The 48826-nt window shown below is 40.4% G+C and carries 40 protein-coding genes (1 of these 40 cut by a window edge); 38 read left to right on the top strand and 2 right to left on the bottom strand.

Annotated features, from left to right (window positions below; all coding sequences use genetic code 11):
• The first annotated feature begins 1522 nt into the window (after window positions 1-1522).
• The 13 genes from H9X96_RS11035 to H9X96_RS10975 all read left to right on the top strand — a co-directional run bounded on the left by H9X96_RS11035 (window position 1523) and on the right by H9X96_RS10975 (window position 24043).
• Window positions 1523-4498 (top strand): SusC/RagA family TonB-linked outer membrane protein, encoded by a 2976-nt coding sequence (locus tag H9X96_RS11035; protein ID WP_187666319.1) that lies wholly within the window; start codon window positions 1523-1525, stop codon window positions 4496-4498.
• A 23-nt stretch (window positions 4499-4521) separates the two neighbouring features.
• A complete protein-coding gene (locus H9X96_RS11030) occupies window positions 4522-6066 on the top strand; it encodes a RagB/SusD family nutrient uptake outer membrane protein (RefSeq protein ID WP_187666318.1) in 1545 nt (514 codons plus the stop codon).
• A 41-nt stretch (window positions 6067-6107) separates the two neighbouring features.
• Window positions 6108-6782: a hypothetical protein gene (locus H9X96_RS11025; RefSeq protein ID WP_187666317.1), complete on the top strand. Its 675-nt coding sequence runs from the start codon at window positions 6108-6110 to the stop codon at window positions 6780-6782.
• A 10-nt stretch (window positions 6783-6792) separates the two neighbouring features.
• A complete protein-coding gene (locus tag H9X96_RS11020) occupies window positions 6793-7833 on the top strand; it encodes a DUF5007 domain-containing protein (RefSeq protein ID WP_187666316.1) in 1041 nt (346 codons plus the stop codon).
• 64 nt (window positions 7834-7897) lie between these two features.
• A complete protein-coding gene (locus H9X96_RS11015) occupies window positions 7898-11032 on the top strand; it encodes a SusC/RagA family TonB-linked outer membrane protein (protein ID WP_255431078.1) in 3135 nt (1044 codons plus the stop codon).
• A gap of 21 nt (window positions 11033-11053) precedes the next feature.
• On the top strand, window positions 11054-12562 hold the full coding sequence (locus tag H9X96_RS11010; RefSeq protein WP_187666314.1) for a RagB/SusD family nutrient uptake outer membrane protein: 1509 nt from the start codon (window positions 11054-11056) through the stop codon (window positions 12560-12562).
• Window positions 12563-12595: 33 nt separating this feature from the next.
• Entirely contained in the window at window positions 12596-13384 is a 789-nt protein-coding gene (locus tag H9X96_RS11005; protein WP_187666313.1) for a fasciclin domain-containing protein, read from the top strand.
• Window positions 13385-13431: 47 nt separating this feature from the next.
• Window positions 13432-15048 (top strand): DUF5008 domain-containing protein, encoded by a 1617-nt coding sequence (locus tag H9X96_RS11000; RefSeq protein WP_187666312.1) that lies wholly within the window; start codon window positions 13432-13434, stop codon window positions 15046-15048.
• Between the two features lie 27 nt (window positions 15049-15075).
• A complete protein-coding gene (locus tag H9X96_RS10995; protein ID WP_187666311.1) occupies window positions 15076-16809 on the top strand; it encodes a LamG-like jellyroll fold domain-containing protein in 1734 nt (577 codons plus the stop codon).
• Between the two features lie 7 nt (window positions 16810-16816).
• Window positions 16817-18748, top strand: a complete 1932-nt coding sequence (locus tag H9X96_RS10990) for a M60 family metallopeptidase (protein WP_187666310.1) — start codon at window positions 16817-16819, stop codon at window positions 18746-18748.
• A 22-nt stretch (window positions 18749-18770) separates the two neighbouring features.
• Window positions 18771-20525 (top strand): LamG-like jellyroll fold domain-containing protein, encoded by a 1755-nt coding sequence (locus H9X96_RS10985; RefSeq protein ID WP_187666309.1) that lies wholly within the window; start codon window positions 18771-18773, stop codon window positions 20523-20525.
• A 37-nt stretch (window positions 20526-20562) separates the two neighbouring features.
• Window positions 20563-21432: a discoidin domain-containing protein gene (locus tag H9X96_RS10980; protein ID WP_187666308.1), complete on the top strand. Its 870-nt coding sequence runs from the start codon at window positions 20563-20565 to the stop codon at window positions 21430-21432.
• 91 nt (window positions 21433-21523) lie between these two features.
• A complete protein-coding gene (locus tag H9X96_RS10975; RefSeq protein WP_187666307.1) occupies window positions 21524-24043 on the top strand; it encodes a beta-N-acetylglucosaminidase domain-containing protein in 2520 nt (839 codons plus the stop codon).
• A 172-nt stretch (window positions 24044-24215) separates the two neighbouring features.
• Here H9X96_RS10975 and H9X96_RS10970 read toward each other — a convergent pair whose 3' ends face one another.
• Window positions 24216-24584, bottom strand: coding sequence for a hypothetical protein (locus H9X96_RS10970; protein WP_231635005.1), 369 nt, complete (start codon window positions 24582-24584; stop codon window positions 24216-24218).
• Between the two features lie 86 nt (window positions 24585-24670).
• Between H9X96_RS10970 and H9X96_RS10965 the strand changes: the two genes are divergently transcribed.
• The gene (locus H9X96_RS10965) at window positions 24671-25201 is read left to right on the top strand and encodes a biopolymer transporter ExbD (protein WP_187666306.1); all 531 of its coding nucleotides are present in this window, start codon (window positions 24671-24673) and stop codon (window positions 25199-25201) included.
• Window positions 25202-25265: 64 nt separating this feature from the next.
• Here H9X96_RS10965 and metK read toward each other — a convergent pair whose 3' ends face one another.
• A complete protein-coding gene (gene metK / locus H9X96_RS10960; RefSeq protein WP_187666305.1) occupies window positions 25266-26516 on the bottom strand; it encodes a methionine adenosyltransferase in 1251 nt (416 codons plus the stop codon).
• A gap of 231 nt (window positions 26517-26747) precedes the next feature.
• On the opposite strand from metK, the gene H9X96_RS10955 reads away from it, so the two are divergent.
• The 24 genes from H9X96_RS10955 to H9X96_RS10840 all read left to right on the top strand — a co-directional run.
• Window positions 26748-27656: a diacylglycerol kinase family protein gene (locus H9X96_RS10955; RefSeq protein ID WP_187666304.1), complete on the top strand. Its 909-nt coding sequence runs from the start codon at window positions 26748-26750 to the stop codon at window positions 27654-27656.
• 11 nt (window positions 27657-27667) lie between these two features.
• Complete coding sequence (locus H9X96_RS10950; protein ID WP_187666303.1) at window positions 27668-28021, top strand: translation initiation factor; 354 nt, start codon at window positions 27668-27670, stop codon at window positions 28019-28021.
• Window positions 28022-28165: 144 nt separating this feature from the next.
• Window positions 28166-29770, top strand: a complete 1605-nt coding sequence (gene pckA, locus H9X96_RS10945; RefSeq protein ID WP_187666302.1) for a phosphoenolpyruvate carboxykinase (ATP) — start codon at window positions 28166-28168, stop codon at window positions 29768-29770.
• A gap of 283 nt (window positions 29771-30053) precedes the next feature.
• A complete protein-coding gene (locus H9X96_RS10940) occupies window positions 30054-30896 on the top strand; it encodes a MotA/TolQ/ExbB proton channel family protein (RefSeq protein WP_187666301.1) in 843 nt (280 codons plus the stop codon).
• A gap of 86 nt (window positions 30897-30982) precedes the next feature.
• Window positions 30983-31597 carry a biopolymer transporter ExbD gene (locus tag H9X96_RS10935; protein ID WP_187666300.1) on the top strand — a complete coding sequence of 205 codons (615 nt, stop codon included), beginning with the start codon at window positions 30983-30985 and terminating at the stop codon, window positions 31595-31597.
• Window positions 31598-31606: 9 nt separating this feature from the next.
• Window positions 31607-32143 (top strand): biopolymer transporter ExbD, encoded by a 537-nt coding sequence (locus tag H9X96_RS10930; RefSeq protein WP_187666299.1) that lies wholly within the window; start codon window positions 31607-31609, stop codon window positions 32141-32143.
• 33 nt (window positions 32144-32176) lie between these two features.
• Window positions 32177-32998, top strand: a complete 822-nt coding sequence (locus tag H9X96_RS10925) for an energy transducer TonB (protein ID WP_062546538.1) — start codon at window positions 32177-32179, stop codon at window positions 32996-32998.
• A 9-nt stretch (window positions 32999-33007) separates the two neighbouring features.
• The gene (locus tag H9X96_RS10920) at window positions 33008-33232 is read left to right on the top strand and encodes a hypothetical protein (protein WP_187666298.1); all 225 of its coding nucleotides are present in this window, start codon (window positions 33008-33010) and stop codon (window positions 33230-33232) included.
• Window positions 33233-33304: 72 nt separating this feature from the next.
• On the top strand, window positions 33305-34213 hold the full coding sequence (locus H9X96_RS10915; RefSeq protein ID WP_187666297.1) for a substrate-binding domain-containing protein: 909 nt from the start codon (window positions 33305-33307) through the stop codon (window positions 34211-34213).
• Between the two features lie 63 nt (window positions 34214-34276).
• Entirely contained in the window at window positions 34277-35992 is a 1716-nt protein-coding gene (locus H9X96_RS10910) for a tetratricopeptide repeat protein (protein ID WP_187666296.1), read from the top strand.
• Window positions 35993-36066: 74 nt separating this feature from the next.
• Window positions 36067-36438, top strand: a complete 372-nt coding sequence (locus H9X96_RS10905; protein ID WP_062546542.1) for an NADH-quinone oxidoreductase subunit A — start codon at window positions 36067-36069, stop codon at window positions 36436-36438.
• Between the two features lie 108 nt (window positions 36439-36546).
• Window positions 36547-37089: an NADH-quinone oxidoreductase subunit B gene (locus H9X96_RS10900; protein WP_062546543.1), complete on the top strand. Its 543-nt coding sequence runs from the start codon at window positions 36547-36549 to the stop codon at window positions 37087-37089.
• Complete coding sequence (locus H9X96_RS10895) at window positions 37089-37589, top strand: NADH-quinone oxidoreductase subunit C (protein ID WP_187666295.1); 501 nt, start codon at window positions 37089-37091, stop codon at window positions 37587-37589. The genes H9X96_RS10900 and H9X96_RS10895 overlap by 1 nt, the downstream gene beginning before the upstream one ends.
• A 4-nt stretch (window positions 37590-37593) precedes the next feature.
• The gene (locus H9X96_RS10890) at window positions 37594-38808 is read left to right on the top strand and encodes an NADH-quinone oxidoreductase subunit D (RefSeq protein ID WP_187666294.1); all 1215 of its coding nucleotides are present in this window, start codon (window positions 37594-37596) and stop codon (window positions 38806-38808) included.
• Entirely contained in the window at window positions 38801-39313 is a 513-nt protein-coding gene (gene nuoE, locus H9X96_RS10885) for an NAD(P)H-dependent oxidoreductase subunit E (protein ID WP_187666293.1), read from the top strand. Before H9X96_RS10890 ends, nuoE begins: the two co-directional genes overlap by 8 nt.
• The gene (gene nuoF / locus H9X96_RS10880) at window positions 39313-40677 is read left to right on the top strand and encodes an NADH-quinone oxidoreductase subunit NuoF (protein ID WP_187666292.1); all 1365 of its coding nucleotides are present in this window, start codon (window positions 39313-39315) and stop codon (window positions 40675-40677) included. The genes nuoE and nuoF overlap by 1 nt, the downstream gene beginning before the upstream one ends.
• A gap of 69 nt (window positions 40678-40746) precedes the next feature.
• A complete protein-coding gene (locus H9X96_RS10875) occupies window positions 40747-41751 on the top strand; it encodes a 2Fe-2S iron-sulfur cluster-binding protein (protein WP_187666291.1) in 1005 nt (334 codons plus the stop codon).
• Complete coding sequence (gene nuoH / locus H9X96_RS10870; protein WP_187666290.1) at window positions 41751-42788, top strand: NADH-quinone oxidoreductase subunit NuoH; 1038 nt, start codon at window positions 41751-41753, stop codon at window positions 42786-42788. The genes H9X96_RS10875 and nuoH overlap by 1 nt, the downstream gene beginning before the upstream one ends.
• A 34-nt stretch (window positions 42789-42822) precedes the next feature.
• Window positions 42823-43323, top strand: a complete 501-nt coding sequence (locus H9X96_RS10865) for an NADH-quinone oxidoreductase subunit I (protein ID WP_187666289.1) — start codon at window positions 42823-42825, stop codon at window positions 43321-43323.
• Between the two features lie 55 nt (window positions 43324-43378).
• The gene (locus H9X96_RS10860; protein WP_187666288.1) at window positions 43379-43876 is read left to right on the top strand and encodes an NADH-quinone oxidoreductase subunit J; all 498 of its coding nucleotides are present in this window, start codon (window positions 43379-43381) and stop codon (window positions 43874-43876) included.
• Window positions 43877-43932: 56 nt separating this feature from the next.
• A complete protein-coding gene (gene nuoK / locus H9X96_RS10855; protein ID WP_062546552.1) occupies window positions 43933-44262 on the top strand; it encodes an NADH-quinone oxidoreductase subunit NuoK in 330 nt (109 codons plus the stop codon).
• Window positions 44263-44284: 22 nt separating this feature from the next.
• The gene (gene nuoL, locus H9X96_RS10850) at window positions 44285-46177 is read left to right on the top strand and encodes an NADH-quinone oxidoreductase subunit L (RefSeq protein ID WP_187666287.1); all 1893 of its coding nucleotides are present in this window, start codon (window positions 44285-44287) and stop codon (window positions 46175-46177) included.
• A 21-nt stretch (window positions 46178-46198) separates the two neighbouring features.
• Window positions 46199-47665, top strand: coding sequence for a NuoM family protein (locus tag H9X96_RS10845; protein ID WP_187666286.1), 1467 nt, complete (start codon window positions 46199-46201; stop codon window positions 47663-47665).
• 4 nt (window positions 47666-47669) lie between these two features.
• Window positions 47670-48826, top strand: partial view of an NADH-quinone oxidoreductase subunit N gene (locus tag H9X96_RS10840; RefSeq protein WP_187666285.1) — the 5' portion only. Its footprint extends 217 nt past the window's final position; 1157 of the gene's 1374 nt are visible here — the first part of the coding sequence; the start codon lies at window positions 47670-47672; its stop codon lies beyond the right edge, outside the window.

Here is a 48826-nt window from a genome sequence, read left to right as displayed (position 1 = left end):
CTCTTTAATGGCTTCAAGAACTACTTTGGTCTTGAAAACCGGACTGAATTTTCTACGCTCTTTTTTCATTTTTCAACTGTTAAATTTATGAATTTAATCAGCTGTCCAATATTTGGGGAGTATTATAATGATACGATATGCTACCTGAATATCCGCGGGCTGGCTTTCACCTAAAAAAGGCTTCCGCAAAAGTTCGGCTTTACAAGGGAAAGAGACCTGCTATCCTTTAGAGTAAGGAGGGGGTTCGGTTAGGGTTTGGATAGCAGAGACTAAGGCAACCCTACGCGAACCCTAACCGAACCCCCTCCGAACCCTATTATAAGGCAGGTCTCTTCCCGAACACTTCCCGACCACTACCTAGTCTTCAAAAATTATTTTTTTCCTTCCTTTTTTTAACATTTCAACCCATCAAATTCTGGAGAAAACTCAGCAGACAAAAGAGATGTTTTTTGAAAAAACTCGAATATTTATTTTTTCGGGGATAAAGTATAAATCGCTATTTTTTTGTAGAATTAAGGGCTAAAATTTTGTTTTCTAACCTGTTTTATTCGGGAAAATCTTTAGGATATGCCAAGGAAAGTATGAAAAGGCTATTTTCTGTAGAATTACCTCGAACGCAAACGTTTGTGTGAAGTAGAAATTACAATATTTTTAACAGAAAACAGGTTGAAATGTGCATTTACCTCCCCCTAAACAACCTAAAGTTAAGACTTGTTTTATAACAGCTTACAGTTTGTGTGGTTTTGTAAAAATCTTTTATTCAGTTAGTTGTGTTTTGTTAAATCATTTTAGTTCTTATAGATAGGTTGGTTTTTTTATACAAGAAATCAGTAACTGACTTTTTCGTTAAAATAATGATATTAATAATACTATTTTATCAATACTTACATAAAGCAGACTTAACGCCTGTGTTTTAAATATAATTAAATATTACATATTAAATAGAAATATTGTTGCGATTTTATTATTAATAATCCCATATTGTGCGATAATGCCACGTTAGTCAAACGTTTGCGCTGTCATTTGCGCAAAAGTCTCGATATAATTACCCTAAATTGCTTTCATTAAGTAATACATAATCCTGCGTTGTTGATCAACCACCAGAATAATTTATTCTGCAGCACCTGGATAGCCATACGAATGCCAATGAAAAGACATTTTAGCAATATATGTTATAACTAACCAAAGCAACAACCTAAACCTAACCAAACTATGATTACAACTTTTACTCAACTTCAGCAGTTACCTCTTAATTGCTTGATCAGGATCTAGGAATCCATTCTTATTCAATATCAATCAGGTGATTCAATTATCAATTTTAGTAAAAGTGTTTAAGCGCAACACAAAGGTTTTTAAAGCTTAGCACCAAATTCCTAATTTTTTAATTCAATCAGTCCAGCGGCCACTTAGATATAGTAGTCGCAATGGGATTGTTATGTCCCAAATTCAAAATATTTTGCTCTCCAATCATTGTAGGGCAACAAGAATTAAACCGTCCAATAATTAATTAATACGAATGAAAATGGTCCGAATTATTGCGAGTATGTCCTACACGGCCTTGCTTTCTGTGCTTTGCTTGTCAAATGCAGCGGCAAAAGCAGGTAAGGCTACTCCTTTGAATTACAATGCGAATTTGAGACAAGACACGATTCCCGGTGTTAAGAAAAAGGCAATCGACACAGCCTCATGGGTAAATAATGTAGCCCGTACGCGTGGTGGAGGAGATTCATTGAATGTCCGCCTGAATGCTTTAAGTCCATATTTGTCCCTTCAACAAATGCTGAAAGGCAATGTTGCGGGTTTATATGTGAAGGAAGTTAGCGGAGAGCCAGGTACAGAGCAAATGATGCTGGTACGCGGCTTATCTGCGCCTATCTTTAGGAATAAAGATGTGAACAATATCCAACCGATTGTTTACCTGAATGGTATCCCTCTGATTCAGAACAACAATTACATTTATGACATTCAAAAATACGATTTCAACCCAATCGGCCCTGCTACGAACCTTTTAGCAGGAATCGACCTCAACACCATCCAGTCTGTTGAGGTCATTAAAGACCCGGTAGAACTTGCAAAACTAGGCCCATTGGCTGCAAATGGTGCCATCTGGATCACTACTAAACAAGCAAAAAGTGGCATCAGACAAATTAGCGTAAACAGTTATTTTGGAATAGCTAAATCTGACCATGCCAGCCCGATCAATGCAGAATATGTGAACCGATTCCGTAAGCCTTTTTATCAGAAATACGCGACACCTTCAGATGTGATCAACTATCCGGGTTATTTAAGAGATTCCACCAACCTGGATTACTATGGCCCGTCAAAATGGGGAGACCTTTACTACAAGACTGCACCGATCCATTCGGTTGATTTAAGCATCTCTGGTGGATCTGAGCGCGCAAATTTCAGGTTCTTTGCCGGAAATACTAAAAGCGCCGGCGGTGCAGACAATACGAGTTTAGACAGGTATAATACCTCCTTCCAGATCAACATGTCGCCATACGAATGGGTAACCGTTTCCAGTATGGTGAATGCGACACGTATGGACAGGAATAGAAACCGAGGTATTCGTGACCGTTTCGCAGAAACAAGGTACATTCCTGATTTGAGCAATCCTTTGCCTCCAAGTAGAGAAATCTACCAATCGTTTTTAGACGAGTATGAAAAGGTAATTGACGAAAATAGAAATTCTGGTGTTCAAGGATATTTCGCGATGAACTTTAAAGTGAGCAAGTTTAGTCTGTTGACAAAGCTGAATTTCGATTACAATGAAGGCATTAGGGATGTTTTTTATCCAACCACTTTAATGGAAAATAACAATTATGTTTCCAATTATTTTGGTTATAATCAACGTTTTGGGGTAACCAATATCCTTACTTTCGATCAGAAAATTGGAACAGATCATAAGTTTGATTTTGAAATCGGACAATCTTTCCAGAGTGACCTGAACAAGTACAATTATGCGAATGCATATAATGGTCCGAACGACTTTATCAAAATTAACGTCGTAGATGGTGATCCTAACAAACCGCTTTACCTGACTCCAATTAACTTTATGGTTTACCGTTATACAGATCGCGAACAACGTCGCTTATTCTCTGTTTACGGATCCGTAAAATACAAATACAAAGACCTGTTAAGCATTTCCGGACTCATCAGAGATGATGGTTCTTCTACTTCACAGCCAGGTAGCAGGTGGTTGGTAACTCCAGCAGCAAGCGCTCAATGGAATCTTAAAAACCAGTTCTTAAAAGGCAATACATTTATCGATCAATTGACCGCAGAAGTGTCCTGGTCTAGAATCGGTAAACTATTTAACGATGACCGCTTTGGTTCAGGTCCGCAATATCGTGTAGAAAACGGCTGGGGAGCAGAGCCAACGATTCCAGGTTATAACGGATTGGCAACTATCACCAGACCTTATGCTTCGGGGTGGGTAGGTTACGACTTGAGATGGCCATATACAGATCAGTTGAATGTTGGCATGAACATCGGTTTGTTGAACAACAGACTAAATGCTTCCCTTACTTTTTATCAAAAAGACGACAAACGTATGTTGATCAATACTCCTGTTCCTACGGAAACAGGATATGCCAGCATATTCAGTAGTGGTCTTAGCGTAAGAAATACAGGTATTGACCTAGGCTTAAAAGGATCCGTCCTTAGAAAAGTAGATGGACTAAACTGGGAAACAGGATTAAACCTGAATGTGAATCGCAATAAATTAACTGAATTGCCTGGTGGATTGAAAGAATTGGCAATTGGCAATAGAAAGCTGATTGTTGGTCAGGCAGTCGATAAATTCTGGGTATATGAAAATACAGGCATCTACAATACAGATGCAGAGGTGCCAAATAATCCTTCAAATCAAGAAAAACTGAATTTCGAAGGAACAACGCTGAAAGCCGGAGATCCTAAATGGAAAGATCAGAATGGTGATTTTGTACTCAATGATGAAGATAAAGTGTTGAAAGGAAATTCAATGCCAAAGCTGAGTGGTGGTTGGTACAATGAATTCAACTATGGTAATTTCAGTTTCAACTTCAACGTGATTTTTGCCCTGGGTCAAAAAGCATTGAACGAACAAGCTGCCAATAATTTTGATTTTATCAATAGAGAATCCGGTAATGACATCGGCTCTATTAAAGAGATCAACTCATGGCAAGCCTATGGTGGTGATTTGGGTAAATACCCGATCTACAACCCATGGAGTAGCGTAGTTGCTTACCGTTTAGATCAGGACCTATTCCTTGAAAACGCGGGCTACTTAAAATTGAGATCGGTAAGCGTTGGCTATGACCTTTCAAAATTACCATGGTTGTCTAATTCTAAAGCCGGAATTAAAAGAGCGCTTCTTTATGTAACCGCTAACAACTTGTTCACCATTACTTCATTTAGCGGATCTGACCCGGAACTAATTGACTATACAGGTTTGTATAGCGGTTATAGAATAGCAATTCCAAAGACCTTCACATTGGGGATAAAATTTGATTTATAAGTTAAATAGATAAAGAAAAGAATATGATATCTTTTATAAATAAAAGCAGTTGGTTAACAAAGGTTGTTGCATTTTTATTGCTGAGCAACCTGGTATCTGTTAACCTTTCCTGTAAAAAGATGCTGGATGTAGAATCCACCAGACTGGCCACGGAAGAGGCACAGTGGAAGAACCTGCAGGATACCCGTTCCGGATTAATGGGCATCTATAACCTAATGAGGACTGCGCTTGGTAACAACAACGCACATTGGCTATGGGGAGAAATGAGAGAAGGTGATTTTACTGCTTCCAGCAAATCAGACCTTAAAGCAATTATCAGAAGTGATTTAAATGCTTCTTATCCTTTGATCCAGAACATTACCAACTGGAGAAGTTTCTATGCGGTAATCAACAGTGCCAGTTTGTTCATCGAACGTTCCGGAGAAGTAGTGGCCAAAGATCCACGTTATTCAAAACTGAACAATAAAGTAGATATCGCACAAGCCAGAGCTTTGCGTGCTTTTGCTTATTTCTATATGGTAAGGATCTGGGGCGATGTGCCTTTGATTACGGCTTCACATGATGGGACTTTTGAAGGGAAACCACGTACCGACCAAGCTAAAGTATTGGGTTATGCAGAGTCAGAATTGATTGCTGCGGCAAAAGACCTGCCTTACAGATATGGTGTTGATGGGGATGCTGAACTTCCTGGGTTGTATTACGGCTACAACTATGCCCGTTGGGCAGGAGCATTATTTACCAAAATTTCTGCTTATGCGATCATGTCGCACATTGCTGCATGGCAGTCGCACTACCTGGATGCTGCGGTATATACTCAGTTCGTCATGGAAAACTATAAAAGCTCTAATCTAGAGTATGTAACTACCGCGCAGTTGACAGCTTCTGATGGGATTTTTAATGGACAGGATGCGAGAATTCCAGTTGGATTCACATTTTCTAATACCTATGGCGAATCAACTTCCGGTGGTCATATTGAACAGCTTGTACTTGCAGAGCCATTGATTGCGAAGCAAATTCCTGATTTGTATGTGTCTAAAGATACCATCAACAAAGCTTTTACAGAAACCAAAGACGGGCGTTTCGGTATTGATACCCTTTCTGGTTTAACGCGTACCAATTACTTCCTGAACTATAGCGGTCAGATTCCGGTGTTCAGCAAGATCAAAGTTTTAAGAGGTGGAACCACCTCAGGCTCATTTGTGATTTTCAGTTCTTCCATTGCCTTTACCCGTCTTGAAGAATTGGCACTATTGAGAGCAGAAGCACTTGCGGTATTAGGACAACGCCAACCGGCCATCGACTTACTAAATATCATAAAGAAAAACAGAGGTACCAAGTCTTTCAACGATCTGGAAGGATTAGACCTGATAAACGAAATTTTTGCGGAAAGAAGAAGAGAGTTAATGGGAGAGGGATGGAGATGGTATGACCGTATTCGACTGGCAAAAATCAAGGGTGATGATGCGAAGTTCAATAAGCTGATTGCTGAGAAAGGAATCTACTGGCCGATTGCAAAAGATGTATTGAAAGCCAACGGACAACTGGTTCAAAATAGTTATTGGAAATAATGAAAATCAACCCATTCAATTTATCATTTAAATATATGCAGATGAGAAATAAAAGTAATTTTTTCTTCCCTATTCTGATGACTGCGGTCCTGGTTTCATGTTTGTTTGCTTGCAAAAAGAGTGATTCTGAGTACTACAATTACGAGAATAAAATTCAACAATTTGATGGTACTGCACTGGATTATTTAAACTCACAAAAAGGGGTTTTTGATTCTTTGTTAGTCGTATTAAATCGTTTACCAGCCTTAAAAGACTCTTTGGCAAAAGAGAAACTAACAGTTTTTGCAGTAACCAATAAGAGTTTTGAAATCTCTGTTGGCAATTTAAACGACATCCGTAAAAGAAGCAATAAAGCGCCGATTTATCTGGCCACAATGAACATTGCTCAGCTGGATACCATGACCAGCAGGTACCTGGTTCGTGGTCAATATGAAAGCAAGAACCTGAGCAATTTTGTAGATGGCTTAATGGTGACGAGTATCGCTCACGATTATCCAATGCATGTGCTGTATAGAAAACTAGATGCTTCCGGATTTAATGGTGGAGGCCCACAGGTACTGACCTTCAGTGATCCTAAGGGTTCTATTTTCGTGAGGTACTGGCAACGTACACCTACGAATGCAGTAAATATCAAAACCAATAATGCTATTGTGAATATCGTTTCGCCAGGGCATGACTTCGGCTTTGGTGATTTCATAACAAGAATAAACAATTAAGGCTTATAATATGAACAATAAATACCCATTAGCACCCGCTATTTTATTTTTAGGACTAGCCGTGTTAGTAGTCCTGGGTTGTAAAAAGAATTTTCCCGATGTCAGGGAAGCTTTAGGTAACGACTCTCGTTTTACAAATATCACATATGAACCTATACTGGGAAGAAATACGCTTTTTACAGGCAATTTCTTTGCCGGAAGCTCTTCTCAGCCTTTAAATTTTAAAATCATCAACATGCGCAAAAGAGATGGTTCTGCTGCGCCTGAACTGACCGAAAATGTGCCGGTATATGTTTGGAAACAACCTTACCTGGGTGATGAAAAATCTCTGGCAGAAATAGATGCCAAACGTGCCGTGGAATACCATCCTACATTTGAAGTGCGTGAACATTCGGGGCAGTTTTTAATGTGGGCGAATAACTCAACCGCTATCAAAACACAACCGGATTCAGGTTATGTCTTTGATATAGAAATGTCGAATAAAGGTGGCCGTCGTTATTTCCGTGATTTTAAACTGAAACCATTAAAAGCCAGGCCTTTTGAGCCTTCAAATTTAGATCCTTTAACCGGAATGGAAAGGTCGAAATTTGTCAGACCTACTGCTGCAATTAATATGGTTGGGGATAAAACAGGTGCTTTTTTATTCAGTTCGGATATAGAAGTTTACTTCAAAAAGGACAATTTATTGTCTGCCGAAAAACAGAAAAACCAGGTGACGATTAAACTGGTAGACTCACTTTATAAGCCTATTAACCCAGATAAGTTCAGGTTAACAGATTGGAAGAATCTGATGCATGGTTTTAACATGAATAAAACGGACTCAACGGTAACTTATGATGTCGCTTATCCGATCCCATTGATTACTTACCAGACTAAGTATACTTCTCCTGACGGGGCAAAATCACGTCTGTATTTTTCTTATGACCGTTTGGGTTTTGGAGGTAAAAGAGAAGTCGCCGGTTTATTAATGGATTTCAACATTTTTGAACCCGGATCCTGGAATATCATCATTCGTTTCAGTGCTGAAACACCCAAGTTTACTAATGATTAATTAATATTTAGTTTATCTAATTTATAATATAGCTCATATGAGGCATCTCTTTATAATATTTTCATTGTTAACGCTACTTTGCTTTAACACGGAAATATCAGCTCAGCAGAAAAAGGTCCTGATGCAAGGAACGGTGAACGATAAGCAGGATAAAGTTACCATTCCTGGGGTTACAATCCTGTCTGGAACGCCATTGGTTCCAATTGGCATGACCGATGGTAACGGTGCGTTTTCCGTATCGGTAAATGATGGCGCTACGCTTGTTTTTAAATATCTGGGATACAACACGGTGACCCATAAATACGATGGGAAACTGAAATTCAATGTCACCATGAGTATGTCAACCAACTCCTTAAAGGAAGCAGTGGTGATTGGTTACCAAAAGAAAACCAGAGAGGTTTCTACGGGATCCAGTGTGGTGATTACAGGTAAAGAAATCCAGGATGTTCCGGTAGGAAACATTATGGAGTTGATCCAGGGTAAAGTACCAGGGGTAAATATTCAGAATAACAATGGTTCACCAGGTATGCGTGGTTCCATCAATGTTCGTGGTTTATCGAATACCAATGTAACGGGTAGCGGTAGTACAGCGTTCTTAACGCCAACCTCTCCATTATTTGTTATTGACGGGGTTCCGGTAGATGACAACTCCAATTACTCTTATGGTTTTGATCAGTCAGGGCCTGGGATTAGCCCACTGTCCTTGATTCCTCAGGAAGATATCGCAAGAATCGAAATCCTGAAAGATGCACAGGCAACCTCTCTTTATGGTTCAAAAGGAGCCTATGGTGTATTTTTAATTACCACAAAAAGAGGGAATTCGAAAGTGCCGATCATCCAGTATACTTCCAACTATTTCATGAATACCCCGCCACGTCTAAGAGATGTAATCGGTGGAAGAGAGGAACGGATGTCGCGTATTAACCAGATTAAAGCAACAGATACCAGTTTTTATCATGCGCTTAATCTGATCAACATGACGGCTTTCCTGTCAGATAGTTTGAATGCTTATTACAACAACTCTACAGATTGGCAGAGTAAATTCTACAGAAGGACGTTCAACCAGACACAGAATATGAACATTTCCGGTGGGGATCAGACCTTCAATTATAAGGTAAACACTGGTTATTATAATGAAAAGGGGATTATTGAAAATACAGGTTTTACCAGGTATTCCATGAATATGAACATGCAGTATGAGCCTTCAACTAAGTTTAAGCTCTTTGCTTCCGTAAACAATTCGATGGGTAAAAATAGTAAAGGTAGTGGTAGTGGTTTACTCCAAACCGGTATTGCTAAAGGAGGAAGTGCTTCCTCTTTATTACCCGCACCTTCCCTATTCTCAGCTTCTAATAACCTGTTGAGTGCATTGACCACCAAAGATGATAATAAAACCATTAGTGTAACCACTAACGTAGAGTTACAATATGAATTCTTAACCGGTCTTCGTGCGAGTAGTACTTTTAACTATGCTTATGTAACGGCAACTACGGATACCTTTCTACCTGGATATCTGAATAATGGATTTAATGAGGTAACGGCTTATAGTGATAGAAAAAATACTGGTTACAACAGGAACTTACTTTCTTATAACAAGTCCATTAATGAAGTACACAATTTCAGTGCATATGTCTTTAACGAGGTTGATATGACGAATTACCGTGCGGATTTGATGAAACAAAAAAGAACACCAAGTGATCAGGTACAAGGACCATTAGGTGCAGACTACCTCAACTCTCAGGGTGGAACTTTGAATAACATCACCGACTTCCGTTCTGTGGCTTTTGCAGGTGCCTTCTCTTATAATTACGATACTAAATACGTGTTGGACTTAACCTACCGCATTGATGGTAGCTCCACCAATGGACCGGATGCAGGCTATTCAAAAAATCCTTCAATCGGATTAAAATGGAATTTCAACAAGGAGAAATGGTTGGCTAAAAGAGAATGGCTGGACTATGGTTCCCTTCGTTTAACTGCTGGTAAGAATATTGTACCAACAGGAACGATTTTCGACGTATTTGGAAGTTATACTGCAAATGGTTCTTATAACCAGAATCCAACTGTTGGTCTGGATCTGAAACTAGTGCCGAATACCGGATTGATTCCTACCACCACTACACAGTACAATGCAGGTTTAGATCTTGGGTTCTTAAAAGGGAAGATCGGATTGGTTTTCGATACTTACTACAAACAGGTGGACAACCTTTTGAGAGAGAAAGTACTTGCCAATCACAATGCTTTTGGAAAGGTGAAAACCAATGAAAGTAGTTTGGTGAATTATGGTTATGAGTTGGCCTTGAATTTCCGCCCATTATCCGATAATAGTAAACTGAGCTGGACATTTGGAATCAACGGTGCCATCAATAAAGATGTATTGACCGCATTGCCTGATGGTGTAAGAGAACTTGCCGAAGATGGTGGAGATACTGATCAGCAGATCTTTCGTCGTCTGGGGATGAATAGTCTTTCCAATTATTTGTTAAATAATACCGGTGTGTATGCGACTAACGCGAATGTTCCAGTAGATCCACTAACAGGATTAAGGTACCGTACCGGTGGTAATGCGGCCCAGCAGACTTTTTTCCAGGCAGGTGATCCAATCTGGACAGACATAAATGGGGATTATATCCTGGATAATAATGATTATGTAGTGGTGGGTAACTCTCAACCAAGATTTACAGGAGGTTTTAACTCTTATCTGGCTTATAAAGGTTTCTCGTTGAACATGAATTTCTCTATGACTATAGGCAGAGATATCATGAACAATGCTTTGGCTTCGGATTTCCAGCGTTATGCAGATCCTGCAAAGACCGGTCCTGGAGATTTTAACGGCCTTGTTCCTTTAGATCGCTATGATGTATGGGCTCATCCTGGTGATATCGCCGTTTATCCTTTTCCATTGGATTTTACAAGATACTCTCGATATAGACCTTTCCGTTTCGATCAGACCTTGTTTATGGAAGATGGTACGTACCTGAAATTCAATAACGCAACTTTCGCTTACAACATCGACCGTAAAATAACGAGAAAATGGGGAATGACTTCAGTGAGGCTATATGTATCTGCAAATAATATTTATACCTGGAGTAATTACTCTGGTCCGGATCCGGAATTAGTGAATGGACTTGGTAGAGATAACTCTGGGGGTTACCCAAACCGTAGAGCCTACAACTTCGGTATTAACGTTCAATTTTAATCTTAAAGAAGGATGAATCTTATGAAAAAATCTATATATATATTCCTGGTGCTTTTTGCCGGGTCATCAGTTCTTTCAGGCTGTAAAAAGTTCCTGAATGTTACTCCGGTTGATAACTTATCAGGAAACAACTACTGGCAGAATAAAAAGGATGTAGAAGCCTTTACAGGTGGGATTTATAACAAATTCCGTACTGCAACTACCAGTTCTGCCTATTTCCCTGCAGTGGGAGATATGCGCTGTAGCCCGTTGATACAGACCTCAGGAAATGCACGTAGTTATATTTCTGACCTTGCAGGAAATAATATGCGTGGCCTGATGAAAAATGGCTGGTGGACAGATAGTTACTTTAGTTTTGTGAATTTCACCAAATGGAACATTTGGTATGAGATGATCCAGTCTGCCAATATTCTTTTTGTACAGGTGGATAAAGTTCCTGACCCAGCCTTCTCTGCTGCTGATAAAGCAAAATATCGCGCAGAAGCCGTTTTCTTGCGCAACCTGGCCTATCTTTTCCTAGTCCGCCAATTTGGTGATGTCCCTTATTATACCAATGCCTATAATGAGAAACCATTACCTAGAATGGACATGGTAGAGGTCTTGAACCGTGGTCTTGAAGATATGGGGAAATACAAAAATGACCTGCCTTGGACGTATGAAGATCCTTCTATCGTAGCCATTCGTGCTATGCGTGGTGGGGCAATCGATTTGATGATGCACATGCACATGTGGGCTGCAGGTTTTGATCCGGCAAATAAGACCGCGCATTATACGGCAGTAAATGAGCTGGGCGACGAGCTGATGAATCAAAATAACAACAGCTATGAGCTATTGCCTTTAGAGCGTACCAAAGAGATCTTTAAAGGAAGAACAAGAGAAGGTCTTTTTGAAGTGCTGCAAAGTTTAAACTATGGCGAGCGTTTCGATATTACTGCTGCTTTTTCAGATATGGTATTGAGGTACCCAAATAAACAACCGGCATCGAACAATAAAAGCTATACCTATTATACAAGCAAGTACCTGGATATTTTATATCCTGCAGGTAAACCTGATAAAAGAAAAGACTATTGGTTCGACGAATTTATGTATGCTACTGATGGGAAATTCCAGTTGCTGAAGTTCGTTAACATTTTTGCTCAGGAAGGGGAAGATGTGAATCCTGATGATAACATGATCGTATTCCGTTTGGCAGATGCCATCCTGTTACGTGCAGAAGCGCAGGCAGAATTAGGCTTGAATGCTGATGCCAGAGCTACGGTAAATATCATTCGTAAAAGAGCAGGTGCCGATCCGATCACAGATAGTGATGAGGACTTAAAGGATGCGATCTTCTATGAGCGAAATAGAGAATTAATGGGAGAAGGACATGCGTACTTTGACCTTGTTCGTACCAAAAGGGTACTAAGAGACAAGTATTGTTTTCACCCGATTGGGGTAGAAGACTTTAACAATGGTGCCTGGACCTGGCCTATTGACCAAAGCGCAATGAATCGCAATCCATATATGACTTTAAATGATTTCTGGAGATAACAATTCCTATCACAAACCATAATTCTGATTTTTATGTTGAAACTAATTAAAATAATAGTACCCGTTCTTTTACTGGCAACCAGCTTCTTCGCTGGTTGTAAGAAAGAACCCTTTTTTAAGGATACCGGTGTTCATGATGCAAAATTCAATGGTACAGTTTTGCAATACCTGAATTCTAAACCTGTTCATTTTGACTCGCTGAGCCGCATCATCAAGATTGCTGGCATGGAAGAGGTCTTTGATAAAGAAAATATCACGTTTTTTGCGCCTACTAGTGCAACTGTACACCAATCTGTGCATGCTTTAAATTATTATTTGGCCCGCTCTGGAAGAGATACAGTGACCCGTTTGGAGCAATTGAAGCCGGCCTTCTGGCGTAAAATGCTGGCCATGTATGTTTTTAAAGGAAACTATGGCCTAAAAGATTACCCTCAAATTGATACTGCTGCAATGCAGGCTTATCCTGGTCAGGGCTACAACTCTATATCGGTAGATAATGAGCCTGGTAGAACCATGAATATTGGGGTAGTTTATAATGATGCCGGTGGTGTTAAATATGCGGGCTACAGACAATTGATGATTTCTTATATCGGTGATTATTCCAATCCAACCAAGAGCTTAATACTCAATAGAGTGGCCTCCTCAGATATTGCACCTACTAATGGTAGAGTGCATGTATTGCAAAATCTGTATATCGGGACGGTGTACTTAATCGATATTAATGGAACACTTACACCTATAAAGATAACCCTGCCTCAATATTTTGGATTTGATGTGAGTAATTTCATCATCACTGCCTTGTCGATGGGCATCGATCCTTAATCGGATTGAACTGGAATAATTGTATAACTATATTTTAATAAAGAATTATGATTTTAATCTATATAAAGCAAGTGAAGATAAAAAGGTTGATGCTGCTGTTAATGGTTATGGCCACTGTCACTTTTTCTTGTAAGAAAAAAAATGGTATCGGCGAAGATCCATATGGTGGTGGTAAAATGCCTTTAGGGGTAAGTTTTGCCGATTCGGGAGAAAGCGCAGGATCCGGTGTCCCGGGCGATCAGGCGACCATTAAAGTGAGAGGGCTTTTGGCTTATCAGGGGAAATTTGAGTTTTTCATCAATGAGATCAAAACTGAAGTAACCAGCTTAACAGACAGTACACTAAATATAGTGGTTCCGGCAAATGCAAGTAGCGGAGGTACGACCATTGTTTTAGACGGACAAACATTTTTTGGTCCTAAATTCACGATCGAAGGAAAGGTGTCTTTAGATCCAACGTTTAAAGCAAAAAATGGATCAAATGGTACCATTGCGGATATTCTGTTATTACAGGATGGAAGCTATTTATTGATGGGTTCTTTTACGAATTACCAGGAGAAAGCTGCGGCAGCTCCTATTAATGGAATTGTAAAAATCACCAAAGATGGAGAATTTGCTGCTGGACTTAAAGCTGGTAAAGGAACCGACGGAGTATTGTATACTGCCATACCTCTACAGTCGGGTAAATTTATGGTTGGAGGGAGCATGAATTCTTTTAACGGAAGATTAGGTGCATCTGGAATTACCCGTTTGAATGGTGATGGTTCACTGGATACAATGGTGGTTGACCTGATTAACTTAACGCCGTTATTTCCGAAAAACGGATTGGATACTGTGCCCGCCTTTAATGGTGGAGTATTGGGTACGGTCAACAGGATTTATGCAGTAGATAATAAAATTATCACGGTAGGTCGTTTTGTTGGCTATAGAAGTACCTTTTATGAGCGTTCTACCAGACTTAGTAAAATAGTAGATTTTACCCCAATGAATGCTTTTGCCAGAATGAAGCTGAATGGCACACTGGACTCTACTTATAACTTTGATAAAGCTAACAAAAAAGGGTACCCTGGTGTAAATGGGATGATTTACGAGTCTCATATGCAGCCAGACCATAAAATCATTGCAGTTGGCGCATTTACCAATTATAATGGCAGTCCGGCTAAAAATATTGTTCGTGTGGATACATTGGGGGCTTTCGATCCTACTTTTAAAACCGGTTCTGGTGCCGATGGCGACATCCTTTCTATGGTAGTGAATAGGGTGACTGGAAGTATCATGATTTCAGGCCTGTTTAAAAATTACAATGGTGTACCAGCAGATGGTGTGGCCATGTTGAAATCTGATGGAAGCATCGATCCAACCTTCAAATTTGGCGCATTGACAGGTGGTTTTGCTACTCATGCCATCCAATTGAATAGCGGGAAAATCCTCGTTTCAGGAACTTTCAAGACTTATAATGGAATCGTGAGACAAGGATTCATGGTGTTAAACGGTGATGGTAGTCTGGCCGCGAATTATAACAATACAGGAGTTTTTGAAGGTTCGGTGTTTAAGGTGATCGAAACGACTTCTGCATTAGGAAACCCTGCTGTAATTATGGTTGGTAATATTTACAAGTTCGATAGCCAAAGAGTAGGGAATATCGTGCGTATCGAATTGAAGTAATAATTTTTCAGGATTAAGAGCAATAAGATGAACAAAATAAAAACATATACACATAAAGGATTGGTAGCTGGCCTACTGGGTTCGGTAGCCATAGTCCTGCTAATGATGTTGGGTTCCTGTAATAAAGATTTTCCAAATAAATTAAAGGAGAATATAAAGAATGATACGGTGGGTGTAAATTCTAAAACGCGTAAGGTATTGTACATTATCGTGGATGGGCTTAGAGGGCGCGCATTGAAAGAAATTAATGCCCCGAATATCTCTCAGGTGATCAAAAAATCTATTTACGCTTATGATGGTTTAACAGATGTGGATGGTACGGGAGTAAGTAATGCTGGTGCCTGGACCAATATGTTGACCGGCGTAAAGAGAGGTCAGCATGGGGTCGTTTCAGAAGATTTCGCAGGAAATAAACTGAGTCAGTTCCCATCGGTGATTACCAGACTGAAACAAAATGTACCAGGGCTAAGGAGTGCCTCATTTAGTGCATCTACCGCATTCGGTAGCTACCTTGCTAAAGATGCTACAGAGAATAAAAGCTTTGAAGGAGATGATGTGGCAGTAAAAAATGCAGTGAAAGCCGAGCTGGAACGTGGTGATGCAGGTTTTGTACTGGCGCAATTTCATAGTGTAGAACTTGCTGGTAAAGCTTCAGGTTATGAAAGTACTACCGCCGATTACGCCAATGCTGTCCTTAAAATGGATACCTATATCGGTGAGCTGATCAATGCTTTGTCTCAAAGAAAAACCTTCGTGACGGAGAACTGGTTGGTGGTGATTGCCTCTAATAAAGGAGGGCTAATCGCTCCGGATCCTAATAGTACAGATATTACGCCGTATGCGGACCCAGTTAGAAATAACTTTGTGATTTTTTACAATCCAAGATTCAACAGTTTATTTGTTCCTAAACCAGATTCTGAGAAGATTCCTTACAGTGGATCAAGTATCCGCTATGATTTTACGGATGCCACCAGACCAATAGCAACGGTGAACAGCGCTACTGCCTATAATTTCGGTGTTTATGGAAATTACACGATAGAGATCCTGTTGAAAAGCAATACAACCAGTGAGATCTATCCTACCTTTTTGTCTAAACGGGAAAAAGGATTTACAGGTCCAGGTTGGAATATGTTTTTAGAAGGAGGCGCATGGACGCTGAATACGAATGTATCCGAACAAATGAAAGGAAGAGCAATTAATGATGGGAAATGGCATAAGCTGACCATTGTATTTGATGGTACCAATAAAAAGGTAAGAGGATATACTGATGGTAAATTTGACAATGAACTAGACATGAACAGCAATACATTGGACAACCCTGCAGCTTTAAGGTTAGGTTACCTGCCTACAGATGGAAATCAGAATGCCTCAGTGCTAATGACGGAGTTAAAAATCTTCAAGGCTGCTTTAACGGCTACGGAAATATCCGCTTATGGCTGTAAACCGGACATTAAAGCAGACCACCCTAAATATAGTACCCTGATTGGCTACTGGCCAATGCAGGATGGTCTTGGAAACGTCCTAAAAGAAAAAACTGGAAAAGGACTGGATTTCAGATTAGGTGGGACCGTACCATGGGAAACATTTAGTGTAGTGAGTCCGGCATTATGCCCTGATATCAATGCTAATTTCTATACTATGGTCCCTAACAATGTAGACATTCCTATTGAAATCTATCATTGGATGGGTGTTTCAGTGCCTACTTCATGGGGACTAGCAGGAAAATCATGGGACCCAACTTATTCAGACATTAAACCTTAATTGTGATATGAAAAACGCTAATTTTTTAAGCAAACTGCTTATGCTGCTTGTATTGATGGGCTTCATCTCCTGCAAGAAATATGGTTATAAATTTGAAGATGGCTTTAATGCGTCAGGTGAAGTGGTTCCAGGCGGATTACCACTAGATACGATGATGATGCAGATAGACCGTACCATGTATTCCAGGGCAAGGATTTTCCCTGGAATGGTAGAGCCCTCTGAACCACGTGTAGTGAATGCAAAAGTGGTTTTAGACCTGAATTTTTCTGCCTCTAATGGTAAACTTTTAAGAATCAATGTGGCACCAGAACCACAATTTAGTATCGGTTATTATGCTCCGGCAGGGGAATTGATCAAAATTGTTGTTCCTGCAGGAATTAATGGTTTAAGTGTTCAGGTGGGTGGTCATACCGACAACCTTACCGGAAAGGAGCCTTTGCAGAGAGATGCAGTAATCACCAATACGAAACAATTGTTTCCTGGGGTAAATTATGTTCGTAACCTGTATGGCGGAACAATTTATATCCGTGCAGATATTGCTTTTGAGAAACCGGTAGAGTTAACTATTACCGGTGCGGTAGTGTCTCCAGACTTTGTATTAGGAGTATCTAATGATGCACAATGGATTGCTCAGGTGAAAGCCTCGACTGTACCCTGGTTGGAATTGAGGTCTTCTAGAGTGATCTTCCTGATCCCAAGAGATTTCCTGATTCGGAATTTTAACTCTTCAAAACCATTGGTTAATCCAACGGCATTGATGAAAGAATGGAATGCGAAATTTGAACTGGACTATAATGGTTGGATGGGTCTATCTGATAACAGTGCGGATCTTAGAGACCGTAGCCCACAGTCTGCATGGCGTGAGGTATTAGACATTCAGCCTTCTGTAGGTTATGGTCACAATGGTTTCCCTGTTGTGGCCACCATGGACAGCGAATGGTTCAATAGTGTGATTAGCTTGGAACAATTGCAAAGTGGTGCAAATTGGGGTACATACCATGAGTTTGGTCACAATTGTCAGCAGCCTTCTATCTGGAGCTGGGAAGTGTTAGGAGAAACGACAAACAACCTTTTCAATTATAAAGTAGCCAATAGAAATGGGGCTAATTTCTCGATTCAGCATGGCGACGACTGGGTAGCTCCTGCCTTGGCTTATGCAGCCGGACCGACTGGCGCGAAGAAATTTGATACGGATGCCGGTATGAATGATCCTTTTAAAAGAATGATTCCTTTCTTGCAGATCTTTGAAAAATATGGCTATGGTGCGATGACGCATCTGTATACAGAAGCCAGACACGCAACAAGACTTGCCAATACCACTCAAGATAAAAAGGATTTTGTGTATGAACGTTTCTCTGAATTTGCAAATGTGAATTTGTTGCCATTCTTTAATGCATGGGGTATTGAAGTGAGTAGCGTTTCAACCGCAAAGATTTCCAAAAAATTCCCATTGTTAAGGAAAAAAATCTGGACTTATAACCCGATGACCAAACTGGGAGGGAATGAAGTCTACAACCCTTATGTCATCACAGCTACTTCTGAAGAGCTGACAGGAGAGGGCGCTGTGAATGGAAGAGCAAATGCCATGATTGATGGGGATAACAATACTTTCTGGCATTCGCAATGGAACGGTGCAACCGGCCAGATGCCGCATACGATTGTACTGGATGTAGCTACCTCGACTACAGTAAAGGGCCTTTATTTTATCACTAGAAATAGCGCGGATCAATTACCTAAGGATATAGAGGTATACGTGAGTGAGGATAAAACGAACTGGACGAAAGTAGGCTCTAAACAGTTGGCAAGATTGCAAGGTCAGAAAATTGAATACCTTTTCCCAGCAGAGAAAACGGGCAGGTATTTTAAGGTTGTGATTTTAAATAACCATAGTAATTCTCCATATGCTGCATTAGCGGAGCTAAATATCATTAAGCCATAAAGAATTTAAATCATTGAAAATTATGATGAATTATAAAAATAAAACAGCGATGCTGATGACGGGTGCAGCATTGACATTGTTTGCTACCCTGTTTAATGCCTGTAAAAAGTATGACAATCCGCCCCCTGTATTCGAAGAATATGGGCGGGCTGCAGATAGCTATGGAGAAAGAAAAGTCTTGATCATTACTATAGATGGTGCTGTAGGTGCTGAAGTGAAAAAGCTGAATCCGGTAAATATTGCGGGCATGCTGAAAAACAGTAAGTATAGTTTTGATGCAGTAAGTGATGCAAAGACCAATACTGGAACAACCTGGGCTAGTTTAATTACTGGGGTAACTTCAAGCAAACACCGTGTATTGGATGAGGAATTTAATTTAGAAAGTTTGTCTGAAGATCATAATGAAGTGGCCAAATATCCAACAGCACTTGCCCGTATGCTAGATGTAAGACCAGAATTTAAAACCTTAACGGCAACTTCAAATAAAGCTTTAAACAATTACCTGATCCATGCGGATCGCCGTGTTTTAGCGAGCAATGACCAACAAGTGAAAGACTCTGTTGTAAAAGCTTTACAAACCGACAACCAACGTGTGCTGATTGCTGATTTACGTGGTGTAGTAACTGCGGGAACTACTTTCGGTTTCTCAGCAGAGGTTCCGGAATATAAGGATGCGATTGAAAAGGCTGATGCTTATATCGGTGAAATGTTGGACGCTTTGAAGAAACGTAAAGACTATGCTAAAGAAGACTGGTTAGTGATCGTTTCCTCCAGTCATGGGGGAGTAGGTAAAACTTACGGTGGAGCTTCCATTCAGGAAAGAAATATCTTCAGTATCTTTTATAACCCAAACTTTAAGCCATTCGAAATGAAGGCCAATCCTTATTATTCGGTAAGGTACTGGGGTAAAGGAGACAACGCTGTGGAAGTGGCAGCAGGAAGAGTGGTGAGAGCTACGGCAAATGACCCTACTGGTTTGTACAATCCTGGCAATGGCTCGATGACAATTATGGCTAAAATCCTGATTAATAAGAATGCTGATGGTAAATACAATTATATCTTTCCTCCTTTCCTGAGTAAGATTACAGCCCGTACGGGTGCTACTGCTGGATGGTCCTTTTTTAGAAATGACAATGGAGTAACCTTCTTTGTAGGTAATGGTACTACTGCAGTACAGCCAAGGGCTGAAAATGTTGGAACGGATGGAAAATGGCATACTATTACGGGAACAATTGGCAAGGTTGGTGCAGACTTTAAAATCAATATGTATGTAGATGGGCTGAAGTCTTTCGATGAAGTGACTTTACCAGGTACTTCACAGGTGACTTCAACCGCTCCATTAGTGATGGGATATCAGCCTGAAGTATTCTCCGGAGGTTATATCAACTTGTACATGTCAGATTTGAAGATTTGGAATAAAGTATTATCAGAATCTGCAATTAAAGCGGCTGTGACCCAAACCGAAGTGCCAACTACAGACCCTGATTACCCTAATCTGGTAAGCTATTGGCCAGGAAATGATGGTGGTACCAATACGATTAAGAATAAGGTGGCCAATCGTCCGAATTTTACGATTACCGGAAAGTATTCCTGGGATCTTTTAGCCGCGACTCCAGCTACAGGTTATGGTCCAGCAGACCCGAAAATGATCTTGCTTCAGAATGTTGATGTGACGACACAAATGTTCTATTGGTTAAGAGTGCCAACTAAAGCAGCATGGAACCTTGACGGAACGGTATGGTTGGATGACTATGAAACGGAATTCATTAAACGTTAATTTTTTAGGCTTAGATATTTAATAAAAACAGAAAACAATGAAAAGAAAATGTCTGTACCTATTTATGGTTTTTGCTGTTGCAGCAATCTCTTGTAAGAAAAGTTCCGTAGCACCTGTTATTGAAGTGATCCCGGTTCCGGTAGAAGTGACGGAAGATCCCACTTATATTAATGTGGCCAATTCGATTGCTGTGTCTTCGGAAATGGATGGTGCTAAATTTGAATGGAGCAATAGCTCAAAGAAAGCAGTGGATATTTTGGTAAAGTACAATCAGGATGGTCTGAGAAAAGAACATTCAGTTAAGAACAATCAAGACGCAACTGGGTCTTTTACGCTCCCAATTTCTGAAATGACCAATTTTACGATTCTAGTGAATAATACTGCAGGAAAATTGGCAGAAACCAGGTTGATTGGTATCGTACCGATTTTGAAACCAGAGGTTAAATTGACAAAGATCGGTTGGACGGCTAGCGCTTCCAGCGAAATCAATGACGCAGATAATGAGTTTAATGGTGCGGAGAATATTGTGGATGACCTGAAAAGAATCAGTCTTTCTTCTCCGGGAGTACCTTCTTTCTGGCAGTCGGATTATAATGCAGAGCCGATGTATATTTATCCGCATTGGTTAATTGTGGATATGAAAACAGCGAGTAGGCTAACGAAAGTGGGCTTAAATGCCCATGTTGATGCCACTCAGGGTTTTACTAATTTCATTTTGGAAGGTAGTGTAGACGGCGTTAAGTATACTGAAATCGGTGCCGGATCACTGGCTTTTAATCCAGCAATAAAAACGGAACAGCTTTATCCGGTGGTTACTACGGAAGCGATTCGTTATGTAAAGATAACCCTAAGGGTAGGATCACCATACCCATGTCTGGCTAATTTTGAAGCCTATTCCAGGAAATAATTTTATTAATCCTATTATTGTGGGGCTCTGAATACCTTCAGAGCCCCATTCTTATGTTAGATCCCCTATAGTTAAGAAAGAAAAGAAGAAGATGCTAAACTTTAAAAGACGATTGATCCCTATTTTTTTATGTGTACTCACTAAAGTGTCGCTGGCTCAGGAACTGCCAGTAGTGATTTATCCCCAACCTCATGAATTGGTGATGGAACCTGGATCATTTCCATTGGGACAAGCGCTGTATGTGAAACCTGGAACTTTAAATCCAGAATTGCAAAGCCTTTTAAACACTGTGCTCAAAATGGATGGTGGAAAAAAAGCATTGCCATTAACGGTTTTGAAAAGTAAATCTCCGGCTCAGCGTTCCGGTGCTTATCAGTTGACCATCAATAAAGAAGGTGTTAAGATCAGTGCTGCGGATGATCGGGGTGTATTTTATGCTGCACAAACTTTAATACAGCTAGCTAATGCTAAAACGGCAGTTCCTTATGTAAAAGTAACTGATTATCCAGATGTTCCTTTCCGCGGCACGGTAGAAGGCTTTTATGGAGAGCCTTGGACACAGCAGGACCGGATTGCTCAACTGCGTTTTTACGGCCAGCTGAAACTGAATACCTATATCTATGGTCCGAAAGACGATCCTTACCATTCTTCACCAAATTGGAGGTTACATTATCCGGAAAAGGAAGAGGCTGAAATCAAGCAATTGGTACAGGAAGCAAAAAAGAATTATGTAGATTTTGTATGGGCCATTCACCCGGGAAAAGATATCAAATGGAACCTGGAAGACAGTACTGCGGTGCTTAAAAAGTTTGAAATGATGTATGGATTAGGAGTCCGCTCTTTCGCCGTATTCTTTGATGACATTTCTGGTGTGGGTACAGATGCCGGTAAACAAGCGGGCTTGTTGAATTATATCCAGTACCAATTTGTAAATAAGAAAAAGGATGTGACCCCATTGATCATGTGTCCAACAGAATATAATAAAAGTTGGTCCGATCCGAAACCAGGTACTTACCTGGATATTCTAGGCGAAAAGCTGGACCCTGCCATCCATATCATGTGGACTGGGAATACCGTGGTCGCTGACATTACGAAGGAGGGCTTGGAATGGGTCAATAAACGCATTCGCAGACCCGCATTCGTATGGTGGAATTTTCCGGTTAGTGATTATGTACGCGACCATTTATTAATGGGGCCATCTTATGGCATTGATATAGATGCCCAGCAGGAAATGTCTGGTTTCGTCTCTAATCCAATGGATAAAGCGGAGCCTTCGAAGACTGCTATATTCGGCGTAGCAGGTTATACCTGGAACATGAAGAATTATGATCCGGAACAGGCATGGCTGGCTTCTCACCGTTACATCATGCCGGAGGCATCAGCAGCGTTCCAATTATTTAATGCCCATAATAGTGATCCGGGAGCCAATGGCCACCGCTATAGAAGAACGGAGTCCGTAGAAATCAAACCTTATACCCTTTCTTTTCTGAAGTCGCTAAGCGAAGGAGGGTATTCGATTGCCGATGCACAGCGCCTTAAAAAAGAATTTGAGGGAATGATTGCTGCGGCAAAAGATATTCCCTTAAAGAGCCAGAATAAGAGGTTAGTGGAGCAGATTAGCCCATGGCTCCAGCAATTTGATTTACTGGGAAAAGCGGGGCTTGCGGTAATGGATTTAGCGGAAGATTGGAACAATAAGTCCTTTGCTTCGGCCTGGGGTAAATACCTGCAGACCGAGCGGTACTTGGATGAAATGACTGACCTGGATAAAAGGATGAACCTGAATCCTTATCAGCCAGGCGTTAAAACAGGATCCCTGGTGATGACCCCTTTTGTAAAGTCGGTCTTGCTGATGATTGGTCAGCAGATGGCTCAGGGAAATCGGTTGGCTGCTGCGGGAGCTACGGTTAGCGACAAGGACCAGACTACGCTGTTCAGTAATGCTGCCAAATTGAAAAGTCAGCCATTACAGATTGGCAATCAAAGCGTGGCCATTGCGCCGGTCTTGGAAACCATTACCTTGAAGTCTGGGGAGTATTTTGGCTTACGTTTACATCCGAATTTAAAACCTTTGGCTTTACAGTTTAACCTGGAATCGGCTTCGCTTGGTACTTGGGGTATTTTTGAAAGCTCCGCTGATGGCATCAACTGGAAGGGGGTCCCTGTGACAGAGAAAAAAGGGAATGGAAAAGCGAATCAGTTTTATCCTACCGAAGCACAGTATATCCGCTTTAGAAATCAATCTGATCAGGCACAGAATTTTTACCTCAAATTGTTTAAATTGGAGGTAAAGACAAAGAACGAAGCCGATAACGGAGTGTATGTATTGGATGGAAATTTGGCAACGTTTAGTACTTTTTCTAAGCATGAACCGGGAATGCTGCATTTGCCAAAAGATTTTCAGCAAGCTGATTTAAGGTGGTTACTGCGTCTGAACGGGCAATCTGTAACGGTCTTTTCAAAAGATAAGCGTGGTAAAGAATGGGTGATTTATAAAGGAGGTTCAGATCTTATTAAAATCGAGAAGTCTGCGTTGAAGAATATAGATACTTTGTATTTTAAAACCGATTCGGCTGAGCCCCTGCGTATTTACGAAATCACTAAATATTAGGCGGATTTTATTACATTTTAAAACAATAAATAGATGCAGGTATATGAATGGGCAATATTAGTTTTAGCGATTCTTGATGGGATCATCGTATTGTGGATAAGTGTAATGGATAAAAAAGTATAAATAAATAAGGCCCATCTTTAAGATGGGCCTTTTAGTTGCAATAGCTTTTCTATTTTAAGAGTTCCTGAAGATCGCGGTCTGCGGTAGGGATTTTCTTTAAAAAGTCATCAAATCCGGCGCCCTCCTGAGAACTGTACATGCCATAAGCATCAAGAATATAGCCTATCTGACCATCTTTATCCTCTAAGATGTAAAGGACGGAGTTATCTCCAGGGTCAGAATCACCTTCAAAGCGATAGGTTTTTATAATGGTGAGATCTTCCGGGTTGTATATTTTATTCAGGCCTACACCTTGCATTTTACCATGATCGGTCATCTTTACTTCATTGTCCAGTCCTTTAAGTCTTAATTTATCCAGGATCTGGCTAAGGGTATTCATTTCTACGGGCTGTTCCATAATGATTGCTGTTTGTTTCATTAATTAACATTTATTTAAGGAAATGGTTTTTCGTTTATGCAATCGGGAGTTTTTTTACATCCTCAATTAAACTAAACTCAATTGATATGGCAACTTTAAACCTCTCCCAAAATGGCCCTGCCATAAAGGGAAATGCGAGAACCCGCAAAGCTGTTCCCGCTGTAGACCTGACCGCAATGGTAGACCTGGCCTTTCTTTTAATTACCTTTTTTATGCTGACCACCTCTTTGTCAAAGTCCCAGGCAATGGATATGGTGAAGCCGGTGATTGACATCCCTGATCAGCCCTATCCAGCTTCAAGAACGGTTACCTTAATTTTAGGGAAGGAGAATCAGATCGTATGGTATCTTGGAGAAGCGGGGAAATCAGCGGGCGTAAAAAGCAATTTTCAGCAAATTAATCAAGTCCTGACTGAAAATAAAAAAGCCATTGCAAACCTTCATGGCCATGATCCGAATAAGTTTATGGTGGTGATCATTAAACCAACGGAGGCTTCGAACTATAAGAATTTTGTAGATGTATTGGATGAGATGAAGATTGCGGATATCAAATCTTACCTGGTAGATGATGATCGTTTACTGGAACCCGAGCTCGCTGCGCTAAAGCAGCTGAAGTGATAACTGCAAAAAAAAGGCGTCATCCGATCGGATGACGCCTTTTCTAATTTTATATTTTTATGTTCTACAAAGCGAAAGCAGCTTTCACCTGATCTACGAAATCTAGTTTCTCCCAGGTAAACAACTCCACAGTTACTGTTTTTTCTTCTCCATAAGGCGTTCTGAAAGTTTTAGTAACGGTTTCATTTTTACGACCCATGTGACCATAAGCAGCAGTTTCGCTATAGATAGGATTTCTTAATTTCAAACGCTGTTCGATGAAGTAAGGACGCATGTCGAATAAGCCTTCTACAATGGTCGCAATCTCACCGTCAGTTTTGTTCACTTTGCTCGTTCCGTAAGTGTTGATATAAATTCCCATCGGTTTTGCTACACCTATAGCATAACTCACCTGTACCAGGATTTCTTCTGCAACACCTGCAGCTACCAGGTTTTTAGCGATGTGACGTGTCGCATAAGCCGCACTTCTATCTACTTTACTTGGATCTTTTCCAGAGAAAGCACCACCACCGTGAGCACCTTTACCACCGTAAGTGTCTACAATGATTTTACGGCCTGTTAAGCCAGTATCACCATGTGGACCGCCGATTACGAATTTACCGGTTGGGTTGATGTGGTATTCAATTTTATCATTAAATAAATGTGCGTACTGAGGGTATTTAGCAATAATTCTTGGAATTAAGATCGTTACCAGGTCAGACTTGATTTTTGCAAGCATGGTTGCTTCTTCGTCGAAGTCGTCATGTTGAGTTGAAATTACGATGGCATCAATACGAACTGGTTTATTGTGGTTATCATATTCAAGGGTTACCTGAGATTTTGCATCCGGGCGTAAATAGGTGATGTCCTTATTTTCGCGTCTCAATTCTGCAAGTTCCTGTAATAGTTTATGAGAAAGATCCAAAGCTAAAGGCATGTAATCTTCAGTTTCGTTGGTTGCATAACCGAACATCATTCCCTGATCACCTGCACCTTGCTCTTCCTTGCTGCTTCTATCTACACCTTGGTTGATGTCTTGTGATTGTTCATGAATTGCAGAAAGGATTCCGCAGGAGTTGGCCTCAAACATGTACTCACTTTTGGTATAACCGATTTTTTTGATGACGTCACGTGCAATCTGCTGTACATCAAGATAAGTTTTCGATTTAACCTCACCTGCAAGGATTACCTGCCCGGTTGTAACAAGAGTTTCACATGCAACCTTTGAATCTGCATCAAAAGCCAGGAAATTATCAATTAGTGCGTCGGAGATTTGATCTGCGATTTTATCAGGATGACCTTCGGAAACAGATTCTGATGTAAATAAATATGACATCTTAAATAATTAATTTTATAATAAACAATTATATAAAATGGCCTCTGATCCTGCAACGCAGGCAGTAAATTGAAGTGTATGATAGGTTAGCACTTTTTTTTACGTGGTTGCAATCCCGCTATTTTTGATGATAGCATCGCAAATCAGTCCACTTTAATGATGCAAAATTACTATATATATTCAAATAGTCAAAAAATATCAATTATTTTGTACCGTATTTAAACCAGTGTTTTGTCAAAATCGAATATATTATTTATTATTAACCCGATTTCGGGAGGAAAAGACAAGCTGAAAATTCCAGCATTGATCGATGCACATTTGGATCGATCCAAATTTAATGCGAATTACAGTTTTACGGAATATGTTGGTCATGCCTCCGAAATTGCAGAGGAAGCGGCCAGCAAAAATTTCGATGTCATTGTAGCCGTTGGGGGAGATGGAACGATCAATGAGATTGGAACCAAGGTGATGCAGCAGAAGAAGATCCTGGGGATTCTTCCCTTTGGGTCAGGAAATGGCTTGTCGAGATTTTTAAAGATCCCGATGAACACGGTGCAGGCGATCAAGGTGATCAATGATTTCAAGGTGAGGGTGATCGATACGGCAAAATTTAACGACAAATGTTTTTTTAATATGGCAGGTATGGGCTTTGACGCACACATCAGCTCAGTATTTGCCGGAAATAAATCGAGGGGCTTATCGGGTTACCTGAAACTTGGATTTAGGGAAATGAGGAATTACAAACCGCAGACTTACCATATATATATAGATGGTCAGGAATATGTCCGCACCGCTTTTGTGGTGAGCGTGGCAAATTCTTCTCAATATGGTAATAATGCACATATCTCTCCTCATGCTTCGATTACAGATGGTCTATTGGACGTCTGTATCATTAAGAGATTTCCACTTTTCAAGATTCCGGTATTGGCCTACCACATGCTCAATGGTTCTACTGATCAGTCAGAAATGGTAGAAATCATTCAGGGAAGGGACATCAGGATTGTGCGGCCGGCCAATGATGCCATCCACATTGACGGAGAACCTTATTTTATGGGGAAGGAGCTGAGCATCTCTATGGTACCTCTTTCTTTAAATATCATTACACCTGATCATGAAGCGGCAGCGCTTACAGGTACTTAAATTAAACAGCAATGAAATCGAAAAAGAAAATATTAAATGATTTTGGGGGGATTATGTTTTCTACGGATCCTTCTTTTGTTTATGAATCCGATCAGGAAGTAGAGCAGCCTCCTTTGGCAGCCAATCAGCAGGACCTTAGGGTGACTTTGGACCGCAAAAACCGTGGTGGAAAAGGGGTCACTTTAGTGACTGGCTTTATCGGAAGTACGGAAGAACTGGAGGTGCTGGGTAAAATGCTGAAATCCAAATGCGGGGTCGGCGGAGCGGCAAAAGATGGAGAGATCTTAATCCAGGGCGACTTTAGAGACAAAGTTTTGCTGCTATTGCAGAAAGAAGGTTATAAAGTTAAAAAATCTGGAGGCTAAGAAAAGCCCTTGTTAAATTGTAATTAGCTGATATTTAAGGCTTTTATTGTTAGTGTATCAACAACAATAAGTAAATTTTTTCGCGCAAAAGCGCTGATAATACCTTTTTATCTGTATAACTTTGCCTCACTAACTTATTTATTTATGAGCAAAGCACTTACGCTTAAGCCGGATTTGGGGTATTTGAATTTAAATTCAGATCAGGCCCTATTTCAGCTTAATGTATCACAATTGGTTGAAGAGGCCTTAAAAAATGGAGAAGGAACACTTGCCGATACCGGAGCATTGGCAATAGACACTGGTAAATTTACTGGTCGTTCTCCAAAAGACAGATTTATTGTTTGCGATGAGTTGACCGAAGACTCGGTGTGGTGGGGAGATATTAACATTAAATTTAGCCCTGAACACTTTGATTCGCTGCTAAAAAAGGTTACTGATCACCTGAATAAGGAGAAATTCTATGTAAGGGATGCTTATGCATGTGCGGATGAGAGTTATCAAACGACGATCCGTGTAGTGACCGAAAGTGCCTATCAGAACTTGTTTGCCCATAATATGTTTTTAAGGTTTGACCATGAAAACTTGCCTGAAAACCCAGAATGGACTATTATCGCTGCACCTAGCTTTTTGGCAGACCCAGCTGTGGATGGTACCCGTCAGGGAAACTTCTCGTTATTAAACTTTACTAAAAAAATGATCCTTATTGGTGGTTCCGGATATACCGGTGAAATCAAGAAAGGGATTTTTTCTGTGCTGAACTTCATTTTACCACTGCAAAAAAATACGCTTTCGATGCATTGTTCCGCTAATGTGGGCAAAGATGGTGATACAGCGATTTTCTTCGGACTTTCTGGAACGGGCAAAACAACGCTTTCGGCGGATCCGGAGAGAGGGCTGATCGGTGATGATGAGCATGGATGGGGTCAAGACACCATCTTTAATTTTGAAGGTGGCTGCTATGCAAAATGTGTGGACCTGACGGAAGAAAAAGAGCCTCAGATTTTTAAAGCCATCAAATTTGGTTCGCTGTTGGAAAATATCAATTATTTCCCAGGCAGCCGTGAAGTGGATTTCAGCAATGTAGAGAAAACGGAGAACACCAGGGTTGCATACCCAATCCATTATATAGACAATGCGATCCTGCCTTCTATCGCAGGTGTACCTAAAAACATATTTTTCCTGACGGCAGATGCTTTCGGTGTATTGCCGCCAATTTCTAAATTAACACCGGGCCAGGCCATGTTCCATTTTATTTCGGGATATACGGCAAAAGTGGCAGGTACAGAGGCAGGTGTGACCGAGCCTCAGGTTACTTTCTCTGCTTGTTTTGGAAAAGCTTTCCTACCCTTGCATCCTACTAAATACGCGGAATTGCTGGGGGAGAAAATGCGCAAGCACAATGTGAATGTCTGGCTGGTGAATACTGGATGGAGTGGGGGAGCCTACGGTGTCGGGAAACGAATGAAATTATCGTATACCCGCGCTATGATTTCTGCGGCTTTGAAAGGCGAACTGGAAAATGCGTGTTACAACGCAGATCCTGTGTTTGGTTTGCAGATCCCAGAGGCTTGTCCGGGGGTCCCATCAGAAATATTACAACCAAAAAATACCTGGGCAGATCAGAAGAAATATGACCAAAAAGCGAATGAGCTTTCACAGGAGTTTATTACCAACTTTAAGCAGTTTGAAGCTTTCGCGAGTGCTGAAATTCTCGCATCCTTCCCTAAAGTTGTGGAAAACGCCTCTTAAAGCTTTTTTTTTGCTCAAAAATTTGCATATCAATTTTTTTTTAGTTTTAATTGTGAAAGATTGTCTCCGCATGGGGACAATCTTTTTTTAATATACGCCGATGCGGACAGGGGGGAGACCTAGCTCAAGGGAAGAAACTAACGATTATTTAATTTGGAATTAAAATCAAAGTTATAAATTTGTTCTTGCAACAATTGTTTGTAATGATCGTTGTGTGTATTACAGAATAATAATCTAAATTTAAAAAAAACACGAGTACTAAAAACTAAAAAACTAAAAAACAATGGCAAACGCACCAAAACCAACAACAGTTCAAAAAGAGAGCTCTTCATCTGCTTCAAATTTATTTGCAACATTAGTAATTCCTATCTGTATCATTATCGGTATTTGTATTTTCAAGTTTGTCTTGGGTAGTAGAGATAACTTTATTGACGGCGCAGATCCAGATTTGCATGAGACGATGCCAAAAGTAGGTAACTACGCAGGTATGGCTTACAAAGGTGGTTTCATCGTACCAATCTTAATGGGTATGTTCTTAATGGTTATCGTTTTCTCAATTGAGCGTATGATCGTAATTGGTAAAGCAACTGGTAAAGGTAGCTTAGACGGATTCGTTAAAAAAGTACAATCACTTTTAAACTCAAACAACATCGAAGGTGCTATGGCTGAGTGTGATAGACAACAAGGTTCGGTAGCTAACGTGATCAAATCTGGTTTGAAAAAATACAGAGAAATGGAAGTTGAGCCTAACATGGATACAGATCAAAAATGTTTAGCGATCCAAAAAGATATCGAAGAAGCAACTACATTAGAAATGCCAATGTTAGAGCAAAACTTAACAGTAATTGCAACATTAGTATCAGTAGGTACATTAACAGGTCTATTAGGAACAGTAACAGGTATGATCAAGGCCTTCGGTGGTTTAGCTAACTCTGGTGCTCCGGATCAAGCGGCATTAGCAACTGGTATTTCTGAGGCTTTGATTAACACAGCTACAGGTATTGGTACTTCTACTTTCGCGATTATCATGTACAACATTTTAACTTCGAAAATCGATAAATTGACTTACGCTATTGATGAAGCAGGTTTCAGCATCATCCAAACTTACGCTTCTACGCATAAATAAAAAATAATGTATTTTTTTTTACCGGCTTTATGGAAAACCGGAAGAATAAACATCATTAGTTAAATACATAAGTAATTTTTAAAATTATGCCAAGAGCAAAGGTTCAAAGAAAGAGTACTTCGATAGATATGACCGCCATGTGCGACGTATCTTTCCTATTGCTTACTTTCTTTATTTTAACAGCAACAGCACGTCAGCCTGATCCTTTGGATGTTACTATCCCTTCATCGACTTATAAACTTAAAGTTCCAGATTTGGACATGGGTATATTGTCGATTGGAAAAGGCAAAGTGTTTTATGAAATCGTAGGGAAAGACATTAAAATGGCTACCCTTGATAAAATGGGCGAAAAGTACGGCATTAAATTCACTCCGGAAGAAAGAGAGCGTTTTGGTGTAGTTGGTGCTTTCGGTGTACCGGTACAGAGTTTAAAGCAATTCATCATGATGAGTGGTGATGAGCGTACAAAGTCTGGTATTGACACTGGTATTCCAACTGATTCAACAAACAATCAATTGGCGGAATGGGTGATGCAATCACGTACTGCCGTAGCCGAATTACACGCAGCGCCAATGCGTATCAGTATCAAAGGAGACGCTAAGGAAGAATACCCTGCGGTGAAGAAAGTGATCGATATTTTGCAGAAGCAAAAAATTAACAAGTTTAGTTTAATCACATCTGCCGAAGGCGATGCTCAATAGATAAATATTATGGCTGAATTAGATACCTCCGGCGGGGGGAAAAAAGGCAAAAAAGTAAGGAGTAAGAAAGCAAATACCAAAGTCGATTTGACGGCGATGGTAGATTTAGCCTTCTTGCTGATCACCTTCTTTATGTTAACCACTTCCCTGTCGAAACCAATTGCAATGGATATTGCAAAGCCTGATAAAGACGACAAATCGACTGAAAAGAATGAATTGCGTGCTTCTGAAACCATGACTATATTATTGGGTAAAGACAATAAAGTTGCCTGGTACATGGGAGAAGCTGGTAAATCAAAACCTAATGTTGAGAGTTTTGCTGATATCAGAAAATCAATATTAGATAATAAAAAGAAAGTAGCTGAAACTACTGGTGGCAGACAGATCATTATGGTGATCAAGCCGACATCAGGAGCGAATTACAAGAACTTTGTTGATATCATGGATGAGTTAGCGATCACTAAGATCACCACAGCTCCTGCAATCGATGATGAGAACATTACTGATGCTGAAAAAGATTTCATGAAAAGTGCTGGAATTTTATAATAAAAGAATTAATAAAATATTAAATAGTAAGCTATGTTAGGTTCTAAAATAGATTTATTGAAACGGGAATGGCTTGACGTCGTCTTCGCGGGTAAAAACAAGAGCTACGGAGCATACCAGCTTCGCAGCACGAGTGCCGCAAATACTACAAAAGCGTTATTGATTGCTTCTACTATTTTCGTAGTTGCATTTATGACCCCAAAAGTTTTGAGCTTGATCAAGGGTAGTCTTCCAGAAGACGAGATTGTAAAGCAAGTAGAGGTTACAGTTGTGCCACCTCCACCGGTGAACCCGGATACCCCTCCACCTCCACCGGTAGAGCCACCCCCACCGAAACAGGATCAAATTAAATTCCCTCCTCCGATTGTAAAACCGGATAATGAGGTGATTGATAAGGAACCGGTTCAGATCGAAGATTTGAAAAAAGCGGATCCAGGTCAGAAAACCATTGAAGGTGATCCTACTGCTGATATTGTAATTGCTGGTCCTGTTGGAGATGGCCCTAAACAAGCAGCGGTAGTAGAAGACACAAAGGTTTATGACTTCGTGAGTATTGAAACACAGCCAGGTTTCCCTGGAGGTATGGAGAAATTCTACGCTTACTTGAAGAAAGCAGTTAGATATCCAGCAATGGCTCAGGAAAATAACATTCAAGGTAAAGTATTCTTATCTTTCGTAGTAGAGAAAAATGGAGACTTAACCGACATCAAAGTGGAAAGAAAACTTGGTGGTGGTACTGATGAGGAAGCCATCAGAGTATTGAAAGCGAGTCCACGTTGGACTCCGGGTATCCAAAACGGAAAACCGGTACGTGTGAAGTTCAATATTCCAATCAGCTTTACCTTATCTCAATAGTATTTACGAATGTTTAATTTAAGAACATTTAAACAGAAATCGCCTCAACAGCGATTTCTGTTCATTTTAGGCCTCGTGATGTTTGCGTTTTATTTCGTATTAGGCCTATTATTGATCTTCTGGACTGATATTCCCTTTGAAATCCAGAAAACTTATCGCATCTTGTTTGGGTTATTGCTGATCGTTTATGCAGCCATTAGATTTGCCCGGTTAATTAATCCTAAAGACGATTAAATCCGAATTATCCTATTTAACGCGCTGAAATAACTTTGCTTAATCGCATTTTATCGAAAAATATTGATTCAAATGAAACACTTAAGTCTGATATTGCTGTTATTTATATTTGTGGCCTGTAAGCGTAAGCCAAAGCCAGAAAATACAGTAGAACAAAGCCGTACCACAGGAAGCGTTAAGATCCTGACTGATGCGTCCTTTGCCAGAGTACTGGCAGATCAGATTGAGGTATTCAAAACGGATTATCCTACAGCTGAATTTACCGTGATCGAAGGTAATGAGAATAAAATCCTACCTACCTTTCTAAACGATAGCGTAAGGGTGATGATTTCCTCCAGGATGCTGACTCCGGAAGAGGACAAGATTTATAGAAATAGAAGTATTGTTCCTAGAACGTCGAGGTTTGCGATTGATGGAATCGCCTTAATTACGAATGCGGCGAACGCGGACAGTACCATTACGGTGCAGGAAGTGATCGATATCCTGCAGGGAAAATCAGCTGCTGGAAAACAATTGGTGTTTGATAATGCTTATTCCAGTACTTTGCGTTATTTTAAAGAACTTGCTGGAGTAAAAGAACTGCCAAAAAAAGGAGTTTATACTTTACAGGACAATAATGACGTTATAAAATACGTTGCAGATAATAATAATTTTATTGGTGTAGTTGGGGTAAACTGGTTAATCTCCAATGAGGCAGCTATGGCTGGGCCAATCGCCAAAGTGAAGATGCTGGGGGTGAAGAATTTACCAGGAAAAAAAGGGGATAATGCGTTTTATACGCCAATTCAGCAGAATTTAATTAATGGGATATATCCTTTTTTAAGAAATATCTACATCATTAATGCGGAAGGCCGTGAAGGTTTAGGCACAGGTTTTGCAAACTGGTTAGTAAGTCCACGCGGACAGCTGATCGTACTCAAATCTGGACTAGGTCCACATAAAATGATGCCGAGAGAATTTAATTTAAAGAATACAAACTAAATTTTATATTTGAACTATGAAGCCTGATTAGGAGCTTCATTACAATTAAAACAATAGTGAACCATGAAAATGACAAAGAAAGCAATAACCTTAAGTTTAGGTTTAGTAGTGATGGGTTCTGCCTCTTTTGCTCAAAGCTTAAATGATGCAAAGAAGGCTGTAGATGCCGAACAGTACCAGAAAGCGACCACCATGCTGAAAGCATTGGTAAAATCACAAGCGAATAAAGGAGAAAACTACTTTAATTTAGGTGATGTTTATCTAAGAATGGATTATGTAGATTCAGCGAGAGCAACTTTTACTCAAGGTGTAACGGCAGATCCTAAAAACCCTTTAAACTATATTGGTTTAGGTGAAGCTGATTTATATGATAAAAATCCTACTTCGGCAAAAACTAATTTTGATAAAGCTGTAGAGGTATCTTCTAAAAAAGATTATATCCCTCAGTTATACATTGGAAAAGCTTATATCGCTACCGATAATAAAGACTTTACTGCGGCATTACCTTACCTGCAAAAAGCAGATGAGTTGGATGCTAATGATAAAGATGCAGAGACTTTCTTAGCCTTAGGTGATTACTATGCCGTTCAGAAAAAAAACTCTGAAGCTTTGCAAAACTATATGAGAGCATTGAACATCAATGCAAATCTAATCAGAGCAACCGTTCAGATTGGTAGAATGTACACAGAATCAAGAGCATTCCCAGAAGCAGAAGATCGCTTGAAAGAAGCGATTACTGCTGATCCTAACTATGGTCCTGCTTACAGAGAGCTTGCTGAGCTGTATATGCAATGGGCAAACCAGGTTGTTGCTGAACAAGCTGCTAAATCTGCTTTGGCATTGACTAACTATAAAAAATACTTAGACTTGACTGATAACTCTTATGAGTCTAAATTACGCTATGCTCAGTTCTTGTTCTATGCAAAGGACTATCCAACCTTAGAGCAAGTAACTACTGAGTTAGCTACAATGAGCCCTAACAATGAGAAAAGCCTTGTGGTATCAAGATTACGTGGTTATTCAGCTTATGAGAATAAGAACTATCCTAAGAGTTTGGAGTACATGAATGACTTCTTTGCGAAAGTGAAAGATCCTTCACGTATCATTGCTGATGATTACCTTTATTTAGGTAAATCGCAAATGCAAACAGGTAACGATAGCTTAGCTTTAGGGAATATCGTTAAAGCAGTAGAGAAAGATTCAACAAAAGCAGATGCTTTAGAAGAAGTTGCATTATCGCTGTTCAAAGCTAAGAAATATGATAAAGCTGGTGATGTGTATACATTGGCACTTAAGGCAAATCCTAATGGCCCAAATAGCTTAACCAATAACTACTATTTAGGTACTGCAAAATATTATGATTATGCTTTTAAAGACAGAGACGGTAAACATCCTGATAAGAAAATCTTAGCTGATGCTGACTCTGCTTTTGCTAATATCATTAAGGCTAAAAATGATTTCGTTTTAGCGTATGCTTTTAGAGCGCGTATTGCAAAGTATAACGATGATGCAAATAACCCTAAATGGTTAGCTGTTCCTTACTACGATCAGTTGATTCAATTGGTAACCGTGACTAAGCCTGAACTTGCAGCCGCACAACCTAAAGAATTAGTTGAAGCTTATGTTTATGCCGGTTCTTACTATGCACAAACTGATAAAGAAAAAGCAAAAGAATACTTGACTAAAGCTTTAGCAATTGATCCTGCAAATACAGGTGCTCAAGAGCGTTTGAAGCAATTAACTGCTCCTGCAGCTAAGACTCCAGTTAAGAAAAAGTAATATTTTCCAATAAAAGAAAAAGGCAGGGTTGTTATCCTGCCTTTTTCTTTTAATTTTGTCCCAAATTTAATGCCATGGAAACCCAAAGTGTACCTGTAGATTTTTTACCTATTGTATTTCAAATTATTGTTGCTTTAGGATTTGTTGTTGTGACTTTGATTGCCACACACTTTTTAGGCCCAAAAAGAAAGACAGCTGATAAGTTGGCTACTTTCGAAGCGGGGGTGAAGGTGGTAGGTAATGCACGCCAGCCTTTCTCTATTAAGTATTTCTTAGTAGCGATCCTGTTTGTTCTTTTTGATATTGAGGTAGTCTTCATGTACCCATGGGCAGTAAACTTCAGAGAGCTTGGTATGACCGGGATGATCCAGATGTTCGTCTTCATGGGCACCTTGCTGCTAGGTTTTATCTACATTTTGAAAAAGAAAGCTTTAGACTGGAATTAACCTATTTAGATTGTTTCTAAATGATCAAGGTTTAGGCCAATTCCTTTCAAAATATTGTAAATTTGTGGTTCATTCTTTGTAGGAATGAACCTTTTTTCGTTTTGTATCATGAGTAACATCAATATAGTAGACGCGCCTCCAGGCATAGAAGGATCTGGTTTTTTTGCCACCTCTTTAGACAAAGTAATTGGTTTGGCACGTTCCCATTCATTATGGCCCCTGCCATTCGCGACTTCTTGTTGCGGTATCGAATTTATGGCTACAATGGGTTCTCACTATGACTTCGGTCGTTTTGGATCTGAACGCTTAAGTTTTTCTCCTCGTCAGGCGGATTTATTAATGGTGATGGGTACCATCGCTAAGAAAATGAGTCCGGTGTTAAAACAAGTATATTTACAGATGGCTGAACCTCGCTGGGTGATTGCCGTAGGTGCCTGTGCTTCCAGTGGTGGTATCTTTGACACGTATTCAGTGCTTCAGGGGATCGATGAGATCATTCCTGTTGATGTGTACGTTCCAGGTTGCCCACCAAGACCAGAAGCGATCTTAGACGGCTTTGGGAAGATTCAGGAGTTGGTTAAGAACGAATCTTTGAGAAGAAGAGATTCAGATCAATACAAAGAAATGTTGGCTTCATACGGAATTCTATAATGGCAGAGGTGACAAATAAAGAGATCTTAGAGGCATTGAATGAAAAATTTGGTGCTAAAATTATAGGGGTAAATGAGCCTTACGGCTTACTTACTTTCGAAACCACAAAAGATGTCATCATCGAGGTGCTGCGCTTCTTAAAAGAAAGCGACACGAATTTTAACTTCCTTACGGACATTACAGCAGTTCATTATCCGGAGAAAAAACACGGTATTGCAGTGGTTTACCACCTGCACAGTATGGTGAAAAAAGTTAGGGTACGTGTAAAGGTATTTATCGATGAGCATCATCCTACCATTCCTACGGCGACCGTTCTTTGGAATGCCGCGAATTGGATGGAAAGAGAAACTTATGACTTTTTCGGTGTAAAATTCGAAGGTCACCCGGATTTAAGAAGAATATTGAACATGGACGAGCTTGGTGTTCACCCTATGTTAAAACAATATCCTTTGGAAGATCCAAACAGAGTAGATAAAAAAGACGAATACTTTGGTAGATAAGCACATGAATCACAATCAACCGGTATATACAGATAATGATCCCCAGAATGAGCTGGTAACCCTGAATTTAGGGCCTACTCACCCTGCAACACATGGTGTTTTTCAAAATGTTATTCAGTTAGACGGAGAGCGTATTGTAAGTGGTGTTTCTACCATTGGCTATATCCACCGCGCTTTCGAGAAAATAGCAGAACACCGCCCATTCTATCAAATCACTCCACTAACAGATAGACTGAACTACTGCTCATCGCCAATCAACAACATGGGATGGCACATGACAGTAGAGAAATTGCTGAACATCCAAATGCCTAAAAGGGTAGATTACCTGAGGGTAATCGTCATGGAGCTGTCGAGGATCGCCGATCACATTATTTGTAACACCATTATTGCTCAGGATACTGGTGCAACCACTACTTTCCTTTACTTGTTCCAGTTTAGAGAGCACATCTATGAAATCTTCGAGGAGATTTGTGGTGCTCGTCTGACGACTAACATTGGTAGAATTGGTGGTTTTGAAAGAGATTTCAATGAAATCGCCTTTGCGAAAATTAATAAATTTTTAAAAACATTCCCAGTAGCGTTAAGAGAATTCGAAAGTTTGCTTGACCGTAACAGGATCTTTATCGACCGTACTTCAGGTGTGGCTGCAGTAACTGCAGAAATGGCCTTGGATTATGGCTGGACTGGCCCATTACTGCGTTCTGCAGGAGTAGATTATGATGTTCGTGTAAGCGAGCCCTATTCTTCTTACCAGGATTTCGATTTTCAGGTTCCTGTAGGTACCAGCGGTGATATTTATGACCGTTACCTGGTGCGTAATGCAGAAATGTGGGAAAGTGTGAGCATCATTGAACAAGCCTTGGAGAAATTGAAACATGAGCCTGCTGGAATCTTCCACGCAGATGTTCCTGAGTTCTATTTGCCGGCTAAAGAAGAAGTTTACAACAATATGGAGGCCTTAATCTATCACTTCAAAATTGTGATGGGAGAGATTGACGCACCAAAAGCAGAAGTTTACCATGCAGTAGAAGGTGGTAACGGAGAATTGGGTTTCTATTTGATCAACGACGGTGGTAGAACACCTTATCGTTTGCACTTCAGAAGACCAAGCTTTATAAATTATCAAATGTTTGCGCCCATGAGTGTTGGTATGCTGTTATCAGATGCCATCATCAACATGAGTAGTATGAATATTATTGCAGGAGAATTAGATGCTTAAAGTAGAAGAACAACAACCTGTACAGTTCTCCTCAGCTTTAGTTGAAAAGTTTGAAGAGATCGTTAAAAGGTATCCGGAAGGAAAGCAAAAATCCGCTTTATTGCCAATTTTGCATGAAGTACAAGCAGAACTGGGCTGGTTAAGTCCAAATGCTATGGATAAAGTTGCGGAATATCTGCGCATAGAGCCAATTGAAGTATATGAAGTAGCTTCGTTCTACAGTATGTACTTCCTAAAGCCACAAGGGAAATACGTTTTGGAAGTTTGCAGAACGGGACCTTGCTGTCTGGTTGGTGCAGAGAAACTAATGGGCCATATTGAAAAAAGCCTTGGCGTTAAAGAAAATGAGGTCACTCCTGATGGCTTATTTAGCTGGAGAGGCGTAGAGTGTTTAGCTGCCTGCGGCTATGGACCCGTGTTACAAATTGGCCCTGAATACACTTTCTATGAAAACCTTAACGAACAAAAGGTAGACGATTTGATACAAGACTTACGCAAGAAATAATGAGTCGTAAACTATTATTAGAACATATAAACGTACCAGGCATTCATACATTGGATGTTTATCGCCAGAAAGGCGGGTACCGTTCCGTGGAAAAGGCCCTGAAAACTCTGACTCCTGATGAAGTGGTGGAAGAGGTAAAGAAGTCTGGATTACGCGGGCGCGGGGGTGCAGGATTTCCTACGGGAATGAAATGGAGCTTTTTAGCTAAACCGGAGGGCGTAGCGCGTTACCTGGTTTGTAATGCCGATGAATCGGAGCCGGGAACGTTTAAAGACCGTTATCTGATGACTCACATTCCTCATGCACTGATTGAAGGTATGATTGTATCCAGCTTTGCTTTGGGTGCAAAAACTTCGTTCATCTATGTACGTGGTGAAATGATGCCTCAAATTCGGATTCTGGAAAGAGCAATTGCAGAAGCTAAGCATGCTGGATTTTTAGGTAAAAATATTTTAGGTTCAGGTTACGACCTGGAATTATACGTTCAGCCGGGTGGTGGTGCTTATATCTGCGGAGAAGAAACTGCATTGTTAGAATCATTGGAAGGAAAACGTGGTAATCCAAGAATTAAACCTCCATTCCCTGCAATTGCAGGGTTGTACGGCTGTCCGACGGTAGTGAACAATGTGGAATCTATTGCAGCTGTAGTACCGATCATTAATGATGGCGGCGACGAGTATGCGAAAGTAGGTATTGGACGCAGTACAGGTACAAAACTGATCTCAGCCTCTGGAAATTTGGTAAGACCGGGTGTTTATGAGATTGAATTGGGACTTCCTGTAGAAGAATTTATCTATTCTGATGAATGGTGTGGCGGTATCGCCAATGGCAAAAGATTAAAGGCAACTGTTGCTGGTGGATCTTCTGTTCCGGTACTTCCTGCTAACCTTTCCTTAAAACTTGCAAACGGGGAACCTCGTTTAATGAGTTACGAATCTTTATCTGAAGGTGGCTTTGCTACTGGTACGATGATGGGTTCTGGTGGTTTTATCGCTTTTGATGAAGACCAGTGTATGGTTAGAAACACCTGGAATTTCTCCCGTTTTTATCACCATGAGAGTTGCGGCCAATGTTCGCCTTGTCGTGAGGGTACTGGATGGATGGAAAAAGTGCTTCACCGCATTGAATATGGCCATGGTAAAATGAGCGATATTGATTTATTGGTGGATGTAGCTAAGAAAATTGAAGGAAACACGATTTGCCCGCTAGGTGATGCAGCTGCATGGCCAGTAGCAAGTGCCATCAGACATTTCAGAGATGAATTTGAATGGCATGTGAAAAACCCTCAGTTATCCCTGGATACAAATTATGGATTAGCAAATTATGCTGAACCAATAGCTAAAGCAGTTAGTACAGAAAATTAACGATCAAACCAATGCTTGGAAAGCTTAATAACTGGAAAAGCAACGCGATGATAAAGAATATCTTTAACAATGAGTGATAAAGTTAAGGTAACCATAGACGGAATAACCGTAGAAGTAGCACCAGGGACGACCATCCTAAATGCTGCGCGCCAAATCGGTGGGGATATTGTTCCTCCGGCGATGTGTTATTATTCCAAATTAGAAGGCAGTGGTGGAAAATGCAGAACCTGCATCGTAAAGGTGAGCAAGGGTTCTGAAAAAGATCCGCGTCCAATGCCGAAATTAGTAGCTTCATGCCGTACCACTGTGATGGATGGAATGGAAGTGATGAACATTACTTCTCCAGAAGTGATCGAAGCAAGAAGTGGTGTAGTGGAGATGTTGTTGATCAACCATCCATTAGATTGCCCGGTTTGCGATCAGGCTGGTGAATGTGACCTTCAGAACTTAGGTTATGAGCATGGTTTGCAGAAAACGAGATATGAGTTTGAAAGAAGAACTTTTGAACGCATTGATATCGGTGATAAAATCCAGTTACACATGAACAGGTGTATTTTGTGTTACCGTTGTGTATTTACGGCTGACCAGATTACCAATAAACGTGTTCATGGGATCTTAAACCGTGGAGATCATTCAGAAATCTCTACTTATATCCAAACGGCTGTCGACAATGATTTCTCTGGAAACGTGATCGATGTTTGTCCGGTGGGTGCATTAACAGACAAAACTTTCCGATTTAAAAACAGAGTTTGGTTTACTAAACCAATCGATGCACATAGAGATTGCCCTACCTGCAGTGGTAAAGTAACACTGTGGTACAAAGGAGAAGATGTTTTGCGCGTAACTGCAAGAAAAGATGTTTATGGTGAGGTGGAAGAGTTTATCTGTAATACTTGTCGCTTTGATAAGAAAAAGACTGCAGACTGGACTATTGAGCATCCTACGCACATCCCTGATACCTCTGTAATTGCCTCAAATCACTACGAGACTTTAATACCTTTACCGGTAATTCAGGACGATGAGCGATTGAAAGAAGCAAATAGGATTGAACTAGAAAAAACCACTAAATTCTAATGGATATAGCTTTTGTAATAGAAAAATTTGTACTGGTAGCGATTATATTCGGTATAAGTTTAGTGATAGCCATGTATTCCACTTATGCAGAAAGGAAAGTGGCTGCATTTCTACAGGATAGGTTAGGACCAGACAGAGCCGGTCCATTTGGAATTCTTCAGCCATTAGCTGATGGGGTTAAAATGTTCATGAAAGAGGAAATCATTCCTACAAACGCCAGCAAATGGTTGTTTATGGTAGGTCCTGGTTTATCTATGTTAACGGCGTGTATCGGAACCGCTGTGATTCCTTGGGGAAGCGCAATGACGATCGGTGATCGCGTGATTCCTTTGCAGGTAACAGACATTAACGTAGGTGTACTTTATATTTTCGGAGTAGTTTCTCTAGGTGTATACGGTGTAATGATCGGTGGCTGGGCATCCAATAACAAATACTCCTTATTGAGTGCGATTCGTGCAGCATCACAAAATATCAGTTATGAGATTGCAATGGGATTATCCATTATCGGCTTATTATTGGTAACCAACTCTATGAGTTTGGGTGAGATTGTTGCCAATCAACACGGATGGCGCTGGAACGTATTGTATCAGCCTTTAGGTTTCTTATTGTTCATGATCTGCTCTTTTGCAGAGACGAACAGAGCACCTTTCGATTTACCGGAATGTGAGACGGAGCTCATCGGTGGTTATCACACAGAATACTCGTCCATGAAATTAGGTTTCTACCTGTTCGCAGAATACATCAATATGTTTGTTTCTGCAGCGGTAATGGCTAGTTTATACTTTGGTGGTTACAACTACCCTGGAATGGATTGGGTACTGGTGCAAACAGGAACAGTGATTGCTCCACTAATTGGAGTGGGTGTTTTCTTCTTAAAGATCTTTGCTTTCATCTTCTTCTTCATGTGGGTACGCTGGACGATTCCTCGTTTCCGTTACGATCAGCTGATGCACTTAGGCTGGAAGGTATTGATTCCTTTGGCTATTGCGAATATCATCATCACAAGTATTGTGATTGCTATAATTGAAAAGTTTTAACTGTCCGCATTTAGCGGTATAATCAGGAGGTTTAATGGAACCATTAACCAGTAAAAAGAAAGTATTAGAGAAAAAGCCCCTTACGTTTGCAGAACGCATGTATTTGCCTGCAATCACTAAAGGCTTAGCTATTACCATCAGCCACTTCTTTAAGAAAGAAGCGACGATCAGATACCCGGAAGAGCAAAGAGAGTTTTCTACGAACTTCAGGGGGATGCACTCCTTGAAAAGGGACGAAGAAGGTAAAGAACGCTGCACGGCCTGCGGCCTTTGTGCATTGTCTTGTCCAGCTGAAGCCATCACTATGATTGCCTCAGAGCGTAAACCGGAAGAAAAAGACCTTTACCGCGAGGAGAAATATGCCTCAGTATATGAGATCAACATGTTACGTTGTATCTTCTGCGGATTGTGCGAAGAAGCCTGTCCAAAAGAAGCCATCTATTTAGACGGTCCGATTGTCCCTTCAGATTACCTGCGTAAAGATTTTATTTATGGCAAGGATAAACTGGTAGAGGCACCATTAGAGAAGAAATAATAAGCATAGGTAACCTCTTCGGTTATTAATATAAACAGTTTAAATTATATAATAAATGGGTACATCGGTATTCTATTTTGTAGCAACATTAAGCGTCATCTTTTCACTGATGGTTATCTTTTCTAAGAACCCAGTGCATAGCGTGCTTTACTTAATTGTTACTTTCTTTACATTAACAGTTCATTATATTCTATTGAATGCGCAGTTTCTGGCAGTCGTGAATTTTATCGTCTACATGGGGGCCATCATGGTACTGTTCCTCTTCGTGCTGATGCTACTCAACCTGAATAAGGACAATGAGCCGCTGAAATCGACCCTAGTCAAGGTAGTAGGCGTGATTGCAGGATGTTGCTTAGTAGTGACCATCATTGGTTCTTTAAAAGCAACAGCGATTTCTGATCCGGTATTATTGAAAAACCCTAATCTCGGATTGGTGAAGAATTTAGGTAAGGAATTATTTGGTCCTTATATGTTGCCTTTTGAGCTGTCCTCGATTCTATTGCTAACCGCAATGGTAGGTGCAGTATTGTTAACTAAAAAAGAAAAAGCATAGTATTGGGTTTGCATCATTTGATGTAAAGCTCATTGCATAACATAAGTATAAACTGAATGGAAAACATAACTCAGGGATTGCAGGGAGTACCACTTAACCACTACATCTGGCTAAGTGCGATTATTTTCACCATTGGTGTAATTGGGGTATTGACCCGTAGAAACGCCATCGTCATTTTTATGTCGGTAGAATTAATGCTGAATGCAGTAAATTTACTGCTGACCGCATTTTCGGTACATAACAATGATCCGTCAGGACAAGTATTCGTATTCTTTATCATGGTGCTTGCCGCTGCAGAAGTTGCAGTAGGACTAAGTATCATCGTAATGGTGTACAGAAATACTCAATCTATAGATATAAATGTGTTGAATCGCCTTAAGTGGTAATTAATAAGAATAAAGTAATAACATGATAAATTTAGTTTGGCTGGTTCCCTTAATTCCTCTTTTAGGCTTTGTTATCAATGGCCTGGGAAGAAATACGCTTTCTAAAAACCTGATCGGTTTTATCGGAAGCAGCGTGATATTCATTTCCTTTGCCATCAGTGTAGGTATCTTCTTCGAATTAGGAGCAGATGCGAATAAGTCACATGAGATCTTCCTGTTCGACTGGATCAGCGCTGGTCAGCTGAACATTCCACTTTCCTTCCTGGTAGATCCACTCAGCTCAATTATGCTGCTGATCATTACCGGTGTGGGTTTCTTAATCCATATTTATTCGATTGGCTACATGCACGCTGATGAGGCTTTCGGGAAGTTCTTTAGCTACCTGAACCTGTTTATCTTCTTCATGCTGCTATTGGTATTAGGTGCTAACTACATCGTGATGTTTATCGGATGGGAAGGCGTAGGACTTTGCTCTTACTTACTGATTGGATTCTGGTATACGAACAGCAGCTATGCTTCGGCAGCGAAGAAAGCTTTCATTATGAACCGTATCGGTGACCTTGGTTTTCTTTTAGGTGTATTCTTTATCTTTAGCACTTTTGGTACAGTAGAGTTCTCTAAAATCTTTCCTCAGGCGGCAAATATGCTTCCTGGAAATGGCAGCATCGCTTTAATCGCATTGCTGCTGTTTATCGGTGCCTGCGGTAAATCGGCTCAATTGCCTTTATTTACCTGGTTACCTGATGCGATGGCTGGTCCAACGCCGGTTTCTGCATTGATCCATGCGGCTACCATGGTAACTGCGGGTGTATATATGATTGCAAGGTCAAATGTGCTCTTCGATTTAGCACCAATGATTCAGCACATTATTGCAATCGTTGGTCTGGCTACAGCAGTATTGGGTGCAATTATTGCCTTAACGCAAACTGACATTAAAAAGGTACTGGCTTATTCTACCGTATCTCAATTGGGATATATGTTCCTTGGTTTGGGAGTTGGCGCTTACAATGGAGCTTTCTTCCACGTGATCACACATGCTTTCTTTAAAGCATTATTGTTCTTATGTGCGGGTTCTGTGATTCATGCTTTACACCATGAGCAAGACATGAGACACATGGGCGGCTTACGTAAGAAATTACCAGTTACCTTTATGACCATGCTGATCGGTACGATTGCGATCGCTGGTTTACCTCCATTCTCTGGTTTCTTTTCTAAGGATGAGATCCTGGCGCATGTATATGCACACGATAAAACGATGTGGGCGATCGGTGTATTCACCGCTTTCTTAACGGCTTTTTATATGTTCAGAATGCTGTTCCTTACTTTCTCAGGAAAGTACCGCGGAACGCACCATGCAGAAGAGAAAATTCATGAGTCTCCGAAATCAATGACGATTCCTCTAATCGTATTGGCAGTTTTATCTGCTGTCGGTGGAATGATCGGTATTCCTGAAGCATTGGGTGGTCACCATTGGTTGTCGCATTGGATGGCTCCTGTGATCAAACACGCAACTGAGGGACCAGATCATGCAACGGAATATATGTTAATGGCAGTTTCTGTACTGGGCGTATTGATTGCAATAGGATTTGCCTATGTGAAATATGTGAAACAAAACCACATCCCACTTCCTGATGAAGGAAAAAGGTCGGCTTTGGCTAACCTATCTTACCAGAAATTCTATATTGATGAGATTTATGATCTGTTAATCAGAAGACCTTTGGATGCACTTTCAACTTTCTTCTATAAAATTATTGACAATAAAATTGTTGATGGTATTGTGAACGGTTTAGGCTGGAGCACTTCGGAAGCCAGTAAAGGTTTACGTTTGGTTCAGTCCGGAAACGTTGGCTTCTATCTGTTAATGATGGTGGTAGGAATCATCTCATTGTTATTGTATACTTATTTATCTCTGTAAAAGATCGTTCAAGAAAACATAATGGAACAACTTTTAATACTTCTTATCTTTCTACCATTGGTTGGCGCCGTGGTTACTGCATTCACAGGTAATGCAGCGAAACATGTGGCTCTGGGCTCAGCAATCCTTTCATTAGGCTTGACGCTCATCACGGTATGTAATTTTACACCGGATGCCAGTACGCAATTTGCGGTAAACTATCCCTGGATTCAGGATTTAGGCATCAATTTCCACGCAGGAATTGATGGGATCAGCATGATCACCGTTTTATTAACCAATGTATTGGTTCCGATCATTATTTTATCGGCTTATCAGCACAACTATAAAAAGGCCAATGCATTCTTTGCATTGATCTTGTTCATGCAGTTTGGTTTATTATTGGTATTTACGGCTTTAGACGCCTTCTTATTTTATATCGGATGGGAAGCAGCCTTGATTCCAATCTACTTTATCTGCGCAATCTGGGGTGGTAAAGACAGGATTAAAGTAAACATGAAGTTCTTCGTGTATACCATTGCTGGATCGTTGTTCATGCTAATGGGTATCATCTATCTATACTTACAAAATCCTGCTCATAACTTTGAGTTACAGGCTTTCTATCACCTTGACCTTGATGCTGCACAGCAGGGATGGATTTTCTGGGCTTTCTTTATCGCATTTGCGATTAAGATGCCAATCTTCCCATTCCATACCTGGCAGCCAGATACGTATACTGAAGCTCCAGCTCCAGGTACCATGTTATTATCAGGTATTATGCTGAAGATGGGTATTTATGGCGTGATCAGATGGTTATTGCCAATCGCACCTGAAGGTGTTCAGCAATGGGGTCATTTAGCCATTATTCTTTCGATTATTGGTGTGGTTTATGCTTCTATCATTGCTTTTACACAGAAAGACGCCAAGAGACTGGTTGCTTATTCATCCATTGCTCACGTAGGCTTAATCTCGGCAGGTATTTTTGCTTTAAATACACAAGGGATGCAGGGTGCAATGGTGCAGATGTTAAGTCACGGTATCAACGTAGTTGGTTTATTCTTTGTCCTGGATATTATTGCCAGCCGTATGAAAACTAATAAAATAGCTGAATTGGGTGGTATTGCTAAGAAAGCACCTCAATTGGCTATTGCCTTCCTGATCATTGTATTGGGAACGGTAGCACTTCCAGGAACTAATGGTTTCATTGGCGAGTTCTTGTTACTGATCGGAATTTATCAATACCAGGTATGGGCAGGCGTTTTCGCCGGATTGTCTATCATCTTTGGTGCGGTGTATATGTTCAGAATGTATCAGAACATTATGCTTGGAAAAACCAATGACCTCACCATAGGCTTTACAGATATTAAAGGATCTGAAAAAGTAGTATTGTACGTCATTTGTGCCTTGATTATTGCTTTAGGAGTGTATCCTAAGCCAATCCTTCATTTATCTGAAGCCTCGGTACAACAATTAATAGAACAGGTAACACAAAAATTAACATCGGTAAACTAAGCAAATGAATATCATCATAACAATTACTGTTACAGCTTTAGTGGTGCTTTATGCAGGTTTGTTTAAAGCTAAAAAAGCGTTATTACCCCTTACCTTAATTGGTTTGCTTACTTCGCTGGCTTTTGTAGTGACTTCCTGGAACACCAATCAGACTTATTACGGAATGATGCAAATGGATAACTTTGCATTAGCTTTCGCAGGTCTAGCAATTATCGGAACATTTTTTATCTTCCTCTTGACGCAGAACTATTTTGCGGCCAACAGTGAAAATATTGCAGAATACTTTACCCTCATGCTCTTTGCCCTGACAGGGATTGTGATCATGGTGTCTTATAAAAACATGTCGATGTTATTTATTGGTGTGGAGATCATGTCTGTGGCACTTTACATCCTGGCCGGCATCAGAAAGAACAATTTCGCTTCCAACGAGGCGTCTTTAAAGTACTTTCTAATGGGTGCTTTCTCTACAGGCTTCCTATTGTTCGGTATTACCCTGATCTACGGTGCTACGGCTTCTTTCGACTTGGATGCGATCAATAAATACCTGGTGGAGAACCCACAGCAGGTTTCTCCTTTATTTTATTCTGGAGTAATCCTATTATTGGTGGGTTTGTGCTTTAAAATCGGTGCGGCACCTTTCCATTTCTGGACTCCGGATGTATACGAAGGAGCGCCAACATGGGTCACTACTTTCATGTCTACCGTAGTGAAAACTGCAGGTTTTGCAGCGATTCTACGACTATTCGCAGATACATTTGCACCGCTGCATGATTTCTGGTTACCTCCATTAATGGTGATCGTATGTCTGACTTTATTCATCGGTAACGTCACTGCTTTATTTCAAAAGAACTTCAAAAGAATGCTGGCTTACTCCAGTATCTCTCATGCAGGCTACTTATTGTTTTCTTTAGTCTCCCTTACTGCGAGCTCTATGAACAATGTATTCGTATACGCTGCAGCTTATACTTTTGCAAGTATGATTGCTTTTGGTGTGCTGATTTTGGTGAAACAGAAAACTGGCAATGACAACTTTGAAAGCTTTAATGGTTTAGGCAAACGCAATCCTTTTGCTGCCTTTGCTTTGACAGTAGCGATGCTGTCTTTAGCGGGTATCCCCTTAACAGCTGGTTTCATCGGTAAATACCTGATGTTCCTGAATGT

It is taken from the genome of Pedobacter sp. N36a, from assembly GCF_014472395.1.
Classification (GTDB): Bacteria; Bacteroidota; Bacteroidia; order Sphingobacteriales; family Sphingobacteriaceae; genus Pedobacter.
Note: the sequence above shows the minus strand (reverse complement) of the source record. Positions and strands in the feature narration are given on the sequence as shown.

Bases quoted from the DNA above. Each gene is read 5' to 3' on its own strand.
- H9X96_RS11035 (WP_187666319.1), top strand. From the start codon at position 1,523: ATGGTCCGAATTATTGCGAGTATGTCCTACACGGCCTTGCTTTCTGTG.
- H9X96_RS11030 (WP_187666318.1), top strand. From the start codon at position 4,522: ATGATATCTTTTATAAATAAAAGCAGTTGGTTAACAAAGGTTGTTGCA.
- H9X96_RS11025 (WP_187666317.1), top strand. From the start codon at position 6,108: ATGAGAAATAAAAGTAATTTTTTCTTCCCTATTCTGATGACTGCGGTC.
- H9X96_RS11020 (WP_187666316.1), top strand. From the start codon at position 6,793: ATGAACAATAAATACCCATTAGCACCCGCTATTTTATTTTTAGGACTA.
- H9X96_RS11010 (WP_187666314.1), top strand. From the start codon at position 11,054: ATGAAAAAATCTATATATATATTCCTGGTGCTTTTTGCCGGGTCATCA.
- H9X96_RS11005 (WP_187666313.1), top strand. From the start codon at position 12,596: ATGTTGAAACTAATTAAAATAATAGTACCCGTTCTTTTACTGGCAACC.
- H9X96_RS11000 (WP_187666312.1), top strand. From the start codon at position 13,432: ATGATTTTAATCTATATAAAGCAAGTGAAGATAAAAAGGTTGATGCTG.
- H9X96_RS10995 (WP_187666311.1), top strand. From the start codon at position 15,076: ATGAACAAAATAAAAACATATACACATAAAGGATTGGTAGCTGGCCTA.
- H9X96_RS10990 (WP_187666310.1), top strand. From the start codon at position 16,817: ATGAAAAACGCTAATTTTTTAAGCAAACTGCTTATGCTGCTTGTATTG.
- H9X96_RS10985 (WP_187666309.1), top strand. From the start codon at position 18,771: ATGATGAATTATAAAAATAAAACAGCGATGCTGATGACGGGTGCAGCA.
- H9X96_RS10980 (WP_187666308.1), top strand. From the start codon at position 20,563: ATGAAAAGAAAATGTCTGTACCTATTTATGGTTTTTGCTGTTGCAGCA.
- H9X96_RS10975 (WP_187666307.1), top strand. From the start codon at position 21,524: ATGCTAAACTTTAAAAGACGATTGATCCCTATTTTTTTATGTGTACTC.
- H9X96_RS10970 (WP_231635005.1), bottom strand. From the start codon at position 24,584: ATGAAACAAACAGCAATCATTATGGAACAGCCCGTAGAAATGAATACC.
- H9X96_RS10965 (WP_187666306.1), top strand. From the start codon at position 24,671: ATGGCAACTTTAAACCTCTCCCAAAATGGCCCTGCCATAAAGGGAAAT.
- metK (WP_187666305.1), bottom strand. From the start codon at position 26,516: ATGTCATATTTATTTACATCAGAATCTGTTTCCGAAGGTCATCCTGAT.
- H9X96_RS10950 (WP_187666303.1), top strand. From the start codon at position 27,668: ATGAAATCGAAAAAGAAAATATTAAATGATTTTGGGGGGATTATGTTT.
- pckA (WP_187666302.1), top strand. From the start codon at position 28,166: ATGAGCAAAGCACTTACGCTTAAGCCGGATTTGGGGTATTTGAATTTA.
- H9X96_RS10940 (WP_187666301.1), top strand. From the start codon at position 30,054: ATGGCAAACGCACCAAAACCAACAACAGTTCAAAAAGAGAGCTCTTCA.
- H9X96_RS10935 (WP_187666300.1), top strand. From the start codon at position 30,983: ATGCCAAGAGCAAAGGTTCAAAGAAAGAGTACTTCGATAGATATGACC.
- H9X96_RS10930 (WP_187666299.1), top strand. From the start codon at position 31,607: ATGGCTGAATTAGATACCTCCGGCGGGGGGAAAAAAGGCAAAAAAGTA.
- H9X96_RS10925 (WP_062546538.1), top strand. From the start codon at position 32,177: ATGTTAGGTTCTAAAATAGATTTATTGAAACGGGAATGGCTTGACGTC.
- H9X96_RS10920 (WP_187666298.1), top strand. From the start codon at position 33,008: ATGTTTAATTTAAGAACATTTAAACAGAAATCGCCTCAACAGCGATTT.
- H9X96_RS10915 (WP_187666297.1), top strand. From the start codon at position 33,305: ATGAAACACTTAAGTCTGATATTGCTGTTATTTATATTTGTGGCCTGT.
- H9X96_RS10910 (WP_187666296.1), top strand. From the start codon at position 34,277: ATGAAAATGACAAAGAAAGCAATAACCTTAAGTTTAGGTTTAGTAGTG.
- H9X96_RS10905 (WP_062546542.1), top strand. From the start codon at position 36,067: ATGGAAACCCAAAGTGTACCTGTAGATTTTTTACCTATTGTATTTCAA.
- H9X96_RS10900 (WP_062546543.1), top strand. From the start codon at position 36,547: ATGAGTAACATCAATATAGTAGACGCGCCTCCAGGCATAGAAGGATCT.
- H9X96_RS10895 (WP_187666295.1), top strand. From the start codon at position 37,089: ATGGCAGAGGTGACAAATAAAGAGATCTTAGAGGCATTGAATGAAAAA.
- H9X96_RS10890 (WP_187666294.1), top strand. From the start codon at position 37,594: ATGAATCACAATCAACCGGTATATACAGATAATGATCCCCAGAATGAG.
- nuoE (WP_187666293.1), top strand. From the start codon at position 38,801: ATGCTTAAAGTAGAAGAACAACAACCTGTACAGTTCTCCTCAGCTTTA.
- nuoF (WP_187666292.1), top strand. From the start codon at position 39,313: ATGAGTCGTAAACTATTATTAGAACATATAAACGTACCAGGCATTCAT.
- H9X96_RS10875 (WP_187666291.1), top strand. From the start codon at position 40,747: ATGAGTGATAAAGTTAAGGTAACCATAGACGGAATAACCGTAGAAGTA.
- nuoH (WP_187666290.1), top strand. From the start codon at position 41,751: ATGGATATAGCTTTTGTAATAGAAAAATTTGTACTGGTAGCGATTATA.
- H9X96_RS10865 (WP_187666289.1), top strand. From the start codon at position 42,823: ATGGAACCATTAACCAGTAAAAAGAAAGTATTAGAGAAAAAGCCCCTT.
- H9X96_RS10860 (WP_187666288.1), top strand. From the start codon at position 43,379: ATGGGTACATCGGTATTCTATTTTGTAGCAACATTAAGCGTCATCTTT.
- nuoK (WP_062546552.1), top strand. From the start codon at position 43,933: ATGGAAAACATAACTCAGGGATTGCAGGGAGTACCACTTAACCACTAC.
- nuoL (WP_187666287.1), top strand. From the start codon at position 44,285: ATGATAAATTTAGTTTGGCTGGTTCCCTTAATTCCTCTTTTAGGCTTT.
- H9X96_RS10845 (WP_187666286.1), top strand. From the start codon at position 46,199: ATGGAACAACTTTTAATACTTCTTATCTTTCTACCATTGGTTGGCGCC.